Below are 57671 nucleotides of genomic sequence, written 5' to 3' on the forward strand. Positions count from 1 at the left end.
TCTATTTCGCATGACATAATATTTGGTCTTCCTTTTCAGAAAAAAGAACATATTATTGACACCATTGAAAAAACGAATTCACTTGCTCCTGACCGATTGGCTTTTTACAGCTATGCACATGTTCCGTGGATTAAGGGCAACGGACAGCGAGGCTTTAAAGATGAAGATGTTCCTAAAGACCGCGAAAAAAGAGAGCTGTATGAAGTTGGAAAAAGAATGCTTTTACAAAATGAGTATGTTGAAATAGGTATGGATCACTTTGCTTTTAAAACGGATTCTCTATATAAATCATTAAATAACGGAAGCATTCACCGCAATTTTATGGGGTATACTTCATCTAAAACGAAGTTGATGATTGGATTAGGAGTTTCATCAATTAGTGACAGCTGGTATGCGTTTGCTCAAAATGAAAAAAGTATTGAGAATTATTATACCTTATTGAATAATAATGAAATCCCGGTAGTAAAAGGGCATATTCTTACATCAGAAGATTTGATAATACGAAAACATATTCTAAATTTGATGTGTGCCTTATCTACTAACTTAACCGATGATTGGGATAAAGTAGATTTTAAACCTATTTTAGCAGAATTAAGCGAATTTGTAAGTGATAAACTATTAACAATAAATGGCTTTGAAATAAAAGTTACTCAAAAAGGCAGAGCTTTTATCAGAAATATCTGTATGGCTTTTGATTTGCGTTTACAACAAAATCAACCGGAAAGACAACTTTTTTCAATGACCATATAATATTAGGAGAAAATGAATAATAAAATAGAAAAAATAATTACTTTTATTGTATTGTTATGGTTGGTATATGGTATTTTTAATTTAGACAGTTCTGATTTGTGGTCAATAGAAAAAAACTGGTTTCCATTTTTAGGCTTTCTCGTTTTTATTATTTATTTGATTTACTCTATACAAAAAGCAGCTAAAAATAATCCGAGATAAAAAAGAGAATTAGTTACCTAATTCTCTTTTTTAACTTCTTCGTATGTATATTTAATATCTATAGTTCCGCGTGAGATATTTACCTCCGGAGAATTATTTTCATTGTAAGAACTGTGCAATAATAACAATCCTTTAAAATCTCCTTTTATATTTCCTTCCAGAGAATCTGTTATATTGATTTCTGTATTTTCTGAAATTGAAGAAATATACTCTACTTCATCTTTTACTACTTTTAAATAAATATTTCTTGAAACAACACCATGCCCTACCCGATAATTACCTATTAAAAGAAAGTTAGAATTATCCTTATCGCCCATATATGCTTTAATCCCATAATCTTCCGGATAAGGAAAAGAATAAGGATCTCCTACTACTAAATTATTTTCTATACTTATATTGTCATATATATACTCTCTTCCATCAATAACAGCAGTGATTTTAGAAGATTTATCGACAATTATCTTTGTCTCAAAATTATTTTTATCATCAGAAGATGAACAGGAAATTAAAGGTATTATAGCGAAAAAGACAAACAAAAGTAATTTTTTCATCAAACTAAGTATTATTATATCATCATATATGTACTTTTTATTAACAGAAAACAATCAAAATAAACTCGCTTGTCCTTCGTCGTCTATTTTTGTATCAGGTAAATCATCCAGTTCTATCTCTTCCTTTACAACTTCTTTTTCCTCTTCTTCATAAGGCAAGGAATCTAATAAGTTAATTTGTTTAAGCTTTTCTCCAGTTAATTGATTACCTAAAGCTTTAATTCCTTTAACCGATATAAACTGCTCTAAATCAATAACAATACTTTCTTTTTGTATTCCCTTTACTTTGGCAAAAACAATTTCAGCAACAGGTCTGTAATCTGTTGATACGATTTCTAATCTTGAGTTTTCATGTTCAGAAATAAACAATTCTTCTCTGTTCTCATTTTCTACTAAAAATCTTTTGACATAATACCTTGCTTTTTCCCCATCGTAGTAAATGGCTGAAATCGGCTTTTTCGGTTTCCACTTTTCAAGGACAATCATATCTTCATCAAAATGTGTAGTCAATTCAGGAATAATTGTTTTTATTTTTCCTGATTGACTGATTATCAACAATCGGTCTTCCGCTTTAAATTCACCCAGCAATTCGCCTCTTCCGTCCACATTTAAACGATGAACCGTGTCGTCAAACCAAATTTTCCGAGGTCTTAAGGTAGAAATTCCCTTTTCTTTTAATTCAATTTTTTTGATAGCATATTTTGTTACGAGATTTCCCTTTACTCCTCTTCCTTTAATCAGCAAATCGGCAAAATCAATTTCAAATTTAAGCTTTTTGATATTACTTAATTGACGTAACAAAATAGTAACAACCTCTGCTTCTCCGTTTGGATTTGCTGAAAAATATAAAATTTGTGAACCGCTTTTTCCTTGCGTCAACTCGTAAACTTTATCTCTTGTAATTCCGGAAACATTAAACCTTTTGATATAAGACGAACCTGACTTACCATCGCGATAAATTAGATTATAGATTGTCCTTTTATCGTTTCTATCAAATACAGCAATATGAATAATATCTTTTCCTACAAATTTTTTCTCATCAACTTTAGAAACAACCATCGAACCATTTCTCAGGAATACAATAATATCATCTATATCAGAACAATCACAAACATATTCATCTTTTCTTAGACTAGTTCCAAAAAAACCCTCTTCTCGGTTAACGTATAGCTTAGTGTTTCTTAAAACAACTTTAGTTGCCTCAATAGTATCAAAATTTTTGAGTTCTGTTTTGCGTTCTCGTCCTTTTCCGTATCTTTCTTTTAATCTGGTAAAATAGGCAATGGCAAAATCAATTAAATGATCTAAGTCGTGCTTTACCTGTTCTATTTCTCCCTCCAGAGCTTCAATATTTTGATTTGCCTTATCAATGTCAAAACGAGAAATTCGTTTAATCTTTATTTCGGTCAATCGAACAATATCTTCTTCAGAAACTGCTCTTTTTAAGGTTTTAGTAAAAGGTTTTAGTCCTTCATCAATAGCAGCAATAACACCTTCCCATGTTTCTTGTTCTTCAATTGCGCGATAAATCCTGTTTTCTATAAAAATACGCTCTAAAGATAAAAAATGCCACTTTTCTTCTAATTCATCCAGTTGAATTTCTAACTCTCTCTTAAGTAGCTGAACAGTTTGATTAGTTGACATTACCAGCATATCCGACACGCCGACAAACAAGGGCTTATTATCCATAATTACACATCCTAGCGGTGCAATTGATGTTTCGCAACCTGTAAAAGCATACAGAGCATCAATAGTCTTATCTGGCGATACTCCTGCCGGTAAGTGTATTAAAATTTCTACCTCCGCAGCTGTATTATCTTCTATTTTTTTAATTTTTATTTTTCCTTTCTCATTGGCTTTCAAAATACTGTCAATCAAACTTGAAGTATTGGTTGAAAAGGGAATCTGTGTAATAACAAGTGTGTTTTTATCCAGCTGAGATACTCTTGCTCTTACTCTCACGCGTCCGCCACGCATTCCGTCATTATATGCAGAAACGTCAGCAATACCCTGAGTTGGAAAATCGGGATAGATAACAAAAGGTTTCCCCTTTAAGATTTTAATAGAGGCATCTATTAACTCATTAAAATTGTGAGGTAGCACTTTTGTTGATAATCCCACTGCAATTCCCTCTGCTCCTTGTGTGAGTAACAAAGGGAATTTAACAGGTAAATTTACAGGTTCATTTCTTCTTCCATCATAAGAGGCTTGCCAAGCGGTAATTTTAGGAGAATACAAAACTTCCAACGCAAATTTGCTCAAACGCGCTTCAATATAACGAGAAGCCGCTGCACCGTCACCGGTCAAAATATTACCCCAGTTACCTTGTGTGTCTATTAAAAGATCCTTTTGTCCAATCTGAACAATTGCATCACCTATACTTGCATCGCCATGCGGATGGTATTGCATCGTATGTCCAACAATATTGGCAACTTTGTTATAGCGACCATCATCCAGTTCCTTCATGGAATGCATAATACGGCGTTGAACGGGTTTAAAACCGTCTTCTATAGCTGGTACTGCACGTTCTAATATAACATAAGAGGCATAATCCAGAAACCAGTCTTTGTACATTCCTGTAACTTTAGTTATAGTTTCTCTATCCTCAGTTAATTCTCCCAGATTTTCTATATGCTCCCCGTCATTATTATTCAAGGGCTGATTCAAATTATCTTCTTGCATCATAATTTAAACTAATCTTCAACAACATCAAGTTCAACTTTTAGATTATCTATAATAAACTCCTGTCTGTCCGGCGTATTTTTTCCCATATAAAATTCCAACATTTTTTCTATCGACATTGTTTTATCTAACATTACAGGATCTAATCTGATATCTTCGCCAATAAAATATTTAAATTCATCCGGCGAAATTTCTCCCAATCCTTTAAATCGGGTAATTTCAGGTTTGGGTTTTAGCTTTTCAATAGCAGCAATGCGCTCTTCTTCGTTATAACAATAAATAGTTTCTTTTTTATTTCGAACTCTAAATAGTGGAGTTTGAAGAATATACAAATGCCCCTCTTTGATCAGTTCTGGAAAAAACTGTAAAAAGAAAGTAATCAGCAGCAATCGGATATGCATTCCATCTACATCGGCATCTGTTGCAATCACAATATTGTTGTATCTCAGGTTTTCAAAATCTTCTTCAATATTAAGTGCTGCCTGAAGTAAATTAAACTCTTCATTTTCGTAAACAATTTTCTTGGTCATTCCATAAGAGTTCAAAGGCTTTCCTCTTAAACTAAAAACTGCTTGCGTATTTACATCTCTGGATTTAGTAATCGATCCTGAAGCAGAATCTCCCTCTGTTATAAAAAGAGTACTCTCTAAATATCTTGGATTCTTAATGTCAGTCAAGTGAACACGGCAATCTCTAAGCTTTCGGTTGTGCAAGCTTGCTTTTTTAGCTCTTTCTTTTGCAATTTTACGAATACCGGATAGTTCTTTTCTTTCTCTTTCTGCCTGAAGAATTTTTTTTAGCAATGCTTCAGCTACATCCGGATTTTTATGTAAAAAATTGTCCAGATGTGTTTTTACAAAATCATTGATATAAGTTCGAACTGTTGGAAGATCGGGTCCCATATCGGTTGAACCTAGTTTTGTTTTGGTTTGTGATTCAAACACCGGCTCTTCCACTTTAATAGAAATAGCTGCTACAACAGATTTTCTAATATCGGAGGCGTCAAAATTTTTATTGAAAAACTCTTTCATCGTGCGAACTAAAGCTTCTCTAAAAGCAGATAAATGTGTTCCCCCCTGCGTAGTATTTTGTCCGTTTACAAAGGAATAGTATTCTTCGGAATATTGGGTTCTGCTATGTGTTAAAGCTATTTCAATATCATCACCGTTCAGGTGAATAATAGGATACACTTGATCTTCTTCAACTATATTCTCTTCCAAAAGATCTTTTAAGCCATTTTCTGAGTAAAATTTTTCGCCATTAAATAAAATTGTCAACCCTCTGTTGAGATAACAATAATTTTTTAGCATTTTTTCAATATACTCTTTCCGATATTTATAATTTTTAAAAATGGATTCATCTGCTATAAAGGCTACTTTAGTACCTTTTCTTCTGGTAGTTTCACAAATATCTTCTTCTTGAGTTAAGTTTCCTGCAGAAAATTCGGCTGCTTTTAGTTGTCCATCTCTTACAGCTTCAACTTTAAAAAAGGTAGACAAGGCATTTACTGCCTTAGTACCTACTCCGTTTAATCCTACTGATTTTTTAAAAGCTTTAGAATCATATTTCCCTCCGGTATTCATTTTAGAAACAACATCCACAACTTTTCCTAACGGGATTCCTCTTCCATAATCTCTGACTGTAACGAGTTTATCTTTAAGCGTAACCTCAATCGTTTTGCCAGTTCCCATAACAAACTCGTCAATACTATTGTCAATTACTTCTTTGATAAGAATGTAAATACCGTCGTCCGGAGAAGATCCATCCCCTAGTTTTCCAATGTACATTCCAGGGCGCATACGAATATGTTCTCTCCAATCTAACGAACGAATATTGTCTTCCGTATACTGATTTTGATTTTGCATATAAAGAATAGGAATTTCTGCTAAAATACTACTATTTAGATTAAAATAAAAATGACTGACACTATGATTTTTATTGATTTAAGTTATTTTTTCTGTATTAGATTGTTTCCTCTTAATTTCATATTTTACCTTGATATTAGAAACAAGAAAACTTCAAAATAAATTTTGAAGTTTTCTTCGTTATATCTGTTTTTAAATAGAATATTACTCTTTTTCTAATACTAGTTTATAAATCAATCCTCCAGTAATTGCTCCAGTAATTGGAGCTAAACAAAACAACCATAATTGAAAAGGATAATTTCCTCCCGCTAAAATTGCCTGAGAAATAGAACGAGCAGGATTAACTGAGGTATTTGTAATAGGAATAGAAATTAAATGAATAAGTGTGAGCGCCAATCCAATAGCTACTCCTGCAAATTTAGTGTTAGCTCCCTTTGTAGTCGCTCCCATAATTATTATTAAAAAAAATGCTGTCAATATAAATTCTGTTACAAAAGCAGCAATTACTCCGTAACCATGTGGAGATAATTCGCCGTATCCATTTGCTGCAAAAGCTCCTGCTACTGATGGATCAATAATATTTCCTTTAGTACCAGAATAAATAATAAATAAAATAGCTGCTGCTAAAATAGCACCTGTAATCTGTGCCAAAATATAAGGGAAAAGTTCTTTTCTGGAAAATCTACCTCCCATCCATAAACCAATAGAAACTGCGGGATTAAAATGTCCTCCTGAAATGTGTCCAACTGCATAAGCCATCGTTAAAACGCTTAAACCGAAAGCTATTGCTACTCCTGCATAGCCAATACCTAATTCCGAGATACTTGCTGCAAAAAGCGCACTGCCACACCCTCCAAATACTAACCAAAATGTTCCGAAGAACTCTGCTAAATAACTTCTCATAATAATTTTCTTTTTATATTTAGAAAAGAATCATAAGAAAAAGTCACTTTTTTTAACATTTAAAATTAATAACAGATGAATGATTTAAAATTAAAAAAGGCTTTCCCCATTAAGAAGAAAGCCTTTTTATATTATTGTTATTATTAATCTATTAAAATTTATAACCTACAGATATTTGAATAACTCCGTTTTTTGAGCTGTTTTCTCCTTCTTTTTCTACTTTAGTAAATCCTAAATTATAACGAGCATCAAAAAATACCCCCATTGGCAACTCATATCCGGCACCAAAGTTAACACCGAAATCAACTTTTTGAGAAGCATCTTTCATATCCATTTTTTCTCCTCCACCTTTTAATTCAGCCTTGGTTAAGAAACCTATCTGTGGACCAAATTGAACATTTAAACCATCCATTACATAATATTTCCCGATAATAGGAACATTAATATAATCGAAATTCGCTTTAAGTCCATCTTTTTCAGCTCCTTGAGAAGAATATAAAATTTCCGGCTGAACAGAAAATTTTTCATTGATAAAAATTTCTGCCAATACGCCTACATGGAAACCCGTTTTCATATCCATACTCTCTCCTCCATTTAAATTCGCAAAGTTTACCCCTGCTTTTGCCCCTAATTTTAAATCAGGTGTTTGTGCATTTGCTGTAAATGTAAAAGCTGTTAAAGCTAAAGCTGATAAAATAATTTTCTTCATAATTAGTTCTGTTATAGTTTTTAACTTAATTAGTAATTACTGCAAATATATAGTATTAATTTTATTAAAAACAAATATTTATATTTTTAATACATACGTAATTAAATAACATTTTTAAATGTAAATTAATAAAAAATGTTTTTAATAAGTAATCTCTTTTCTTATTCTACTTAGGGAGGTATCTGTTATGCCAAGATAACTTGCAATAAATTTTAGAGGAGCTTGCTGAATTACTTGTGGTTTTTCTTCCATTAAATGTAAATAACGCTTTATAGCCGGCTGAGTAATCATCTCTGTAGCTCTAGTTTTACTCTTAAACAATTCTAAAGCCATCCAATCTCGTCCCCACTCTCTTAGAGCAGGTATTTTATGGAAAAGCTCCTGAAAAGACTTATATTCTATCTTCCAAAGTACGGTATCCGTTAAACATTGAAAAAACTCTTTAGAGGGTACACGCTGAAAAAGGGAAACTACTTCAACAGCTAATTCTCCTATTCCTACAAATCCTGTCGTTATATCGTTGCCATTAAAATCATAAAGAAACATTCTTACCAACCCTTCCTCAATGATATAATATTCATCTGCAATTTCTTCTTTTTGTAGTAAAAAATCCCCTTTTTTCATCTTTATAGAATTATGTGCTCCTAATAAAGCCTCTAAATCTTGTAATGAAAATAACGAGTGTTGATATACTTGATTTAAAATTTCTTTGTTCATAATTAACTATAGGTAAAATGAGTTTTTAGAGTTTTATATTAACTATTATTTGTTAAGTACGCCGCTATTTTTATATATATTGTTGCTACCAAAATAGCAAAGCCAAAACTTAACAATGTTCCTATCAGAATATACTCGGTTAGTTTTAAATCTTTATTTTCTTTTAAATCTCCAAATCTAAAAATTGATTTTGCTGCCAATAAGAAACCAACTCCTTCCCAAAAATTCAGGCATACAAAACCAAAAATAAATAAGCGTTCTAAAATTCCTATTACTTTTCCTGCATTGTCTTTCCCCTTTTTATCCAAATTGTCAAAGTGAATAATATCATCTTGGGTAAACTTATTAAGTATCAGTTTTATAATCACCGAAACTCCATTGGTCACTACAAAAAAGGCTAGTAAAAATAAGTAAATCTGATTATTTAATAGATAATTCCAATCTAATTGATAATCATAAAAATAAGAAATAAAAATTCCTATAGCTAAAAAATGAAATAATTGATCCGCAATAAATATATAAAGTCTATATTTTACGGATTTAAAAACAATTTTGGTAAGAGAATCGATTAAAAAGTGAGATAAAGTCAGTAAAAAAATGGGTAAAATAAATTGTTTTTGAAACCCGGTAACGATCAATAGCAACAATCCGTGAATTGCTATATGTGAATAGAAATATATTGAATGAAATCCTTTTTGGCAGATATCTTTTACTGCTTTATTTGATTGCAATACAAAATCTCCTAAAACATGTGCCAAAATTATTTTAATCGCTAATTCATACATATTTTTTAATTTTTGAGTCGAAAAGAGCTAGTATTTCTTTTATTTCTGAAAACCCTCCTCTTTTTAAAGCTTTATTTATGGTAGCAGGCGCTTTAGACAACATTTGGCTTAATTCTTTTTGAATTGAATTTTCATTAGTTAATGCCAGATACATCGTTTCTGCTGTTGCGGATTTCCAATTCAATGAAATTAAATCAATTAATTGTAAGATCGGATTAAAATATTCATTAATTTCATCAAAAGGTGTTTCTATGACTATTTGAGTTCCTTTTAATTTATCTAAATTTTCTCCTGAATAAATAAAAGCACTACCATTAGATTCCGTTATTCGTTCTCCTTTAAAGCTACGTTCTCCTATTCCAAGAGACATTCTTACATTGATATTCTTATTTTTTTGTATTAATAATTTTATAATTAATGCTTTTTCAAGAATTACTTGAGGCTTAACCTGAAGTTGAAAGCTATCACCTCTATAAATTTCCCAGTCTTCGGGATGCTTTCCCAAAGATTCAAAATACGTTTTCAGCTCGGGAAGCCATATCTCAGAACTTACGCTTCTGGAATTGACAATATCACCTGTGATTACTCCAATCATTATTTTCTTTTATTCAAAGATAAAAAAAATTAGCCTAAAAAGGCTAATTTTGAAATATTCGTCTAAAAAGGCTAATTTTGAAATATGTATATTTTCCTTTTTAAGCCAATACATCGCCTAATTCTGGCATTTTTGCAAAAGTTGCTTTTACAAAAGGGCAAAGAGGAATTATTTTGATATTGTTTTCACGAGCATATTTCACCAATCCTTCTAATAAAATTATTTTACCAACTCCTCTTCCTTTAAAATTTTCGTTTACTTCCGTATGATCTGCAATAATTTTATTTTCCCCCGCGACGGAATAAGTTATCTCTCCTGCTTTTACATCATTTTCTATTGCAATAAAAACTCCTTTATTACCATAATTTTCATGTTTTATTTCCATATCTTTATTTTTATTGATTATTATTTTGCCTTATTTTTAAAAGACTTCATTCCTTCCGGAAAAGGAACAAATGTTTGGTCATCTCCCGGTATTAACGGAAAAGCTTCATAATTTTGAGCAATCCAATCGGTCTTAGCTTGTTCTAAGCGATTTAAATCATGTGAAACAAAATTCCAAAGAATATAGCGCTCTTCGGGCAAAGGGTTTCCACCAAAAATATAAACTGTAGTACCAGCATCCATTTCAAATTCACATAAAGTACTGTCATTTGAGACCAAAATGTGCTTAGGCTGATAAGTATGTTCTCCGTTGTGTACACTTCCTTCAAGGATATACATCGCTGCTTCTCCAAACAATCCTTTTCCGATATTAATTTTTTTGCGTTCTTTTGTTTTTATTTCAATATAATATAACGGACTATAAACCGGAACCGGAGATTTTCTTCCTAAAGCTTCCCCCGCTATTAATTTATATTGCACGCCTCCCTCTTCCCAAGCTGGTAAATCTTTAGCTTCGATGTGAACAAATGAAGGTTCTATTTCCTCTAACTCTTTAGGTAAAGCAATCCAAATTTGCAATCCGTGTAAGACAGTATCAGGTTTTTGAATTCTGATTCCCTCGGGCATACGTTCTGAATGCACCACTCCCTTTCCTGCAGTCATCCAGTTAACAGCTCCTGGAGTAATTTTTTCAACACTTCCCAAGCTGTCTCGATGCATAATTGCCCCTTCAAATAAATAAGTCAAAGTAGAAAGTCCAATATGCGGATGAGGGTCTACATCTAAATTGTCAAAATCTTTCACCGCAATTGGTCCCATGTGGTCAATAAAAGCAAAGGGACCGACTGTTCGCTTTTGTTTAAACGGTAGTAGTCTGCCTACCATAAAGTTTCCTATACTGGCAGCTCGTTCTTCAATTATTAAATCTACATTTGACATATTTCTAATCTTTTTATTCAAGTAAAGTTAATGAAAATAAAAACAAAAATTAATTAATCTAGATTAATATCTTCTTGATATAAAAAAAAGCACTCTTAAATTAAGAGTGCTTTTTTATTTTTCGAAACATATATCTTTAGGATAAAGCCGCCTGTACCTGATCTGCTGCTTCCTGAAAAGCAATTGCTGACAAAATAGGCATTCCTGACTGATCAATAATATCTTTTGCCAATTCAGCATTTGTTCCCTGCAATCGGACAATGATTGGAACTTTAATATCATCCCCCATATTTTTGTAAGCATCTACAACTCCCTGCGCCACTCGGTCACAACGAACGATTCCTCCAAAAATATTAATTAAAATAGCTTTTACATTTGGATCTTTTAAAATGATTCTGAAAGCTGTTTCAACGCGCTTAGCATCTGCTGTCCCTCCTACATCCAAAAAGTTAGCAGGCTCAAAACCAGCGTATTTAATTAAATCCATAGTAGCCATTGCTAAGCCAGCTCCGTTTACCATACACCCTACAGTTCCGTCTAAGTCTACATAATTTAAACCAGCTTCTTTAGCTTCAACTTCAATTGGTCTTTCTTCTGTAAGATCACGGTATTCTGCATATTTTTGCTGTCTGTACAAAGCATTGTCATCCAGGGTAACTTTAGCATCTACCGCAAGAATTTTATCATCAGAAGTTTTTAACACCGGATTAATTTCAAACATAGAAGAGTCGCTTCCGATATAAGCTCTGTACAATGCATCTACAAACTTCACCATTTCTTTGAATGCATTTCCGGACAATCCCAAATTAAATGCAATTCTTCTTGCTTGGAACCCCTGTAATCCAACGGCAGGATCCACTTCCTCTTTAAAAATTAAATGGGGTGTTTTTTCAGCTACTTCTTCAATATCCATACCTCCTTCGGTAGAATACATTATCATATTGCGTCCTTTAGATCTGTCTAACAATACAGACATGTAGAACTCTTTTGTTTCACTGTCTCCCGGATAATAAACATCCTCAGCTACCAAAACGCGGTTTACTCTTTTTCCGGTTGGCGGAGTTTGGGGAGTGATTAAATCCATCCCAATTATTTTACCAGCGATTTCTTTTACTTCATCTAAATTTTTAGCAAGCTTAACTCCTCCTCCTTTTCCTCTTCCTCCTGCGTGAATCTGAGCTTTGATTACATACCATCCAGTTCCCGTTTCATCTGTTAATTGTTTTGCTTTTACAACTGCGTCTTCTGCAGTGTCCGCTACTAATCCACGTTGTACTCTTACCCCGTAGCTTGCTAATATTTCTTTACCTTGAAATTCATGTAAATTCATAGTGATACGTTTGCTTTTAAAATAAACAGTTACAAAAATAACAATTCGGTTTGAATTCCCCTAATTAAATTAGAGTAATATCAATTTTAGCGGCTCATTTGGGCTGTTTACTTTATTTTATTTAATGTTTTTCTTTAAAATGATTTTAAAATATATCTATTGCTCCTTTCCCCTCTCTTATTATTTCCGGCTCATATCCCGATAAATCAATAATAGTTGACGCCTGATTGTCTCCATATCCGCCATCTATTACCATATCTACTACATTATTCCACTTTTCGTAAATCAATTCGGGATCGGTGGTATATTCTAAAATTTCGTCTTCATCATAAATAGAAGTAGAAACAATAGGATTTCCCAGTTTTCTAACAATATCGCGCGCAATGTTATTATCCGGTACACGAATTCCCACGGTTTTCTTTTTTCGGAATTCTTTAGGCAAATCGTTATTACCCGGTAAAATAAAAGTATAGGGTCCCGGCAATGCTTTTTTCAAAATTTTAAAAGTAGCAGTGTCTATCTGTTTAATATAATCAGAGATATTGCTCAAATCATGACAAATAAATGAAAAATTAGCTTTTTCTAATTTTACTCCTTTTATTTTTGCTATCTTTTCTAATGCCTTGGAATTCGTAATATCACATCCCAAACCATAAACCGTATCGGTAGGATAAATAACCAATCCACCTTCTCGCAATACTTTTACTGCTTTATCTATTTCCTTTTCATTCGGATTTTCAGGATATATTTTTATAAACTGTGCCATAATTATCTTGTTTATTGCTATTTAGGATAGCTACAATTTACGATAAAACCTGAAGTTTTGCAAATCTGAGCAATAATTTTTTAATGCCTCCTACATCAAATCTGATTTCAGCTTTTTTATCGGCTCCTGCTCCTTCTAAATTCAAAATAGTTCCTTTTCCGAAGCGCTCGTGCATTACCACCTGACCCATTTCCAAATGTCCGTTATTATCAATAGCACTTTTAATGGATGAAGTGCTGATAGGTTTTAATTTTCGGATATTTCTATCTATTTTTGATTCTTCTTTTTGAGTAAGATAAACAGGAGGAATTCCGTTAATTGGTTTAGACAAGCGTAATTTGCTTTTATCGACATCGCCAAATATATCTGCATTAATTGACGGTTTGTATCTGTAATTGGTTTCTGGCGGAGTGAGATATTCTAAATACTGATCGTCGATTTCTTCAATAAAGCGAGAAGGTTCACTATCTATCAGCTTTCCCCATCGGTATCTTGATTGCGCATAAGTTAAATAGGCTTGGTGTTCTGCCCGCGTAAGTGCCACATAAAACAACCTACGTTCTTCTTCCAGTTCAGAGCGCGTATTCATACTCATTGCACTCGGAAAAAGATCTTCTTCCATTCCAACGCAAAATACGGTAGGAAATTCCAGCCCCTTTGCCAAGTGGATGGTCATTAAAGCTACTCTGTCATCATTTCCGTTATCTTTGTCCAAGTCAGTAGCCAAAGCTACATCTTCTAGAAATTCGCTCAACGAACCTCTTGCTCCATCAATTTCTTTCTGTCCTTCTATAAAATCTTTTATTCCGTTTAGCAGTTCCTCGATATTTTCCATTCGGGTTATTCCCTCAGGTGTAGTATCTTTTCTTAATTCCTGTACTAATCCGCTTTTTTTAGTTACGTGCTCGGTCAGCTGATAAGCATCCATTATTTCATCCTGAACCTGAAAAGCTTTGATCATCGTGACAAAATCCACCAGTTTATTTTTAGTCCCGGTTGTAATTTTTAAATCAATTTTGTCAAGGTGTTCCATAATTTCAAAAATAGAACGCTTGTAATGATTTGCAGCGATAGTCAGTTTATCCAAGGTTGTGTTTCCGATACCTCTTGCCGGATAGTTGATAACTCTTACCAATGCTTCTTCATCCTTTGGATTAATAATAAGGCGAAGGTAACTCAATACATCTTTTATTTCTTTTCGCTGATAAAACGAAAGTCCTCCATAAATTCTATAAGGAATATCTTTTTTGCGAAGTGCATCTTCCATTGCACGCGATTGTGCATTGGTGCGATATAAAATAGCAAAATCACTATTTTTTTTCTGATCTCTCATTTTTTCTTCGAAAATGGTAGATGCTACAAAACGCCCTTCTTCACCGTCTGTAAGTGAACGGTGTACTTTTATTTTAGGCCCCAAATCATTAGCTGTCCAAACTACTTTTTCCAGTTTGACTTTATTTTTTTCAATGATGGTATTTGCTGCTTCAACTATATTGCGCGATGAACGATAATTTTGCTCCAAACGATACGTTTGAACCCCCTCGTAGTCTTTTTGAAAATTGAGAATATTATTGATATTTGCTCCTCTGAATGCATAGATACTTTGTGCATCATCTCCCACTACACAGATATTTTGGAAACGATCTGACAGTGCACGAACAATTAAGTATTGTGAATGGTTTGTATCCTGATACTCGTCTACCAGAATATATCTAAACCTATCCTGATATTTCATTAAAACATCTGGAAAGCGGGTTAAAAGCTCATTGGTTTTCAATAGTAAATCATCAAAATCCATCGCTCCGGACTTAAAGCATCGCTCAACGTAGTTAGCGTAAATTTCTCCCAAGCGAGGTTTTTTACTCATGGCATCTGCTTCCTGCAACTCCGGATTATTAAAATAAGATTTTACCGTTACCAGACTGTTTTTATAAGAAGATATTCTGTTTAAAACCTCTTTGGGTTTGTATATATCTTTGTCCAGTTGCATTTCTTTAATAATTTGTCCAACCAGTCGCTGGCTATCCTGAGAATCATAAATAGTAAAGTTAGAAGGATACCCCAATTTATCAGCTTCGGCACGTAAAATTCTGGCAAAAACAGAATGAAAAGTTCCCATCCACAAGTTTTTTGCTTCTGAATTTCCAACAATCTGAGCAATTCTCATCTTCATCTCCCGCGCGGCTTTATTAGTAAAAGTCAGTGCCAAAATATTAAAAGCATCTACTCCCTGATGCATCAAATAAGCAATGCGTAAAGTAAGTACACGCGTCTTTCCGGATCCCGCACCGGCAATGACAATCATTGGTCCGTCTTTTTGTAATACAGGTGCCTTTTGAGCATCATTTAATTGATCAATATAGTTTTGCATACTCCACAATCGTAAAAAGTCAAAATTACAACTACTATCCTGTTATAACAAGTTTTTTTGATGGTATAAAAATTTATTGCCAGCTGATTATTATTTCTATTTTTGTAAAAAATCAAATTATGAATGCTGATTTAATTGCACAAATAGCCGCTTATGCCATCCCTGCGATAGTTGTTTCTATCCTCTTTTATTTTACTTCGGAAAAAATATTACAACGACAAGCTGCAAGAGATCGTTTTATAATTGATAAATTATCCAATGCAGATACTCAAATAGATGTTAAAGCTCTCAAATTACAAGCTTGCGAAAGATTAATTATCTTTACTGAGCGCATTGACTTAAAAAAATTAATTCTGCGAATTACTCCTTTTTCTGAAGATAAAAATGCCTATCAGCTATTGCTTACACAACACATTGAACAGGAATTTGAATATAATATTGCACAGCAGATTTATGTTTCAGGGCAATTGTGGGATATAATTACACATACTAAAAATACTATTGTAAATACAATTCAGCAAACTGCAGGAAAAGCATCGGTACAAGATGCACATGAATTGAGAAATCTGTTGTTAACAGAATCTGTTTTAATTCAAAAAAGTATTGATGTAGCTTTACTTGCCGTCAAAGAAGAAGCTAAACACACTATGAATTAATAATTTATAAATAAAAAAACGTTAGAATGAAAAAGAGTTTAATTGCTTTATCCTTATTAACTACAACGCTTGCTGTTACTCCAAATATTTTTGCTCAAACTGGTTTAAACGACATTATTTCTAATTTAAGTCAGGACAAAGTTGCCCAAGGCTTGAAAGAGGCATTGGACAAAGGTATTGAAAAGCAAGTATCTAAATTAACCCAAAAAGATGGCTTTTACAAAAATGATTTAGTCAAGATTCTCTTGCCTGAAGAAGTCCAGAAAGTAGATCAGACACTTCGTTCTATCGGCATGGGAAATATAGCTGACCAGGGTATTTTGCTTATAAACCGCGCTGCTGAAGAAGCAGTAAAAGAGGCTACACCCATTTTTATAGATGCAGTAAAAAACATGACTTTTAACGATGCTAAAAATATTTTACTCAACGGAGATTCCGCAGCAACCAATTATTTAAAAAGCAGTACTTCGAAAGCATTGTATTCAAAATTTTCACCTGTGATTCAGCAATCGCTTTCTTCTGTTGGTGCAGATAAAGTTTGGGAAAATATTTTTACGACTTATAACAATCTTCCTTTGGTAACTCCTGTAAGTACAAATTTAACAGATTACGTAACGAACCAAACTATGGACGGAGTCTTTAAAATGATTGCTGTTGAAGAAAACAACATCAGAGAAAACATCGGCGGTTCGCGTTCTTCTAATCTGTTACAAGAAGTTTTTGGCACGCAAGACAATACCGTAACAAGCTCTAAAAATAATAGCACCAAAGAAAAAAACACTCAAAAAAAGAAGAGTATTTTTGATTTGTTTAAAAAGTAAAATTAACTGACTAACAATAGTTTGATAACATTAGTTTAATAGCTTTTGTAATTCTAATTTTCAATTTTGTATAACAATAAGATTTCATAAGGTTAGGGTTAGTTGATTAAAAAAACCGAAAAAGAAAGATAACTTTTTCGGTTTTTTATTTATAGTTTTTCGTGTAGTTTCTTAAAATAGTCAAAAGCTTGAGATAAACGAGTTCCGTACCACGAAAACATTTCACCGTCTACAAAAACGGTTTTTCCATGATGCGTAAAACGCCCTATTTCAAAAGCGTGCTCTTCTTTAAAAGGATAAGGTTCTGAGGATAAAAAAACAAGCTGAGGATCGCCTTCTCTCATAATATCTTCTAAATTAATTTCCGGATATCGTTCTGTTTTGTCTGCATAAATATTTTTGAACTTATTTAGTTTTAAAAGTTCATCAATATATGTTTGAGCTCCTGCTACCATATAAGGTTCTCTCCAAATAAAATACGCCGTCCTATAGGATGGCTTATCTTTTATATAAAGCTTAAAATTGTCAAGTGCAAACTTAATTTTATCATTCCATTTTTGGGCTTCAACACGCTTGTTAAACAAAAGGCCAAAATCTTTAATCATTTGAGTATTGTCTTCCAACGTTTCTACGTTAGTCACCCAAACCGGACATATTTCTTTTAATTCATTTACAATTTCCAGAGTATTTTCTTCTTTATTAGCAATGATAATATCCGGCTGAAGTGATTTTATTTTCTCCGTGTGTACTTTCTTAGTACCTCCAATTTTGGTTTTGGTTGATTTAAAATGATAAGGATGAATACAAAATTTAGTAATGCCTACAATTTCATCTTCCAGTCCTAAATCATATAAGGTTTGTGTTTGAGAAGGCACCAGTGAAATAATCCGCTCCGGCATCTTTTCGAAAACATGATTTTGTCCTAGTTGATCAATTAATTTCATAGCATCCTTTGATTTAAAATCTCTTCCATCTCTTGTTGAAGAATCACAGCTTGTTTTCTTGACTCAGAAGCAAAACACTCTTTATCAGAAGCATATATAACTCCTCTTGAAGAATTAATTAAAAGCCCTACTTGCTTATTTAACCCGTATTTACATACCTCTTTAAGGTCGCCTCCTTGTGCTCCCACACCGGGAACCAGTAAAAAGCTATCCGGAACTATCTTTCTGATTTCTTCAAAATAATCTGCTTTAGTGGCACCCACTACATACATCAGATTGTCTGTATTTTTATATTGTTTAGATTTTTCCAACACAATTTGGTAAAGTGGTTTTCCGTTAATCATCTGTGTTTGAAAATCAAAAGCACCTTCATTGGAAGTCAAGGCAAGCAAGATAGTGTGTTTATTTTGAAAAGCTAAAAAAGGTTCAACTGAATCTTTTCCCATATAAGGTGCTACAGTAACACTATCAAACTGCATATCTTCAAAAAATGCCTGAGCATACATAGAAGCTGTATTTCCTATATCTCCTCTTTTAGCATCGGCAATTGTAAATATTTCAGGATAATTTACATTTAAATATTTTATTGTTTTATCTAGTGATTTCCATCCCTTTATTCCGTAAGCTTCATAAAAAGCAATATTGGGTTTATATGCTACACATAAATCGTGTGTAGCATCAATGATTGCTTTATTAAATTCAAAAATAGGATCTTCGGTCGCGAGCAAATGTTTTGGAATTTTACTTAAATCAACATCTAATCCAATACATAAAAAAGATTTCTTTTGCTGAATTTGCTCGTATAGTTGTTGTGTTGTCATTATTTTATATTTTGGGGTTATTTTTAAGCTATACCAAATTGTAGAATTAAGAGCTAATAACTCCTTATAATTAAAGCGTCATTTTATCTTTGAAGGAAATAGAACTGATAGGATATAGATAATAAATATCCTTTTTTAGTTTAAATTCTTTCATTTTTCTAACTATTAAAAAAAAGCCTCTAAAAAAAGAGGCTTTACAAATATATTAAATTAAAATACTTCTGATTCTTTTAATTTTTCAGTGTTGCTTACCAACTGAAGCTCATCAATAATTTTCTGAATATTTCCGTTCATTACGCCATCCAGATCATAAAGGGTAAGTCCTATTCTGTGATCAGTTACGCGACCTTGCGGGTAATTGTATGTGCGGATTTTTGCCGAACGGTCACCTGAAGAGACTTGCGAATTGCGTTTTTTAGCGTCTTCTTCCTGTTTCTTTGCCAACTCCATTTCGTATAAGCGCGAACGCAAAACCGATAAAGCTTTATCTTTATTTTTGTGCTGTGATTTTTCATCCTGACACTGTGCTACCAAACCTGTCGGAATGTGCGTCATGCGAACGGCTGATTTAGTGGTATTTACCGACTGACCTCCCGGACCGGATGAACAAAATAAGTCAATACGAACATCATTCATATCAATTTGTACATCAAATTCTTCTGCCTCCGGAAGTACCATAACAGTAGCCGCAGATGTATGTACTCTTCCTTGTGTTTCGGTTTGAGGTACGCGCTGTACTCGGTGCACGCCTGCTTCAAATTTTAAAGTTCCGTAAACATCTTCGCCAGTAACCTCAAAAATTACTTCTTTATACCCTCCGGATGTTCCTTCGTTTACATCTACAACTGATGTCCTCCATCCTTTTGATTCACAATACTTAATATACATTCTGTATAAATCTCCTGCAAAAATACTGGCTTCATCTCCACCCGTTCCGGCACGAATTTCCACCATTACGTTTTTTGCATCTTCCGGATCTTTGGGAATCAGCATAAATTTAATCTCTTCTTCTAACTGTGGTAAGCGTTCTTGTGCTTCGTCTAATTGCATTTTTGCCATTTCAACCATTTCAGCATCACTTCCATCTGCAATAATCTCTTTAGCTTCATCAATATTTCCAACGATATTTATATACTCTTCACGCTTTTCAACTAAAGCCTTCAGGTCTTTGTATTCTTTGTTTAACTGTACATAACGTTTTTGATCGGCAATAACATCGGGTTGGATAATTAAATCCGAAACTTCATCAAAACGCTGTTTTACGTACTGTAATCTATCTAACATCATAATGCGAAAATTTTTCGAGTTGCAAATTTACAAAAAATGCTGATGCAAATAACAGTATTACTTTATTTCGGCTATTTTTTTTAACTGTTTGTTCATTTCATCAAAACCATTTTTTATTTCATCAAGATTGAATAATCTTACCAAAAATCCACTAAACTTTTCACTTTGAATAAAAGTCACTGTTCCATTATTATTATCAATAATTTCAAACTTGTGTTCTCCATCAAAAAATCCCTTAATGAGAAGCTTGCCCAACCACTTTAACTCTCTGTTTCCTATTTTTGAAGTTACAGTTGGTTTAAAAATCATTCCCTTTTTGCCAGGTGGCTGTATTTTAACAATTAATCTTTCTCCTTCTTTAATTTGTCCTTCAATACGAGGTATAAAAGAATTCCAATTTGGATAGTTTTTAAAATCTGTAAGAATCATCCATACTTTTTCTGGAGCTGCCTGAATTATAATTTGCGTTTTAATCTCTTCTGTTTTCATACTGCATAATTAATAAATGTTGTTTTTTACTATAATTATACAAAGATCCGTTTCTGCTCCTATTTCTAAATTGATATAAATCAAGAATTTTATTCTGTTATCTGTTTCCTTATTCTACTAAAAGTTTCCGGTGTCATTCCAAGCATAGATGCTATATATTGCAAAGGTACCTGATTAAAAAGTTCTTTATTATTTGCAAAGAAAAAGTGATATCTTTCTTCTGCTGACATTGTCAAATGACTGAAAATTCTATCTTCTAAAGTAGAGAAACAGTTGATTATAAATAGTTTTTCAAGCTCATTCCACTTAGGAATAAAATCTTTCATTTTGATGTATTCACTTTTTTTAATTGTATATATTTCCGTATCTGTCAACGCCTGAATTATCCATCGGGCTGGCTTATTAAAGATAAAACTTGATAAATCCGTAATAAAATATCCTTTTGTGCCAATCCACTGCGTAACTTCCTTTTTTTCGGTCTCAACAAATACTCTTAAAAAACCGGACTGAATAAAACTCAATTTGTCACAACAGCAATCTGCACTGAGAAAATAATCTCCTTTTTTTAATTTTTCTAATTCAAACAAAGCTGTTATTTCTTGCAGCTCTGTTTGTTCTAATGTCCCAAAATACTTTTTTATACTTTGTTCAAGTTCTGTCATCTGAATTTATTTGGCTTATTTAGACACAATATAAATCTATAAATTTAATATAAAAAAAAGAAGCCTTTGAATCAAAGGCTTCTTTTTCAAACTATAAAAATAATTATTTTTTAATTTCCACTGCTATTTCAACATCAGACCACGTTTTACCTTCGTGTAGTGCTTTACAGGCTTCGTGCAGACTATTAAAGGCCTTATCAGCTGTAAAATCTGCTAAAACATCTATAGACCCGTTAATTTTAACGCTACTGTCCGTTGCTGTATATTTAAATTCTTTTTCTTTGGTAATTCCATTCATGGTAAGATTTATTTTTACCACGCCGTCTTTAAAGGTTCCGAAAGAACCATTTATATTTCCTACCATATTGGCAAAAAATTCAGCTTTTAATTTGCCGTCACGCTCCGGATCTTTGGAATTTACTGAACTGGTAACTACAATAAATTTTGCATTTGTTAAACTTTCTGCTAAAGAAGAGGCATCTTTATTAACGTCTAATAGTTTTATATCGTCAAAAGATCCTTTTACACCCACTTTGGCAGGTGTTTTAAACGCAGTCCATTCAAGAGAATAGGAAAGCTCTTTCTGCTGAGGAGCTTCTGTCGTTTGCTCAGTTGTTTCGGCATTTTTGACATCTTTATTCTCTTCTTTTTTTTGTCCGCAGGAAACAGCTAACAAACCGACAAGGGAAAAGGTTAAAAATATTTTTTTCATTGTTTAACTTTTTTGAGTTTCCTCAAATGTAATGATTCAAATTTTAAATTTTTCTTAAAACCCATAAAAAATTAAGAGCATTTGGATGAACCACAGTCCTTACAAGTCAGACAACCTTCCTGATACATTAAGTTTGTGGAACTGCAATTAGTGCACTTTTGTCCTTTAACTTCTGTACCATCGGGTACAAATCTCTTCAAAGCTCTGGCAACACCATTTTTCCAAGTGTTTATAGATTCATTGTCCAATTGGAGCGAGTTGATCAACTCTACCACATTTTCTATCTCCATACCGTGGCGTAATGTACCTGATATTAATTTGGCATAATTCCAAAATTCTGGATTAAAGCGATAAGATAATCCTTCTATTGTCGTTTTATATCCTCTTTTGTTTACAAATTGAAAATCATATCGAGAAATACCGTTTTCATCTCGGTTTTTAATAATATATCCTTCGTTTACCCAGCGAGGCAATAAAATTCCATCTTCATCATCAGCAAGACCTGTAAATATCTCATACGGTTTATCGTCAATTTTGCCAATAAAAGCGATCCATTTTTCTTTATTGTTTTGAAAACGAACAATGTCACAATCTAAAACCTGAGGTCGCTTTGTAGGGAATGTCTTATCTTCTTCTATTAGCTCTTCTTTCTTGTCGGCAGAAATCAATACACCTGAACGAGAACCGTCTCTGTAAACGGTAACTCCTTTACAGCCTGCTTCCCAAGCTTTCATATACAGCTGATCTACTAATTCTTCTGTAGCTTCATTGGGAATATTAATGGTTACGGAAATGGAGTGATCTACCCATTTTTGAATGGCTCCCTGCATTTCCACTTTGCTCAGCCAGTCAACATCATTAGACGTAGCTTTGTAATAAGGTGACAGCCGAATTAAGTCATTTATTTCCTCTTGTGAGTAATTTCGATCTGTATCATAGCCTTTTATTTCCATCCACTGTTTAAATCTATGGTGAAAAACCACGTATTCTTCCCATGAATCTCCTACTTCATCTACAAAATCAACGCGTACATCTTTATCGTTAGGATTAACTTTTCTTCTGCGTTTATACACGGGCATAAATACAGGTTCAATTCCGGAAGTAGTTTGGCTCATTAAAGATGTACTTCCTGTTGGTGCTATCGTCAGCAAAGCAATATTTCTTCTTCCATATTCCAGCATATCATTATACAGTTGAGGATCTGCCTCTTTTATTCTCGCCACAAAAGGATTACCTTTTTCCCTCTCTGAATTATAAATAACAAAGGCTCCTCTCTCTTTTGCCATTTGTACTGATGAACGATAAGCTGATAGCGCAAGAATCTTGTGAACCTCTACAGAAAATGCATTCCCCTCCTGGCTTCCGTATCGGATACCTAAAGCAGCCAGCATATCGCCTTCTGCCGTAATTCCCACTCCGGTTCTTCTGCCTTCTTCTGCTTTTTTTCTAATCTCCAGCCATAATTCTTGTTCTATTCTTTTTACAGTTTCATCTTCAGGATCTTCATTTATTTTAGTTAAAATAGCATCTATTTTCTCCAGTTCTAAATCAATAATATCATCCATCATTTTTTGTGCTATAGCCACGTGTTTTTGAAACAGTTTAAAATCAAAAAAAGCTTCTTCTGTAAATGGATTTTGAACGTAAGAGAACAAATTTATGGCTAACAGTCTACAGGAATCGTAAGGACAAAGCGGGATTTCTCCGCACGGATTTGTAGATATGGTTTTATATCCTAAATCAGCATAGCAATCCGGTAAAGATTCACGGATAATGGTATCCCAAAACAATATTCCGGGTTCAGCAGATTTCCATGCATTGTGAACAATCTTTTTCCATAAATCTACTGCTTCTATCTCCTTGCTAAATTTTGGATTAGTGCTGAAAACAGGATATTTCTGTACATATTTTTGCTGCTGTTTTACTGCTTGCATAAATGTATCATCTATTCGCAATGAAACATTTGCTCCTGTAATCTTTCCGGCTTCCATTTTGGCATCGACAAAGTCTTCTGAATCGGGATGATTAATGGATACAGACAGCATTAATGCCCCTCGTCTTCCATCCTGAGCCACTTCTCTGGTAGAATTTGAATACCGCTCCATAAAGGGGACTAAACCTGTAGAGGTAAGAGCAGAATTTTTTACGGCCGACCCTTTAGGGCGAATATGTGATAAATCATGCCCTACTCCTCCTCTGCGTTTCATCAGCTGAACTTGTTCCTGATCAATTTTCATTATTCCGCCATAGGAGTCACTTTCGCCTTTATTTCCTATCACAAAACAATTTGAAAGTGAGGCAATTTGATATGGATTGCCAATTCCTGTCATTGGACTGCCTTGCGGAATAATATATTTGAAGTTCTTTATCAAATCGAATATTTCTTGCTCTGATAAAGGATTGGGGTATTTAACTTCGACACGCGCAATTTCTTTAGCAATTCTTTTATGCATATCGTCAGGAGTTTTTTCAAAAATTTCTCCTTTTGAGTTTTTTAAAGCATATTTGTTAACAAAAACAGTAGCTGCTAATGTATCACCATTAAAATATTGGGTTGAGGCTTTTATGGCTTCTTCAGAAGTATATACTTTTTCTTCTGTCTGTTGTATTGTAAAAATATCCATAGCTGTATTTATTTTGCAAACTAAATTACAAAAAATGTTTTGGATAATGAAATACAAAAATAAAAAGTTTACAAATAGAAATACATAATTACTTACTAGTCAATATTTTAAATATTTAAAAAAGTTCAAAAGTTTACAAAAAAATAAAATACATTAATAATTAATTGTAAATAAAAAACCTCAGAAAAAATCTGAGGTTTACGCTTTTTTGTTCTTTAACTTAATACAAACATTTACTATTTTTGATATAACAACGCCGTTTATACTGTATTTTACTTAAGCCTTTTCAGGAATATTATTGAGTATTTCGAGTAAAAATTTCCAAAATTTATTTACAGAACGTATACTAGCTCTTTCCACCGGAGAATGAGCCCCTTTAATTGTTGGTCCGAAAGAAATCATATCCATATCAGGATAATGCGTTCCTAAAATACCGCATTCTAAACCAGCATGACAGGCTACCACATTAGGTTTAGTGCCATTTTGTTTTTCATAAATAGCTACTAAAACATCTAGTATTTCAGAATCAGGATTAGGATTCCATCCAGGGTAAGAGCCCGAAAACTCTACTTCGCATCCCATAAGTTCAAAGGCAGAACGCAGACCATTTGCCACGTCAAGTTTAGACGATTCAACGGAAGAACGGGTTAAGCATTTAACAACTAATTGCCCTCCGCCTACCTCTACCTTAGCAATATTGTTAGAAGCTTCGACTAAATCATCAAAATCAGGACTCATTCTGTATACTCCGTTATGTGCTGTGTACATTGAACGCACAAAAAAGTATTGAGCCATCGGAGGCATTACTTTTTTAGGCATATCAGAATCGTTTAATTTTTCGAAAATCACTTCTAAGTCCGGATCAACAGTATGTAATTCTGCTTTAATATCATTGACAATTGCGTTCATATCATAAGCAAAAGCTTCATCATATACTTTTGCAATAATGACTTCAGCAACACTTTCGCGTGGGATAGCATTTCTCAGACTTCCGCCTTCTATTTTTGCTATTTGCAAACCAAAATTATCAAAACCATCAAACAGCAGTCGATTCATAATTTTATTGGCATTTCCCAATCCTTTATGAATATCCATCCCGGAATGCCCTCCATTTAATCCTTTAACAGTTATCCGGTACCCTACAGAGCTTTCTGGCGCGTCTTCTTCGTCATATTCTGCTCTTGCGGTTACATCTATACCTCCGGCACATCCGATATCAATTTCATCATCTTCTTCTGTATCTAAATTCAAGAGAATTTCTCCTTTTAGCATTCCACCTTCCAATCCTTTGGCTCCTGTCATTCCAGTCTCCTCATCAATGGTAAACAATGCTTCTATAGCAGGATGAGGAATATCTGTGCTTTCCAAAATTGCCATGATAGCAGCTACACCAATACCGTTATCTGCTCCTAAGGTAGTACCTTTTGCCCTTACCCAATCTCCGTCCACATACATTTCTATCCCTTGCTTATCAAAATCAAAATCAGTATCATTATTTTTTTGATGAACCATGTCCAGATGCGATTGTAACACAACCGTTTTTTTGTTCTCCATTCCTGTTGTAGCAGGTTTTTTAATGATCACATTTCCAACCGAATCCTGTATAGTTTCCAATCCGATATTTTTTCCGAAATTCACCATAAATTCAATTACCCGTTCTTCTTTCTTAGAAGGTCGCGGAACTTGATTTAAATCGGCAAATTTATTCCACAACCGTTGGGGGGCTAAATTTCTAATTTCCTGACTCATATTTATTGTTCTTATTTTCAGTATTATCTTTCAAAATTAAACATATTCACTCTGTTTTAAAAACAGTTTTCTTTTTATTTTTAATTGATTGGATTAAATAAATATTAAGACTCATAAATATATTTCTATCTTTGTCATTACAATTTATTGCGGATGACTAATAACGATATATTTAAAAAACTAAGAGTAGCATTACAATTGAGAGACGACCAAATAGTTGAAATTCTCAATCTGGTTGACTTCAGAATTTCTAAAGGCGAAATAGGAAACTTTTTCAGAAATGCGGATCATCCCAAATATGTTGAATGCGGTGACCAGATATTGCGAAACTTTTTAAATGGATTGGTTATTTACCTGAGAGGAACTAAAGAAAATCCGAAAAATCCAAATGAAGTCTTAGCAACTCACAAGGTTGTAGTCAATAAAGAAAAAACAGCTAAAAAAGTACTACCTACTTCTCAAAAAGGAAAAACAAACAATAAAAGCATTGCTAAAAAGACCGTCACTATCAATAAGAATATCAAATTTAATAACGGAAAAAATAAAAAGTAATTAATTTACTACTTGCTGTTAGCAAATACACGCTATGATTTTTATATTATTAAAATTATTATTGCTTTACTTTAAACAATATATTCTTCAAATATTTTTTTAGCTTTCTTTTTTCCGACTTCTTTTTTGTAAACATCATAAACAGGCAGATACACTACCGGAGCTTTTTTGCACATTCCCTGACATTTCATTTTTCCGACAGAACAGCAATCCGTTAAACCACTTTCTTCCAATAACATTTTAAAACAATCCTTAGCCTCTTCATTATAACGACAGCATTTTTTTCCGTCACAAACCAGAATTGTATGCTTTGCTTTCTTAACTTTACCCATAAATGATAAATTTGATGCAAATATATCTATTTTTATCTATTCTAAATTAAAATGAATACATAAATTTAATTAACTGAATGAAACTTAGATACCACATAATCATTTTTGTATGCTTTCTGATTTTTTTTAATCTCTTTACCCTCAATCCTGAAAATGTTGAATACTGGTATACACAGCAGTTTTATTTATCCTACAGCCGTTTTATGCTTGCTGTTACTAACTATTTTCCGTTTTCAGTAGGAGATATTTTATATGTAATTGCAGGAGGATATATTATTTACCGGATAATCAGAATATTCAAAAAATACACCCTGTGGAAATTCCGTTTGCTCCATACTGCCAAAATCGGAATTAAATTTTGTCTTATTTTTTACATGCTTTTTAATATTACATGGGGATTAAACAACTACAACTTTCCGATTTCGCATCGACTCGACATTGAAACTACTTATACAGATGAAGATTTGGAAAAACTAATTCAAAAAATAATATTTACAACTAATCTTCTCCACTCAGAATTAATCAATGACAGCATACAGGCTTTACAGATAGAAAAAAGTACTGAAGAAATTATGAAAGACGGCAGTGAAGGAATTAAAAATCTGGCAGACGAAACTAATTGGTTTGCCTACAGAACTTTATCTATTAAAAAATCTATTTTTAGCTTACCGTTAACTTATATGGGATTCTCGGGCTATATCAACCCTTTCACAACAGAAGCTCAGGTTAATTATATGATTCCTAAAACTACTTTGATTGTTACTACTTCACATGAAATGTCGCATCAATTGGGATATGCAAAAGAAAGCGAAGCTAATTTTATAGGCTTTTTGGCTGCCCACAGTCACTCTGATAAAAAATATGTTTATGCTTCTAACATATTTGCCTTGCGCTATTGCCTGAATACACTGGCAAAAAATAACCCAGACAAAACAGAAGAATATCTTTCGCACATTTACCCGGGAGTAATAGATAATCTAACTGAAAACACTATTTTCTGGAGCAACTACAAAGGGATTACTGATTCGTTTTTCAAGTTTTTTTACAGCAATTTCTTAAAGATAAATAACCAGAAAGAAGGTATACATTCTTATAATAAATTTGTAGCCCTTTTAATCAACTACGATAAAGCTTACAAATTATATCCTTCTTTTGAAAATTAGCCTCTTAATTGTGCATTTCAAAACTTTCTTCATTTTTTCGTTTGTAAGGTCTTACAATTAAACGTGCCTGACGGTCGAACATGAGATAATTATACATCCAGTTCCAAAATACAACTAATTTATTTCTGAAACCGATTAGAGAAATAAGATGAACAAACATCCAGACAAACCACGCAAAAAAACCGCTGAACTGAAATTTAGGCAAGTCAACTACTGCTTTATTCCGACCTATCGTTGCCATCGATCCTTTGTCGTTATATACAAATGGTTTTAGGGCTTTCCCATCTCTCAATCGCATTAAATTTAGCGCCAAAAGTTCGCCTTGCTGTATAGCTGGCTGTGCCATCATAGGATGTCCGCCCGGCGTTTTTTCCGTCATCATAGAAGCTACATCGCCTATGGCAAAAATATCGGTAAATCCTTCTACTTGATTAAAATCATTTACTTTTATTCTATTTCCTCTCTGAATTACCGCTTGGTCAAATCCTTCTAGCGTTGCTCCCATTACACCTGCAGTCCAGATTACTGTTTCAGCATAAAATTCTCGTCCTGACTTAGTAGATACTTTTTTTCCGTCAAAATCAGTTACAATTTCATTTAGCCATACGTTAACGCCTAACTTTTTTAAAAACTCTTCTGCTTTTTTGGAAGATTTATCAGACATGGCATCCAATACTTTACTTGCTCCCTGAACAACATTGATTTGCATTTTTCGAATATCCAAATCCGGATAATCTTTCGGCAAAACATGCTTTTTCATCTCTGCAAGAGCTCCTGCAAGTTCTACACCCGTTGGTCCCGCTCCTACAATTACAAAATTCATCAATGCATTTTGCTCATTCATATCATTAGTTAAAAGAGCTGCTTCGAAATTTTCTAAAACCAAACTGCGAATATTTAGCGATTGTGGAATTGTTTTCATTGCCATACTGTTTTGTTTGATCATCTCATTGCCGAAAAAATTGGTTTTTGATCCGGTAGCTATCACTACATAATCATAAAAAATAGTTCCAATATCGGCAATAACCTTTTTATTTTCAGTATCAATCCGCTGTACTTCTGCTAAACGAAAATAAATATCATTAAAATTTTGTACTACTTTTCGAATAGGAAAAGCAATAGAACCAGATTCTAGTCCGCCAGTTGCTACCTGATATAGTAAAGGTTGAAACGTATGATAATTGTGCTTGTCAAGCAAAACTACCTGAAAACTCTTATTTTTAAGCTTTTTAGCCAGCGATAAACCGCCAAATCCTCCACCAATAATCACTACTCTCGGATGGTTTGAAGTAGGAATATTCATCATAACAATTCGTTTTAACTATACAAATTTACGACTTATTATTTAGTGGTAGAGTTTCCTCTAACAAAAGCTTAGCAAATAAAAAAAGCTGTGCATTAAACACAGCTATAAAATCAAATTTTTAAAATAGGGAGCTTCATTTACTCTGAAAATTATTTCTTATGTTTCTCAATAAATTCTCTAATCCATTTAATTTCAACTCATAAACCATCATCAGTTGATTCCCTAATTTACCACTTGGAAAGCCTTTGTTTTTATACCATATGACATAATATTCAGGTAAATCAATAAGATATTTCCCCTGGTATTTTCCAAAAGGCATTTTAGCATGTGCTAACTCAGTTAAAAACTTTTTGTCCATTAAAGGTTCTAAAGCCATTTGAACGTAATTTCTTTTTCTACTTCGGGATGAAGACTTAAAAAAACGGGACAATGCATAGCTGCTCTTTCCAAAACTGTTTTTTGCTTTTGGTCTGAAGCCCCTCTCATTTCAAAATGTATCGTTATTTTTTTAATGCGTCGCGGATCCGACTGCATTTCTTTATAAACTTGTGCTGTTGAGTTTTTTAAATCAATATTCAATTCTGCTGCCTTAATTGCCATTATAGTCATAGCACAGGCTGCCGCAGCATTTGTCACCATGTCAGTCGGTGAAAAGGCTTGTCCTTTTCCATGATTATCAACAGGTGCATCTGTAATGATTTTCTCTCCTGACTGAATATGAACAGACTCTGTTCTTAAATCTCCCTGATAAACTATTTTTGACAACATAATTACAATTCTTTTACAGTTAAATTTTCATCGTATTGCAACAAGTAAACTCCTGTATTTTGAATAACACCTGCTGCATTTTTATGGTATACAAACTTATTCTCTACTTCTTGCGTTTTATAATTCAGTGTACTGACAAAATCTTTTCCCTGAAACAAACGCAAAATCACATCATACGCAACATCATACCCTCGGGTTGCAAAGCGATTGGGGTAAATGTTGTTTTTGTTTTTATATTCTCTGGCAAAGGCTGTTTCGGAAGCTGATCCGCTTTCTCTTGTTACTGAGGGAAAGGTATATTTTAAATCAACCAGTGTCTGAATATTAATTTCCCCATAATCAAAAATATCGCTTTTATCGAATGATGCTATTTGAATATCAAAGTCACTTACTCTGTCTTTTAATTTATTTGTCAATAACAAAGCAGATTCAATGCTATTAGAATCTAAAATAAATACGTTCCTTTTTCCAGCTACTAAAGTTTTATCTATATCGCTAAGCAATCCTGTGCTAATCGTTTTTATATTGGGATAACTACGTTGCATAAATCGTTTAGTAGAAGCTTTTTTATCATCAACTATAACCGTAATTTTGGTATTTTGCTTTATAAAATAGTCCAATAATTCTCGTTTAAGCACATCCCCATAAGGCATGGTTTGAACTAACTGAGATGAAGGATTCGTTCTTTCGTTAGATAGCGGAGACACTACTATTATATCTTTATTCGGCAGATTTTGTACAGCCTTATCAACGTTAGTTTTGAAAAAAGGACCAATAATTACATCTGTATTGGAGAAATTATTTTGTTTTAAAATAGTTTCCACAGACGAATTGTCTTTAGATTCATTGGAATCATAAACATTTACTCTTAAAGGTAGACCTAATTTATTAGCTTGTTCCACCGCAAGCAATACTCCAGAGTAAAAATCTAAAGTCATATTTAAAAAAGCATCGCTTTTTAATCTTTCTTCCGGGGTGTTTCCCAATTTTTCAATGTTAAAAGGCAATAAAAAAGCAATTTCTTTACTTTCATTCTTATTTAATGATTTGGACAATTCTACAAAACTTCCTGTTGTATTGATTTCTACTGCGCTATAATCTTCATCTGCATTTCCAGACTTGCTAGGAACAATAAGTTCCATTCCGCTTTTGAGCCCTGCTTTTAAATCTGGATTTAATTTTAATAAATCTCCTATACTTATTTCATATTCTTTTGAAATACTGTATACAGTTTGTTGTGGCTCTACTGTAATTTTACTATATTTACCTGTGTTTTCTTGACTTGAATCAACACTTGGGGTAACCACTTTTATATCATTACCCGTGTTACCTCCATAAGCAGGTACTTTTATCTGCTGACCTATTTTTAGTCCGTGTCTTAATTCCGGATTTAGCTCTACCAATCGCTGAATAGTAGTATTATACATCACTGCCAAACCGTAAATAGTTTGCTTAGGCTCTATAGAAACTGTTTCATAGTATATGTTATGAATATTTTTTATAGTATCAGGAGCAGATGCAGGCAAATTGCGTAAATACGTTTTTTCTACAATTTGTTCTGGTTCATTCACATTTACATCTTTCCCTACAATTATAGTACTTCCTGCTTTTAATCCGTCAAATCTTATTTCAGGATTCCAAACTAAAATATCTTCTACAGAGATATTGTAGGTTTTGCTAATTCCATAAAGAGTTTCTTTAGGTTGAACTACATGAGTTTGTCCTTTTGCACCCGAAACAGAATTATCCTTTATCTCTTTTTGCGATAGATCAATTGATTTATCGTTTTCTTGAGATAGAAATTCTTTTGTGGGTATTAAAACAAAACTGCCTTCTTTTATTCCGCTTTTTGCTTCAGGATTATATTTTAATAATTCCGACACCGGAATATTGTATTCTCTAGCTATTTTACTGATGGTATCGCCTTTATTCACCCGATATTGAATAAAAGAACTGTCCTGTGCCTGTAAATTGAAAATGGTCAGCAAAAAAGCTGAACATATTGTTATTATCTTTTTTCTCATCTACAAAAATATTTACAAAAGCGAATAAGTCGCTATAACAAAGTTACAGCGACTTATTCAAATATTTATATTATTCCCATTCAATTGTTGCAGGTGGTTTAGAACTAATATCGTAAACTACTCTATTTACGCCTTTTACCTTATTTATTATTTTATTGGAAATCTCCATTAAAAACTCGTAAGGAAGATGAACCCAATCTGCCGTCATTCCATCTGTAGAAGCAACAGCTCGCAAAGCGACAACTTTTTCATACGTTCGTTCGTCTCCCATTACTCCTACGCTGTTTACAGGTAACAAGATGGCTCCTGCCTGCCAAACTTTATTGTATAAACCGTGTTCTTTTAATCCTTCGATAAAAATAGCATCAACTTCCTGAAGCAAACGAACTTTTTCCTGTGTTATATCTCCTAAAATACGAATTGCTAATCCCGGCCCTGGAAAAGGATGTCTTCCTAATAATTCAGGGTCAATGCCTAAAGATGCACCTACTCTTCTTACCTCATCTTTAAAAAGCATACGCAAAGGTTCCACAATTTTCAGTTTCATAAAGTCGGGCAATCCTCCTACATTGTGATGAGACTTTATAGTTGCCGACGGTCCTTTTACCGAAATAGATTCAATAACATCGGGATATATAGTACCTTGTCCTAAAAATGTTGCATCATCAATAAGCTTAGCTTCATCGTCAAAGACTTCTATAAATACTCGCCCGATAGCTTTTCTCTTTTTTTCAGGATCCTCTAATCCTGCTAATGCATTCATAAAGCGTTCGGTTGCATCTACTCCCTTTACATTAAGCCCCATTCCGTTATACTGGTTTAACACGTTTTGGAACTCATTTTTACGCAGTAATCCGTTATTTACAAATATACAATATAAGTTTTTGCCTATGGCTTTATTTAATAAAACAGCTGCCACAGTGGAATCTACTCCACCTGATAATGCCAAAACTACTTTTTCTTTTCCTATCTTTTGACGTAATCCCTCTACCGTTTCTTCAACAAAAGCATTAGGTGTAAAATCTTGCTGAACACCGGCAATATTAACTAAAAAGTTTTTTAATAATTGTGTGCCATCTGTAGAGTGATATACCTCCGGGTGAAACTGAATAGCATATGTTTTTTCCCCTTCTATTTTGTATGCTGCATTTTTGACATCTTTAGTACTTGCTAACAATACGGCATTTTTTGGAAGTGTTTTAATTGTATCACTGTGACTCATCCAAACCTGACTATTTTGAGGAACGTCTTTAAACAATATATCGTCAGCAATAAAGTCCAAGTTAGCTCTACCGTATTCTCTTGTATCAGACGGAGCTACTTCTCCTCCAAAAAAGTGTGCCAAATACTGAGCTCCATAGCATACTGCCAACATAGGTATTTTTCCTTTTATCTCGGACAAATCAGGGTGGAGAGCTTCATTTGAACGCACAGAATAAGGGCTTCCGGATAGAATAACCGCTTTAAAATCTGTCAAATCAACAGGCAAATTATTATAAGGTAAAATTTCGCAGAATATGTTTAATTCCCGAACTCTTCGCGCAATTAACTGTGTGTATTGCGATCCAAAATCTAATATAAGTACATTGTGTTGCATGCACAAAAATAATTAATTCAACTATATCTCAAAAGAAAGATTATGCTTTTTTATTTTTTAGGTTATTTGCCATACGAATTGCCTGAATAATCGCTGTAAAAACCTAACGATAACAACTTAATAATCATATCCAGCGGTATTCTTTGGTTTTAGAAAGGATTATTTATATTTGTTGCGATAGTTATTTTAATACAAGCACAATATATGGATTTTGGAATATATGAAACACTGATGCTAGCCTGTTTAGTTTTAGTCTTAGGTAGATTTGTAGTTAATAAAGTTTCTTTTTTTAAGAAATATAATATCCCTGAACCTGTTGCTGGTGGTTTTATTGTTGCACTTTTATCTTGGGGGGTTTATGCTTTTTTTAATAAAGAGTTCACTTTTAACGAAGGAATTCAGCAAGGAATGATGTTTATTTTTTTCTCTTCTATAGGCTTAAATGCCGATTTTTCAAAATTGCTTAAAGGAGGCTTATCTCTTATTATTTTTCTTGGAATAGCTACCTTATTTATTTGCTGTCAGAACTTTTTAGGCGTGGCTTTAGCGAAATTAATGAATTTGGATCTGAGATTTGGATTAATTGCAGGTTCTATCACACTTACAGGGGGTCATGGGACTGCCGGAGCTTGGGCAGACGATTTTGCTATGAGTGGGAATCCGCTTGCCGGAGCTAAAGAAATAGGTATGGCCTGTGCTACATTCGGATTAATATTTGGCGGATTAATTGGTGGACCTCTTGCCTATCGACTTTTAAAAAAGAGCAATTATAAAGAAATCGCAGACAAAGCACATAATTTAGAAAAAAAATCACCCCATACTAAAGAGGAAAAATATACTTTACAAAAGGTATCTTACCAATCTATTATGACTACTGTAACAATGCTTTCGATATGTTTAGTTTTTGGGAACCTTTTATCCGAATGGAATCAGCAATTTTCCTTTAAACTCCCAACTTTTGTATGGTGCTTGTTTGTAGGAGTTATTATTAGAAATTTTTCAACACATGTTTTAAAATCAAAATTTCACAACGAATCGATTGATATATTGGGCAATGTAGGTTTATCTATATTTTTAGCTTGTGCCTTAATGTCGTTAAAATTATGGCTGATTGTTGATTTAGCTTTACCCATTTTAGTCATTTTATTAATTCAAGTGATTATGATGTTATTATTTGCAGCTAATATTACTTATCGGGCAATGGGAAAAGATTATGACGCAATAGTGCTAAGTGCAGGACATTGCGGTTTTGGTTTAGGAGCAACTTCTACAGCTGTTGCCAATATCCAAGCCGTTACAAACAAATTTTGTCCTTCTTATAAAGCTTTTTTAATTATACCTATGGTAGGAGCATTCTTTATAGATATTGTAAATGCTCTTATTCTGAACTTTTTTATTACATTTATATAATAAAAAACAATGTAAGATTTTAAAAGGCTATTACTTTTAAGTAATAGCCTTTTTAATTAGTGTTGTAATAATGGGGTTTTTATTCCTACAATATAATACCTCTTAACAATTCTGCCTAATAAAAGAGAGCGTTTTGTACGATAACTTTTCCGAACAATATAATCTTCATCTCTCAATCTTTGCTGAACATTTTCCGAGATTATTTTTCTCGTTTTGAAATAAAACTTCCCACTTTTTTTAAGCTCTTGAAGTTGTGTTATAATTAGATCGTATTCTTCTTCAGGTGTTAATGTACTAGCTTTAGAAAAAATGCTAATCATAACGTGTGAATTTAGGATGTACGATTGTTTTATGATGTAATATTATAAAAAATATATAATCTAAAAAAATATTGCAGCACTTTTCTTTATTTTTTTAAATTCTACTTATAAAAACATTTTTTTTTCCTATGCCTCTATTATATAAACTCAGTATTTGTTTATTCACAAATAAATCAGATCCGCAAATGTAATATTCTGAATCTAAATCTGGTTTCCAGTCTTTGATCTTGTTTATATCGATTTCTCCGATAAAGCAATAATCCTCATTATTTACAGCTGATTTGTTTTCTCTATAAAAACTAAATATCTTCAGATTTTTACAATCATTAGACATACCTTTTAACTTACTTTTAAAGGCATGAAAATCTATTGACTTACACTCATATATCCAAACTATTTCTTCTATCAAATTATCCTCCAAATCTAATGTTTCTATCATTGTCAATAAAGACACCTGTCCAAAACCTTCACTAATAAAAACCTTATTTTTAGCTGTATCCTGTAATACAAACTTTCCGTAAGGAGTCAGGAAGTTCCTCCTCATTTTGTGGTTCAAGATAAAAGGATGTAATTTCTTCAGTTTCTTCCACCTTACATTTCACTACAAAGTTTCTCCATTCGGTTGATAGTTTATTTTCTTCTGTAAAAACTACCTCTTCTTGACTTTCAAAAATCATAAGAAACAACTATAATCTGTATACCTTTCATGTGAATTTACAAACCAAAGTATTCTTATAAAAACAAAAAAACTGTAAATTTCTTAATTTACAGCTTTCTTTATCCCTCAATAAGTCGGGGTGGGAGGATTCGAACCTGCGACCTCCTGGTCCCAAACCAGGCGCGATGACCGGGCTACGCTAAACCCCGAAAAAATGCGGAGAGACAGGGATTCGAACCCTGGCATCGGTTACCCGATGACAGATTAGCAATCTGCTCCGTTACCACTCCGGCACCTCTCCAAAAATTTATACTTATTACATATAAAAAGCTTAGCAAACATACTATTCCATTTTAATTTTTACAAATATTTTCTAATTTTTAGTTCTCTTTCATATAAAAAACTAATGAGGTATTATCTCAAAATTAAACCTGATAATACCTAATTTTTTATACATTTAAATAAAATAAAAGCACATTTATCCTGAATCTTCCACTAAAGAAATTAGTTGCAAAAGCATTTAGTAAATCAGATGGATAGAGTAATTTTCTTCTAAATAACTCCTCCTGGACTTTGAATTCTAATTACATCTCTAAGCACTTTGGACAATTCTAAAAACACGATAATTTTTTCTATATATTCTTATTAATTTACTGATATTCTGCTTTATTAGTTTCTGCTGAAGCGTATTATGGAGCTTTTCCCAGCTCTAATGCCAATACTCAACCAATAATAAATACTATGCCTACAATCTGTAAAAGACTAAAACTTTCTCTGAAGAAAAAAGCCCCAATAATAGCAAGGATAGAAATTCCTAATGCTGCCCAGATTCCATATGCCGCACCTACTGACATTCCGCCTTTTAAAGAGAGAGACAATAAATAATATGCGCCTACAACACACTTGATTATGGTGTTTTTGTAACCATAAAAGTCATTGGTAGAAAATAGAAACCTTGCATTATTGACTCCATAGCCAATGACATCAACAGACCAGCTCATATACATTGAGCTATTAAGCAGGCGAGCCTAAGAGTAATAAATCAACAGCTCTCTGAGTTAATAGATTTTGATGTTATTTCGAAAGAAATCTTCGATGGATACCCTTTGCATGTGGAATATAAATTGACTGATTTTGGGAAGTTATTATTGATGGTCATTGAGACGATGGAATTATGGGGGAATCAAAATGCGGAAAAGGTAGCTCAGTTAGCTAAGGATAGAAATGAAAATATTTTTTTATAAGAATTAATTTCTTTTAGAGGGCAAAAGCCTATAAAATGTTTTTCTTTGATTAACTTTATAATGATATTCCAAAAAAGAATTTAAAGTTGTATACTTCAAATATTTTATTATTTAATAATATTATTTTATCGCATCAAAATTTATAAATTAATAGCTGCATATCTTTTAGCATGATTCCATTTTCTATAATCGGAATCTTATAATTATCAATATAAAAATTTTTACGTATCTGATACTTTTTAAAACCATTTTTCTCATAAAAATTAATTTGAGAAAAGCTACAATCGGGAGTTCCCACTATTAAGCTTTTAAAACCTTTATTCTTAACGATATTCTGTATTTGTTTTATTAAAAAACTTCCTATTCCTTTACTTTGAAAAATTTCAGATACGGCTATGTTTTTTATTTCTACGAATTCGTCATCTATATAGTATAAGCAAACAACAGCAATTTCTTCTTTATCTTTTTTTAATACATAAACTTCACTTTTATGAATGTATTTATCGATAGCTTCGATCGTTTCATCTGCCAAAAGTAATAATGAGTATGGAAAATTTTGACTTCTTTGTTCAAGCTGCAATTTTTCATTTTTAAGTAAATTACTAACATCCATCACTTTAACATATTAACTTAATAATTTTTACTTTGCATATTCCGGTTTCAAATCTTTGTAAAAGCTATTAATAAAGTTTTTAAGTCTTTTCTGTGTGTTTGACCTTCTAACCCAAATCGGATATTGTCTTAAATCCATTTCCTGAATTTTACTTATAACCTGTTCAAAAGAATAGTCTTTCATAAAACATTCTTTTAAAAAATCACTAATTATTAAATTCCATTGCTCTTTATTTCCCCAGTAATGCCCCACTACATCTTTTGCAGGTAATAATTTTGAATATTCATTTAGAGACACAGAAAAAGAAAACTGTTCTATTAATCTTCTGGTTACGTTATCAGCGCACAACGCATCATTAATACTTAAAGTCAATTTTAAGCACTCTAAGTGTTTATTGGATACCCCTATCAAACCAGCATTCCACATACAAGTATTTTTGTCTATCTCAATTCCGGCATAACTTTTATTTTTAATCTGATTCCACATTAGTTTTTCAGTTTTTGTAGGTAAAACTGATAATTTTCCCTCATTGACGTGCATATAATTCTGCCCTTGAAACAAGCTCCTTCTTAAAGCGTCTATATTTTGGAAAAAGAAAGTATCGCCATCTAAATATAAAATAGGATCTGAAGGGTATTTTTGAGCTATTAATTCTAGCGCCTTAATCTTTACCCGCCAAAAAAACTTGTGGGTTCCCTCCCATTCTTCAATTATCTTTCTATCTATTGAAATTACTTCTATTTTATCCTCAAAATATTGAAATAATGATGTGTTTTCTGTAATAACAATAATTTTATCCTCATCTCCTTTATGTATAAATGCTGTATAAATAGAGAAATATACCTGTTGGTAATTTTCTAAATTATCTCCAAAAACTAAATATACTATATTCATATCTTATCTATTGCTGTAATTTTGACAAATATGTTTAAATAAATCAAACTATCAACAAAAATGAAAATAATTTATTGACAATTTTTAAATTATTACGATACTCTTGTATTATTTTACTTTATATATTCCTTTTTCCAAACGCATTACATTTTTCGCAGTTTACATTTTATTGTTACTTTTAAATTGTTTATAAACCTCTACAATTAATATCTTCAAGTATTTTTTGATTTATTCAATTGATTTAATTACCGTTTTATAATTAACCGATTTTTATTACAAAACTATTTATAGCCTGTTTTTCCAATTCATATCTGTTTAACAAGCAATTATAAATTGCTATAGATTATTATTTCTTTTCTGTCAAAAATACTCTAATCTAATTCTAATCTAACTTTAATTATCATCTAATGTAACTCAAAGTTACTTATAATACGCAATAAATACTTTTGTCAAAAGTAAAACAGTATGTTATGTACAGAAAAATTGCAATAACAATAATTTCTCTTTTTTCTTTATCTGCAAGTAAAGCTCAAAATTCAGAAACTGTACTCTCCTTAAACAGAGAACAAATAGAAGCTTTATTTTTAGATCAAAATCTTGATCTATTAGCTAAAAAAATGGAGATTTCTCAAGCCGAAGCTCAATTAATTCAAGCAAGGCTATGGTCAAATCCTACTTTTGAAATCTCAGAAGTAAACCTCTGGAAAACCACAGATATTGAAGAACAACCTCCTGTTTTCGGCAATTGGGGACAAGCACAACAAATTTCGGTACACTTAGAACAATTGATTGAAACGGCGGGAAAAAGACGTAAAAATATTGCTCTACAAAAATTAAGTATTGAAGAAAAGCAAAAAGACTTTGAATCTGTTCTTAGAGAATCTAAATTAGAACTGCGCAATACATTGAGCAATATTCAGATGCTTCAGGAGCAACAAAAAATTTATCAGGAACAGATAGACAACACACAATCTTTAATCAAAGCTTTTAAAAACCAACTAGACACCGGCAATATCAGTCAAGCGGAATACGTACGCTTAAAAGCCGCAGAACTTCAGTTTAGAAAAGAATTAAACGATGTCAATAAAGAATTAGAAGAAAATCTGAAAAATCTGAAAAACTTTATTAATCTCAAAAATAACATACAAATTACTATTACGGAAAAACTAAAAGATCCGGATAAAGAAGTTTCTGAACTTGAATTAGAAGATTGGATTTTACACGCACAGGAAAACAGACCTGATATTTTGCTGAGCAAAAACCTTGAACTACAATCTCAAAAAAAATTAGAAATAGAAAAAGCGCAGCGTATTCCTGATTTAACTTTTGGTATTGACTACGATAGAGGAGGAAATATTATGAGAGATTTTATCGGATTCGGCGTTTCTTTTGACTTACCTGTTTTTGACAGAAACAAAGGCAATATCAAAGATGCACAAATAGAAATAGAAATTGCAAAGCTTGAAACACAAAATAAACTCAACCAAACAGCCAATGATATTGTTGAGGCCTATAGGAATTACTATCAGGTAAAGGAATTGTACAATCAGATAGAACCGGATTATGAGCAGCAACTAGATAAATTATTAGAAGCTTACATTAAGAACTTTAAGTTAAAAAACATTAATATGATTGAATATTTAGATTTTGTAGAAGCTTATTTAGACAATAAAAATATAATGCTAGAAACATTAAAAGAATTAAACGAATACTTTGAGAACTTACAGTTTGCTGTCGGAAAAGATTTATAATCAATTAAATTAAAATGATATGTCAAAATATACCACTATTTATTTAGCTTTAATGCTTGTCATTCTTACCGGTTGTAAACAAACCGAAAATAGAGATAGTCAAAATCAAGGACCTTATTGCATCCCGGAAAAGTTAAAACAGGGACTTGATTTTGAAACGATTAAAATCCAACCTGTCAAACAGACTATAACTTTAAATGGAACAATTGATTATAACAGAGACAAAACGATTCCTTTTCACAGTTTAGTCAATGGAATAGTAATATCAACCCATTTTTATCTGGGAGATTATGTTAAGAAAGGACAATTATTAGCTGAAATTAAAAGTACTGAATTCAACGAATTAAAAGATGAACTAAAATCTTTAGAAGCAGAGTTAAAAATAGCTAACAGAGCATTAGAGTCTGCCAACCTGATGTTTCAGGACGGTATTTCATCACAAAAAGAATTACTGGAAGCACAAGAACAAGTTTCCGTTTTACAAGAAAAAGTGAATTCCGCAGAAAGCAACCTTTCTATGTTTAGTTATTCTGGTCAAAGTGGCCTCTTTCAAATAAAAGCTCCGCAAAGCGGATATATTGTTGCTAAAAATATGGCTACGGGCATGACCATTGTCAACGATGAGGAACCTTTATTTACCATCGCTGATTTAGAAAACGTATGGGTTATGGCTAATGTTTACGCTACATCTATGCGGTATATCCGTCAAGACTTGGACGTAAAAGTTTCTACCCTTGCCTATCCCGATGAATTTTTTAGCGGGAAAATCTCCAAAATATCACAGGTTTTTGACACAGAAGAACGTGTACTAAAAGCTAAAATTGAAATGAGAAACGATGAAATGAAACTCCGTCCTGGTATGGCTGTAGATATTGTTTTAAATATTGAAAGCAATCAGGGCAATGCTCTTGCTATTCCAAACAAAGCAATCATTTTTGACAATAATCAAAATTATGTAGTTGTTTTTAAAGACGATTGTCATCAAGAAGTTAGAAAAATAACCCCAATTTCTAAAAACGATTTATATACATATGCATCTGATGGAGTAATAGAAAATGATGTGGTGATAACAACCAACGAACTGTTAATATATGAACAATTAAACAACAGCTTGTAACCCTCTAAAAAAGTATACAATGCAAAAATTTGTAAAAAATATAGTCGCTTTTTCCCTAAAAAACACATTTATAGTTCTTTTTGGAGTACTTCTATTGTTATTTGGCGGAATATACAGCTACATTCATACTCCTATCGAAGCTTTTCCAGATGTAACTAACACCAGAGCCAGAATCATTACGCAATGGCCCGGAAGGAGTGCCGAAGAAATTGAAAAATTAATTACCCTTCCCATTTCTAAAGAGATGAATACAATTCCGAACAAAGCTGAAGTACGCTCTATTTCATTGTTTGGATTATCAGTAGTAACCGTATTGTTTAATGATGATATAGACGACTTTTATGCTCAGCAATATGCTTCTAACCGAATGGGAAATATTAATCTGCCGGATGGTGCAGATTTTGAAATAGAGCCACCCTCAGGAGCTACAGGTGAAATTTTCCGCTATATTATAGAAAGCGATTTACCTATCAAAGAAGTTACTTCTGTACAAAATTGGGTAATTGAACGAGAATTATTAGCTGTACCGGGAGTTGCTGATGTGGTTAGCTTCGGAGGAGAAGAAAAGATTTACGAAATTCAGATCAATCCCACAGAACTGGTTAATTATGATTTATCTCCTCTTGATGTTTATGAAGCCGTTGAAAAAAGCAATATAAACGTAGGAGGCGATGTTATTCAGCGAGGAGATCAGGCTTATGTAGTTCGAGGAGTGGGATTACTGGACAATTTAGAGGATATAGAAAACATCTTGATTACAGTAAGAGGCAATACTCCCATCCTTGTAAAACACGTTGCAAAAGTAATAACATCAGCTAAACCGCGCTTAGGACAAGCCGGTTATCAAGATGAAGATGATGTCGTTCAGGGAATCGTAGTAATGTTAAGAGGACAAAACCCCAGCGAAGTAATTGAAAATTTAAAAATTAAAATAGAAGACTTAAATGAAAGAGTACTTCCTAAAAACGTAAAAATAAAACCAATTATAGACCGAACAGATTTAGTAAATACAACTGTGCATACGGTGACTAAAAATCTTATAGAAGGGGTACTTTTGGTTTCTGTAATTGTTTTTATTTTCTTGTATAATTGGCGAACTACCTTTATTGTTGCTTCAGTCATTCCGCTTGCCTTTCTGTTTGCCATTGTCATGCTAAAAATACAGGGACTGCCCGCCAATTTGATTTCAATGGGAGCCTTAGACTTTGGTCTTTTACTGGAAGGAACACTTGTTATTGTTGAACACGTTTTTGTAGGGCTTGAGAAACGGGCAGGAATAGTAGGAATGAAACGTTTTAACAAAATGTCTAAACTTGGTATCATTAGGAAAAGTGCCGGAAGCGTTGCCGGATACATCTTCTTTGCTTTACTGATATTAATTGTAGCACTAATGCCTATTTTCTCTTTTCAGAAAGTAGAAGGTAAAATGTTTTCTCCTTTAGCATTTACTCTTGGTTATGCCCTGCTTGGTTCCCTGATTTTGAGTCTCACTTATGTTCCGGCAATGTGTAAGCTATTGTTTACCAAAAATATTCAAGAAAAAGAAAATTTTATTTCTCGTTTCTTTAAAAATAATATTTACAAAATGTTTAGCTGGAGCTATACACACAAAAAGATTACACTAAGCATTTTTGGTGCCCTATTAGCAATCTGTGCAGTTAAATTCCATTATTATGGTTCTGAATTTTTGCCTAAATTAAACGAAGGAGCTATTTATGTCCGAGCTACGCTCCCAAGCAGTATCAGTTTAGACGAATCAGTTCGTCTGACAAAAGAAATGAAACAAGTACTCCGGGATTTTGATGAAGTGAAGTTTGTACTTACCCAAACCGGACGCCCAAATGACGGAACAGATCCAACTGGATTTTTTAACATAGAATTTCACACAGAACTAAAGCCCGAAAAGGAGTGGAATCGATCAATATCTAAAGATGAACTTCTTGAAGAAATGCGCATAGCATTAGAAAATTACCCCGGAATAAACTTTGGTTTTAGCCAGCCCATACAAGACAATGTGGAAGAATATGTTGCTGGAGTAAAAAGCTCTTTAGTTATCAAAATATTTGGCGACAACTTATTTGAATTAGAAAAAATGGCAGACGAAGTAGCTTCCAGCATAAAAGATGTCAAAGGAATTACCGATCTCAATATCTTTAAGAATATTGGTTTGCCGGAACTTCGTATTTCACTTCACGATCACAAAATGGCTAAATATGCTGTAACAACTGCAGATGCTCAGGCTGTAATTGCCATGACCATTGGCGGACAGGCAGCCACAACATTTTATGAAAATGAAAGAATGTTTGATGTTGTCCTTCGCTTTGAGAAAAATTACAGAAATTCTGCTGAAAAGATAGGAGAAATCCTAATTCCAACCTTAGATGGCAAGCAAGTTCCTTTAAAAGAAATTGCAACTATTGATTATTATACCGGACCGGCTTTTATTTATCGCGAAGGAAACAGTCGTTACATCGGTATTGGTTTTAGTATTGAAGGACGTGACTTGGGCAGTACAATAGCCGAAGCTAAAGCCAAAGTAGCTAAAGAAGTTCAATTACCCACAGCCAACAAAATGGAATGGGCAGGTGAATTTGAAAGCAAAGAAAGAGCGGCGAAACAATTGACATTAGTAGTCCCGGTGTCACTGATTTTGATTTTAGTACTGTTATATTTTAATTTTGGAAATTTAAAAGATACTGCTATTTCTGCCATTACAATCCCATTTGCATTTATCGGTGGATTTATATCGCTATGGATAACAGGTACAACCTTTGGAATTTCTGCCGGGATAGGATTCATTATTCTCTTTGGGGTAGCAACGATTGACGGAATCGTTTTAATCGGTGTTATGAAAGAAAATATTCTAAGGAGATTCCCTTTAAAAGCAGCAATTGAAGAAGGCGTTCGCAGCAGAATTCGTCCTGTTATTATGATTGCTTTAATGGGATCAATGGGGTTACTACCTGCTGCATTATCAAATGGAATGGGGTCTGAAATCCAAAAACCATTAGCTATAATGATTGTTGGCGGTTTAATAATTTGTATGATTTTATCCTTTACCGTTTTGCCCCTAATCTTTTATTTAGCATACAGGAAACAGCTTAAAAATTAAAAAATCTAAAAACTGTTATTGACAAAACCTTTAGACTTTTTATGGAAAAAGTCTAAAGGTTTTGTTTTTAAATCAATTCAAATGCCATTGCAAACTTTAGCAATTCTGCAAAAGAGGTAAACTCCGTTTTTTTCAGTATATTTTTTCGATGTGTTTGAACAGTATGTGTCGACAAAAAAAGCACTTCAGCAATCTCTTTACTAGTTTTACCATATGCCATTAAACCTATGATCTCCTTTTCTCTTTTGCTTAACAGAACAAATTTTTTATAATTGTCTTTAATATAAAGTGATTCACCTAATGTTTTATTGACTTTATTTACCATGTTCCCCATCCCTTGAACAGGACAAGAAACCATTATCAACTGGATATTGTCGTCGATTTGTTTATTTCTATTTCGAAGTAACTTACAACTTGAATAAAACCACAAATAGTCCTTTTCTCCATATACTTTTACCCGTTGAAAAAAACTGCAGTGCTTTGTAAAGTCTCGTTCAGCGCAGTACTTCGCAACTTGCAGAACTATGGTTTCCGTTTCTTCAGCTAAAAAATATTTGGTTAAATATTCTTCACCTAAATTATTGAGTTCTTCAAGTGTTGTTCCCAAATTCATCCTCCCCCATTCATTCATGTAACTAATCCCTCTAGGCTCTTCTCTCTTAAAGTTATGAATCATAACCGAGGCAGGCATTACCTCTCCAATATCATTAATATCATATAAAAAACTAGACAGATCACTTTCAATAGAATGCAATTGCCTTTGAATAGAAATTTTATCTAATTTTAAATAATGAGAACTCATTTATTCAATTTATTTTTATTTTTTTACACAAAAACATGTAATAATACAAATATAAAACAAAAGAACATACTAATGTTATCTTAATATTTTTTTATTAATGCCAAATGTTCCTGATTATATGCCCATAATAACCCATCAGGAGTTTCTAAAACACACCACAAATCAAACCCAAAAAATGGATCTACGGGGAGATTTAACAATAGTGTCCTTTTCTTTTTTAGACGGATTAATGTATTAAATTTTGGTGTTTTAGCATATTCTATTTTGTATTGGCACGCTGAACACTTAAACCTTACCTCTTTTTCATACTCTTCAACTCGAACATTTGATTTTCCACCTGATACAATAGCTTTTGCATTACACTTTGGACAAACAACCTCGATATAGCTAATAAAATCTTGAAATTGAAATCTGGAATTATATTCTGTCATTGGTACAGTTTTTAAATTGTTATCTACACAAATTTAATTTCAATACAACACAAAAAAAATACCCTTATGAGGGTATTTTTTATTGAAAAACGATGAATTTAGAATTTATATTCAAACGCTGCAAATACTCCGTTTAGTTTAAACTTTTCGTCATCCCAGTCTAAATTGTAGTTTAAGCTTGGTCCGGCTAATAAGTTGAATTTTTCAGCTACATTGTATTTAGCCAAAATAGGTACGCTAAGCATACTTGCATCTTTGATAGATAGATAGATAGATAGATAGATAGATAGATAGATAGATAGATAGATAGATACATACATACAAAACTTCTGGTTGAATATACCACTTTTCAGAAAACTGTATTTCGGCAAAACCACCCACAAAAAAACCAGTTTCAGATTCAGAAGCTTCGACTATTTCTCCAAAAAAAAAAGCCCTCGTCCATTTTTACCTTTACAGTTGCAAAACCAACTCCGGCTTTTGCTCCCCATTTAATTTCTTGTGCTTTTGCTCCCAAAACAGAAGCCAATACAAAAGTACTCAATAAAACTACTTTTTTTATAATTTAAAATTTATAGATTCTTATTTAATTCGATTAAAAGTTCTTGTTCCTTGATAAAACTGATTTCCGTCCGTGCTTAATTCCAGTGTTACATTTCCTTCATTTACCCATCTTCCATTTTCGTAATCATCATCGGTAAATCTCCACTGGTAAAAATCTGCACTCCATGTTTTTTCTCCTGTTTTTGTAATTCTATCATAAAAAGTATCACCTACTAATTTTTTAGGAAAATAAGCAGGCGCATGATCCAAATTATATATAATCGCCTTGCTTCCTTCTATCTTTAATTGATATTTTGAATTGCTGTGTTCCCAAATTCCTTCAATGGATTTTTTAGGTTCAGGCTCAGGGTTAGGATTTGGATTACCTGATTTTGACGTTCTTTCTAAAGTGATTTTACTTTTAAACGTTTTCATCTGACCGTTATCGTCTATATCATCATACTCTTCAACAGTTACAAACTGACTAGCTTCTGGATTAGGAGCATCAAAGGTAATAGATGGAACCGTATATCCTTCATAATCTTTTAGAGTCATTGTCACTTGCTTGTTTTTATAGCTCAATTTAGTGTATCCTATATCGCCATACGAATCGTGAGATATTCCATCTGCATCTGTACTAAAGGTATATACCTCTGTTGAATTATTGTAACTGTCTTCTACCGTCACTTTCCAATTGCCTTTGGGGTCAAAAAAGCCACTGTTATCAGATCCGGCTTCCTTGTTGTCATCACTGCTACTACAAGCCGTGAATGTTAGTCCTAAAAAAAGAACTAATCCTATGTTTTTTAAAAGTTTAAATGTTTTCATAATAAGATAAATTAAATTTTGCCTATTCTTTGCGTTTTTCGGCTTCGTCGCTTGTATTAGTTTTGTTTAAATTTTAGTTACCCAACTTGTATTGTTCCCATAAAACAGTAGTATAGCCCATTTCGGAAATTATGTGAGCATAGGTCACTCCAAAACTGTTTAACTCCGTAATTTCATATACTAATTCTTCAGTAAATGAAGTTTTAACTCCAATTTTTGATTTTGAACTATCTATCCATCTCCAACTGGCATATTCTATAGGTGTGTCTTCAAGAGTATATCGCGCATAAAGTTTTCCATTCGGATAAAACGCATAATACGTAAAGTCTCCGTCTTCTACATCTGTTTCATACTTTCCTTCATACCAATATATTACTCCAGATTTTTCCATTCTCCACCATTTTTGTGAATCTGCATTTAATACAGTGGCAGAATTGGATTTTACAGCGACATTTTCGTCATAACCAGTTAGGGTTATAAATCGTTGAGCTTCTGGTACAATTTCACCTTTAGGTACGTTTTCTAAAAGGTTAGAACCTTTTCCTCCTTTGTTGTCATCGCTACTGCTACAAGCAGTAGTTACAAGACCTAAAAAAAGAATCAATCCAATGTTTTTTAAAAGTTTAAATGTTTTCATAATAAATAGATTTAATAGTGCCTACTCTATACGGTTTTCGGCTTCGCCGTTAATTTTCAGTTTTCTTGATTTAAATAGGTTTAATCTACCAACCAAAACCCCTATATAATAAAGTGCACACTCACTATAAGGAGAACTGGCAGGGAACACTGTAAACGTATCACTTCTTCCATTCGAAGTAAAATAAGTATATGTGCCTACTTCTAATGATGTGGTAACCAAACCAGGTAAAAAGCATTCGTTTACAGGATTATATATAGCATTTGGATCTTTTTCTCCATTGATTACTGTTACATAGGTCACATATTTTGTAAACGTTCCTATAAATGAGCCTTTAATATAAACACTAACTCCAACCATCTTAGGGTCGCTTGTCCTAAAGGTAACATCTCGCTTCTCTTTATTGCCACCACCGTTGTTGTTTCCACTACCGGGATTCCATTCATTATCAAAAACATTACAGTCCATATCATACCATTGCTCTATCAATGATTTTGCAGCATCGTTTGCATCGGGGCAATTTTTTAATTTATTTAAATAGGCGAATGCGGCTTCTTTGACAGCATCACAATTGGCTCTTGTTGGATTAGCTGTAAAAGAGTCAATTTTGTTTTGATAACGATTTACGTCTTCCTGTGTGATGCAATCTCCTTTACTGTCATCGCTGCTACTGCAAGCTGTAACTATTAGTCCTAAAAAAAGAACTAATCCTATGTTTTTTAAAAGTTGAAATGTTTTCATAATTCTACATTTTAAACACTTGTTCCTATAAAGTTAAGTTCATCCGCAAACAGCCGTTTGCTTTTATCTCAAAAGTACCACTCCAGTTATACGACTGGCAGGTTGCCGTAAAAGAATAGGTTCCGGGAGAAAGCGTGTAATTGGCGTTACCTGAAGAGTTGCAATCATTGATTCCATTGCTGTAATAGCCAGTAATGCTTCGGGTTTGTCCGTTTACAGTTACCGTTATTGGTCCGCATTGATAATCATAACCAATCCAAAAGGAGATTTGCCCGTCAGAAGAACCACCACCGCCGTTGTTTCCGCCACCACCTGTACTTCCTGTATATTTTTTGAAATACATAGTTGTTTCAGCTCTTATACCTGCTGTTTCATAATATCCCCAAAGCGTCAGATTGCTGTCTGTTAATGTTTTTACCTGATTACCGTGTTCATCTCCCGGAAAAAAGATAATCATTTTGGATTTGTCAAATGTAAAAGGTGCCGCAATAGAGTTACCCGGTTCTTGCGCATAATACGTCCCGTCTCTGTCAAATCGATAGGTGATTTCTCCGTCGGCATAAGGAGTAGATTGGTCGTAAATTACCTGTCCTGCTTCATAAGCAATTTGATGCTTTTGATACATCGTCCAAGTAGTGTATAATTTGTCGGCAGTTCCGCTACCTGCGCCTCCTCCTCCTCCATAGTTGTCATCACTGCTTCCTGAACTGTCAGAATCACAACTGACCACTGTTAGTACAATCAATAATGTACACAAAACATTAAATAGATTTTTCATAACAATAAAAAGATTAATGGTTTTTACAAAATTAGGGGAGGAATAAATACCAAAAGATACCCATTAATGGGTATTTTTTGGTATACTTTATCAATATTTAAATTTTTGAAATAAAAAAAACAGTCCAAGAATGAACTGTTTTTTACACTAACTAACTCAATTTTTAAAATAAATCTTTTAGGTTATATTTATCTCCTTAAAGTTTTTTCAAAAAAGTTGCCGCAAATATAGGAGAATGAAAGGTATGAAAGAATACCCCTTTTGGGGTATTCTGTTAAATATACGTAACTATTTTGTTTTCTCTCTTCTCAGCTTATTTTAATCCGTAATATTTATTGACGGCTTCGGTGCGGTTATTTACATGAAGTTTATTATAAATATTCTTAATATGTTTTTTTATAGTTTCAATACTTACATTCAGTTTTCCTCCTATTTCTTTATATTGCTCTCCGTTAGATAAATGTTCTAATATTTCTTTTTCTCTTATCGTTAAACTAAAATTTTCTTGAATAGCGTTATAGCTTTGAAATGACATAATAACTTTTTTAGCAATGGTTGAACTCATGGGAGCACCTCCATTATAAAGATCTTGTAAAGCTTCTAATATTTTTTTGTTACTTTCGCCTTTCAATAAATAACCATCCGCACCATTTTGCAATGCTTTAAAAACCATTTCTTCACTGTCAAAAAAACTACAAACCATACACAAAGCATCCGGACGGTATTTTTTTATATGTCGGATAACATCTATACCTGAGCCATCGGGTAGATTTAAATCTATCCAAAAGATATCCGGATCAATGTCGTCAAATCCGCGATAAAATTTTTTTATTGTTTCATAAGTCTGCAGGCAACAAAATATATTAGAAAAATTGAGAAGCAATTTAATGGTATCTCTGTAATTTTTTTCATCTTCTAAAACTACTATTGAAATCTTCTCACTCATAATTAATTATATACATTTATTTAGCTGCAATTTGAAGAAAAAAAATAAAGTTTTCAATCCCTATTTTGGGGTATATTCTTAGAAAAAATCACACTTGTTCCTCCTGAGTCAGAATTTATTTCAAAATTACCCTCTATAACATCCATTCTAATCTTCATATTGTCAATTCCATTTTTAAAATCTTTGACATTATTTTTGTCAAATCCTTTACCATTATCCCTTATTTCCACTTTAAAAATATCATTATTGTAAGTAAATATCATCTGTACTTGAGATGCTTTCGCGTGTTTTAATATATTATTTATAGCTTCTTTTACACATAGAAAGAAGTTTTTACGTACATCGTCATCAATTTCCAATAAAGGAATATCAGAATCAATCTTTATCGTAGTTTTTATTTCAAAGCTCTCCATGATTTTTTCAGCATAGCTTTTGCAATACCATGTTAACTTTTCTAATGTATTATTTTCCTGATTGAGTGTCCAAATGATATCTCTGACTTTCTGAGTTACTTCAGTCTGCATTTCGAGTAATTTACGATGTCCTTCTTTTAAAAATGGATCATTTGTTTTATCAAAAATCATTTCACTTAATATTTTTATCCCCGAAAGACTAGAACCTAAATCATCGTGTACATCTCTTGAAATACGTTTTCTTTCTTCATAAACACCAAGCAATGTTTGTTTTTCTGCTTCTGTTTCTTGTTGCTTAATTCTATATTCATATTTTCTCTTATTACGTGCTCTTAATCTTAGGAAATAGACCGTAATTAGAATTGCTACAACTGCTAAGGCAGAACAAATGAACAACAACATATTTTTTTGTTTTGCATGTTGCAGTTTCAGAGCGTTTGTTCGTTTCTCAATCTGAATCTCAGTATGAAATTCTTCTATTTTCTGATTTTTTTCAATTGAAAATAAACTATCACCTATTTGCTTAAATTCTTTATAGAATTGTAATGCTTCCTTAAATTTGTGCTGTTCTGCATAAACCTCTGATAATATTTCAGTAGCAAAATACTGTCCTTTTAAAAATTCAGTTTGCTGAGATAATTCCAGTGCTTCCAAAGCAAACGTAGCCGCTCTGTCATACTGTTGAGTTTTTTTATATAATTTTGCTAAATCTATTATAGAAAGAGCAGCTTCTAAAGGATAATTCATTTCTTTTCTCCGTGCTAAACTCTGCAATAAATAACTTTCAGCTTCCTTGTATTTTTTTTGCTCAAAATATATACTACCTAACCTGTGTAAACAATAAGACACAACCAATTCATCTTTATGTGTTTGACCTATTACCTTTGATAATTCAAAATAATATAGTGCAGAATCTTTTTCTTTCATCAAATATTTAATCTCACCTATATCATAATAATTCCTTCCTATCCCCATACTATCATTAATTATCTGATAATTATCTGTAGACTCTCGGATATATTTTAATGCTTCATTATATTTTTTTTGATCGGAAAGGACAATCGCAATTCCACTTAAACCAAGTGCTTTTGTCGATTTATTGTCAATTTTAGTAGCTACTTCCAAAACTTCATTATAAGATTCTATTGCTTTGACATAATCTCCCAAATCATAATATACTTTTCCAAGATTAGAAAGTGTATAGTTCAACAATAAATTTTCTCCAATTTTCCTCCTTATTTCTGCACTTTTAATATAATTGCTTTCTGCTTGCTTATTTTTACGTTGTCGGGCAAAATTGTATCCTTGTAAATGATAAATCATAGCTACTCTTTTTAAATCTTCTTTAAAAATATCTAACAAAAAAAAGTTCAGATTTTCACAATCTTCAAATCGCATATTATCGCTATATTCATATGAAATATCCACCAGTTTTTTATATTCTTCTTCTGAAATTTCCCCAGTATTTTTAGAATACTTATTAATAATAGAGTCAACAGGTGTTTTTATTTCTAATTTATTAAAATTAGCTGCTATTGAAGTACTGCAAAAAAATATTATAAAAAAACAGTTTTTAAATAAAAAAGCATATAATTTCATCGTATAGTAAGGTTTATTTTAGCATAAAGGTATTAAAAAACAATTATATTGATTTATTTTGAATTTAACAAAAACATAACTTAATCATTTTTAAAACTTTTAATCATCTGCAAGTTTATAAAACATAATTATGTATTTTTGATTTGAACGCTTTATTAAATGAAAAAGAAACAAGAAAACAACAAAGTTTTACGACACCTAAAAGCTCGCCATCTTACTATGATTGCCATTGGAGGATGTATCGGCACAGGATTATTTATGGCAAGTGGTGAAGCTATACAACAAGCCGGACCGGGAGGTGCATTACTTTCCTATGCTGCCATAGGAATTATGGTTTATTTTTTAATGACTTCATTAGGAGAAATGGCTACTTATCTTCCTGTTTCAGGTTCTTTTAGTACATACGCATCTCGTTTTGTAGACCCTTCATTTGGTTTTGCATTGGGATGGAACTATTGGTTTAACTGGGTAATTACTGTCGCTGTCGACATTTCGATTGCTGCTTTGGTTATTTCTTATTGGGAGCCAATGAATTTTTTACCTACTTGGGGATGGAGTCTCCTTTTTTTCTTTATTATTTTCCTGTTAAATATGCTTTCTGTAAAAGCATACGGAGAATCTGAGTATTGGTTTGCTATTATAAAAGTGGTTACTGTAATAGTTTTTTTAGCGGTAGGTGTTCTGACTATATTCGGAATCTTAGGAGGAGAATATATTGGATTTAAAAACTTTAATATCGGTGATGCACCAATATTAGGAGAAACTTTTTCCGGTAAATTTTTATCTGTTTTAGGAGTATTTTTAATTGCTGGATTTTCTTTTCAAGGAACAGAACTTATCGGTATTACTGCAGGAGAATCAGAAAATCCTCAAAAGAATATCCCAAAAGCCATCAAACAGGTTTTTTGGAGAATTCTAATCTTTTACATTTTAGCTATTTTAGTAATCGGCTTAATTATTCCATATACAAGTCCGCAACTTTTAGGAGCTGACGTTACCCAAATCTCCAAATCACCTTTTACGCTTGTCTTTGAAAAAGCGCATTGGGCATTTGCTGCAGGTTTTATGAATGCTGTGATTTTAACCTCTATACTTTCTGCCGGAAACTCAGGAATGTATGCTTCAACTCGTATGCTTTATTCCATGGGAAAAGAAGGTATGGCGTATAAGTTTTTAGGAACAACAAACAAATACGGAGTACCGTTCTTCTCGTTACTGATAACAGCTTTGATTGTATTATTTTTTTTTACAATTCAATATTTTAACGAGAAGGCTGTTGACTTTATCCTTGCTGCTTCCGGATTAACTGGTTTTATAGCTTGGTTGGGAATTGCTGTTAGTCATTATCGCTTTCGATTAGCTTACAAGGCTCAAAAAAAAGATATGACAAAATTGATTTACAAAGCTAAATGGTTTCCTTTTGGTCCTATATTCGCTTTTATTCTTTGCTTATTAGTTATAATCGGGCAAGATACACAATTAATTTTCAAAGGTATCTGGGATTGGCAAGCTCTGCTAATAACTTACATGGGAATTCCATTCTTTTTCTTTTTTTACATTTATCACAAGATAAAATTTAAAACAAAAGTCATTCCTCTTAAAAAAGTAGATTTATCAAATGATCAGGTAATTTAAGAGCTATTTTATTTTTAACTGCGAAATCTATTCCAGATTTCATTCATTTGTTCAATACTTAAATCTGCAATGTTTTTTCCTGTTTTTTGAGCTTCTTGTTCAATAGACTGAAAACGCATTATAAATTTAGCATTAGTTTTACTCAACGCCTTATCCGGGTCAATTCCTGAAAATCGGGCATAATTAATCAGGGAAAATAACACATCCCCAAATTCTTCTTCCATTTTTTCAAGATCCTGCCTGGCTTCTTCTGTTTTAAATTCAGATAATTCTTCTTCTACTTTTGCCCAAACCTCTCTTTTTTCTGTCCAATCAAAGCCAACTCCTGCCGCTTTCTCCTGTATACGGTATGCTTTTATAATTGATGGAAGGCTATTTGGGACTCCTCCCAAAACAGATGTATTACCTTCTTTTATCTTTAATTTTTCCCAATTTTCTTTGACTTCTTTTTCGTTCTTTACACTCACATTTCCGTAAATATGGGGATGCCTGAAAATTAATTTTTCACAGATACCGTCTGCGACGGTTTTAATATCAAATAGATTTTGTTCGCTTCCGATTTTAGCGTAAAAAAGTATGTGCAACAATACATCGCCTAATTCTTTTTTGAGTTCCTCCGTATTTCGAGTATCAATACTATCTGCCAATTCAAAAACTTCTTCTATGGTAAGATTTCTTAAGGATTCAAAGGTTTGTTTTTTATCCCACGGACATTTTTCTCTCAAATCATCTAAAATATCTAAAAGCCTTTCTATAGCTTCTAATTGTTGTTTTCGGTTGTGCATATGATTTCGTTTTATACAAAAATAGCTCGTTTATCACGAGCCATTCTAAAAATATATAAATTTATTTTTAATTTTCTTCTGTTTTAACCTCTTCTGTTTCCAAAAAGGTATTTTCTATCATTCCCCTTTTTTGAAGAATATTGTACCAATTGATTACTTTTTTAATATCTGAAACATATACTCTTTCTTCATCATAATCAGGTAAAACTTCTTTAAAGTAAGCTACCAACTCCGGATTATTTACTTTATGAGATATAGCCTCTCCATGGTTTTCTTTAGTTGCTATATTTTTAAATACGTCAAATAATTTTACTTCTCCTTCATGAGTGTATATGGAAATCTCAGATAATAAACTTACGTTATTTTTTAATCCGACAGTACTTTTTTTACCATCTGCCAATGATTCCGCAATGAATCCTGTACGAGTTTGTACCAATAATTCGTATAACCCTGGTTTTCCGGAAATAGCTAAAACTTTATCTAAACTCATCTTTTCAATATTTTATTTTTAAGAGTCGCAAATATCTTAAATAGTTAATAATATACAATTTTTTATCTGCCTTTTTTAGTGGAAAATTTCATCTTATAATCAGTAAAAACTTTTCCTTCCATAATGTTGTTTAGTTTTTTAGAGATTAATTTCTTTTTTAGACTAGACAACTTATCTGTAAATAGTATTCCTTCAATATGATCATACTCATGTTGAATAACTCTGGCGGCTAATCCATCAATTACATCTACGCATTTATTAAAATTTTCATCGTAATACTCAATAGTTATTCTTTCTTTTCTGTACACTGTTTCGTGAATATCCGGGATACTCAAGCACCCCTCATTAAAGCCCCATTCTTCACCTTCTTCGTCCAAAATTTTAGCATTGATGAAAACTTTCTTAAATTGAGAAAGAACTTTCGATTCTTCTTCTGTATTTCCTTCTATATCTGAAAAAGGTGCACAGTCAACTACAAAAAGACGAATCGGCAGTCCTATTTGAGGAGCGGCTAACCCTACGCCATTTGCTGAATACATTGTTTCAAACATATTGTCTATCAGTCCTTTCAAATCTGGATAATCTTTGGATATTTCCTCTCCTACTTTTCTAAGTACCGGATCACCATACCCTACTACAGACAAAATCATATTTTTTATTTTATTCAAATTAATTAGAATGCAAAATTAGATAAATTATAGCAATAATAGGTATTTACTAATGTTTTTCAGCTTATTTTATGCTCATAAAACCATTTTTAATTCTTAAAGTTAAGAAAACTGTGGTTCTATTCTACAATATGTAACTAAAACTAAATTATAAACACCTGTATATCAACACAAATAGATATGGCACAAAAATTGGTTTTATATAACTACATTAATAAATTTCTCAAATCTCTTTTAAGATAATAAATCTTGTATTTATTATTTTTTTGAATTATCTAAAGATATAAAAACATTTCTGAGAATCAAATTAATGTATCCACATTTAAAGAAATACAACTATGAAGCTCCATCAATCAGAATATAGAGAAAAGACAAATAAAATCAGATTATTAAAAAATAAATTTGTTAGAAATATAACAGATGCTGCTTTAACAACCACCGATTATGCCATATTATTTAGTACACTATTACTGTTGTTCGGAGGTATATTTTTAGTTTACCAGCTTCAGCCCTATTTTGAAAAAATACATTTGGATAGAATGAAAACATTCTCAGGACAAATGTTGGCGTTTATTACTATATCACTGTTAATTGTACAAGTTGCTTTTTTAATTTATATTCTATATTTATATACAAAATATAAACCCATTAAATCTGTTTCAGATTATCTGTTACCTACCTGTACTATTATTGTACCCGCTTATAATGAAGGAGAACTGGTGTGGCAAACTTTGTTTAGTTTGACAGAAAGTAACTATCCTGCTGAAAAGTTACAGATAATTGCTATTGACGACGGAAGTAAGGACGACACATGGCAATGGATGAAAAGAGCAAAAGATCGATTGGGCAATCGATTACAGATTTTTCAACAACCTGAAAACATGGGAAAAAGGCACGCTTTATACAGAGGATTTAACTTGGGTATAGGAGAAATTTTTATTACTGTTGACAGCGATTCTGTTGTTAAGAAAGACACTCTTCGAAATTTAGTTAGTCCGTTTATTGTCAATAAAAAATGTGGAGCTGTGGGTGGAAACGTACAGGTTTTAAACAACAAAAAAGCCATAATCCCAAGAATGCTTAATGTAAGTTTTGTATTTAGTTTTGAGTTTATCCGATCTGCACAAAGTGTTATAGGCACCGTACTTTGTACACCTGGCGCCTTAGCTGCTTATCGAAGAGAAGCCGTGTTAAATTGCTT

The 57671-nt window shown here is 32.7% G+C and carries 58 protein-coding genes and 2 tRNA genes (2 of these 60 cut by a window edge); 13 read left to right on the plus strand and 47 right to left on the minus strand.

Translation table 11 applies throughout. From position 1 onward, the window contains the following. Positions 1-750: the 3' portion of an oxygen-independent coproporphyrinogen III oxidase gene (hemN, locus tag C8P70_RS01785; protein WP_133711645.1), read on the plus strand. It extends 612 nt beyond the left edge of the window; only the last 750 of its 1362 coding nucleotides appear in the window; its start codon lies beyond the left edge, outside the window; it ends in the stop codon at positions 748-750. Positions 751-762: 12 nt separating this feature from the next. After that, a complete protein-coding gene (locus tag C8P70_RS01790; protein ID WP_133711646.1) occupies positions 763-951 on the plus strand; it encodes a hypothetical protein in 189 nt (62 codons plus the stop codon). Positions 952-968: 17 nt separating this feature from the next. Here the strand turns inward: C8P70_RS01790 and C8P70_RS01795 are convergent, their stop codons facing one another. The 13 genes from C8P70_RS01795 to C8P70_RS01855 form a co-directional block, all read right to left on the minus strand. Then, the gene (locus tag C8P70_RS01795; protein WP_133711647.1) at positions 969-1502 is read right to left on the minus strand and encodes a hypothetical protein; all 534 of its coding nucleotides are present in this window, start codon (positions 1500-1502) and stop codon (positions 969-971) included. Positions 1503-1556: 54 nt separating this feature from the next. Further along, a complete protein-coding gene (locus tag C8P70_RS01800; protein ID WP_133711648.1) occupies positions 1557-4187 on the minus strand; it encodes a DNA gyrase/topoisomerase IV subunit A in 2631 nt (876 codons plus the stop codon). A gap of 8 nt (positions 4188-4195) precedes the next feature. Continuing rightward, complete coding sequence (locus tag C8P70_RS01805) at positions 4196-6049, minus strand: DNA topoisomerase IV subunit B (RefSeq protein ID WP_133711649.1); 1854 nt, start codon at positions 6047-6049, stop codon at positions 4196-4198. Between the two features lie 204 nt (positions 6050-6253). Then, the gene (gene aqpZ / locus C8P70_RS01810; RefSeq protein WP_133711650.1) at positions 6254-6952 is read right to left on the minus strand and encodes an aquaporin Z; all 699 of its coding nucleotides are present in this window, start codon (positions 6950-6952) and stop codon (positions 6254-6256) included. A gap of 151 nt (positions 6953-7103) precedes the next feature. After that, positions 7104-7661 carry a porin family protein gene (locus C8P70_RS01815; protein ID WP_133711651.1) on the minus strand — a complete coding sequence of 186 codons (558 nt, stop codon included), beginning with the start codon at positions 7659-7661 and terminating at the stop codon, positions 7104-7106. A 141-nt stretch (positions 7662-7802) separates the two neighbouring features. After that, a complete protein-coding gene (locus tag C8P70_RS01820; RefSeq protein ID WP_133711652.1) occupies positions 7803-8378 on the minus strand; it encodes a Crp/Fnr family transcriptional regulator in 576 nt (191 codons plus the stop codon). Between the two features lie 38 nt (positions 8379-8416). Then, positions 8417-9163: a DUF3307 domain-containing protein gene (locus C8P70_RS01825; RefSeq protein WP_133711653.1), complete on the minus strand. Its 747-nt coding sequence runs from the start codon at positions 9161-9163 to the stop codon at positions 8417-8419. Next, positions 9156-9758 carry a transcriptional regulator gene (locus C8P70_RS01830; RefSeq protein WP_133711654.1) on the minus strand — a complete coding sequence of 201 codons (603 nt, stop codon included), beginning with the start codon at positions 9756-9758 and terminating at the stop codon, positions 9156-9158. Before C8P70_RS01830 ends, C8P70_RS01825 begins: the two co-directional genes overlap by 8 nt. Before the next feature lie 100 nt (positions 9759-9858). Then, positions 9859-10143 carry a GNAT family N-acetyltransferase gene (locus C8P70_RS01835; protein ID WP_133711655.1) on the minus strand — a complete coding sequence of 95 codons (285 nt, stop codon included), beginning with the start codon at positions 10141-10143 and terminating at the stop codon, positions 9859-9861. 20 nt (positions 10144-10163) lie between these two features. Further along, positions 10164-11081, minus strand: coding sequence for a pirin family protein (locus C8P70_RS01840; protein ID WP_133711656.1), 918 nt, complete (start codon positions 11079-11081; stop codon positions 10164-10166). Between the two features lie 136 nt (positions 11082-11217). Next, the gene (gene sucC / locus C8P70_RS01845; RefSeq protein ID WP_133711657.1) at positions 11218-12411 is read right to left on the minus strand and encodes an ADP-forming succinate--CoA ligase subunit beta; all 1194 of its coding nucleotides are present in this window, start codon (positions 12409-12411) and stop codon (positions 11218-11220) included. 145 nt (positions 12412-12556) lie between these two features. Further along, positions 12557-13177 carry an L-threonylcarbamoyladenylate synthase gene (locus tag C8P70_RS01850; protein WP_133711658.1) on the minus strand — a complete coding sequence of 207 codons (621 nt, stop codon included), beginning with the start codon at positions 13175-13177 and terminating at the stop codon, positions 12557-12559. Between the two features lie 37 nt (positions 13178-13214). Beyond that, positions 13215-15548, minus strand: a complete 2334-nt coding sequence (locus tag C8P70_RS01855; RefSeq protein ID WP_133711659.1) for an ATP-dependent helicase — start codon at positions 15546-15548, stop codon at positions 13215-13217. Positions 15549-15667: 119 nt separating this feature from the next. Here C8P70_RS01855 and C8P70_RS01860 point away from each other — a divergent pair, with 119 nt between their 5' ends. Then, positions 15668-16204: a DUF7935 family protein gene (locus C8P70_RS01860; RefSeq protein ID WP_133711660.1), complete on the plus strand. Its 537-nt coding sequence runs from the start codon at positions 15668-15670 to the stop codon at positions 16202-16204. A gap of 26 nt (positions 16205-16230) precedes the next feature. After that, positions 16231-17025: a DUF4197 domain-containing protein gene (locus C8P70_RS01865; RefSeq protein WP_133711661.1), complete on the plus strand. Its 795-nt coding sequence runs from the start codon at positions 16231-16233 to the stop codon at positions 17023-17025. 149 nt (positions 17026-17174) lie between these two features. Here C8P70_RS01865 and C8P70_RS01870 read toward each other — a convergent pair whose 3' ends face one another. From C8P70_RS01870 to C8P70_RS01905, 8 genes are all read right to left on the minus strand, one after another. Then, positions 17175-17969 carry an ABC transporter substrate-binding protein gene (locus C8P70_RS01870; RefSeq protein ID WP_133711662.1) on the minus strand — a complete coding sequence of 265 codons (795 nt, stop codon included), beginning with the start codon at positions 17967-17969 and terminating at the stop codon, positions 17175-17177. Next, entirely contained in the window at positions 17966-18790 is an 825-nt protein-coding gene (gene pyrF / locus C8P70_RS01875) for an orotidine-5'-phosphate decarboxylase (RefSeq protein ID WP_133711663.1), read from the minus strand. Before pyrF ends, C8P70_RS01870 begins: the two co-directional genes overlap by 4 nt. 210 nt (positions 18791-19000) lie before the next feature. Further along, positions 19001-20074, minus strand: coding sequence for a peptide chain release factor 1 (gene prfA / locus C8P70_RS01880; RefSeq protein WP_133711736.1), 1074 nt, complete (start codon positions 20072-20074; stop codon positions 19001-19003). Positions 20075-20134: 60 nt separating this feature from the next. Further along, positions 20135-20566: an SRPBCC domain-containing protein gene (locus tag C8P70_RS01885; protein WP_133711664.1), complete on the minus strand. Its 432-nt coding sequence runs from the start codon at positions 20564-20566 to the stop codon at positions 20135-20137. An 89-nt stretch (positions 20567-20655) separates the two neighbouring features. After that, positions 20656-21228 carry a Crp/Fnr family transcriptional regulator gene (locus C8P70_RS01890; RefSeq protein WP_133711665.1) on the minus strand — a complete coding sequence of 191 codons (573 nt, stop codon included), beginning with the start codon at positions 21226-21228 and terminating at the stop codon, positions 20656-20658. Between the two features lie 103 nt (positions 21229-21331). Next, positions 21332-21940, minus strand: coding sequence for a YceI family protein (locus tag C8P70_RS01895; RefSeq protein WP_133711666.1), 609 nt, complete (start codon positions 21938-21940; stop codon positions 21332-21334). 71 nt (positions 21941-22011) lie between these two features. Then, positions 22012-24564, minus strand: coding sequence for an adenosylcobalamin-dependent ribonucleoside-diphosphate reductase (locus C8P70_RS01900; protein ID WP_133711667.1), 2553 nt, complete (start codon positions 24562-24564; stop codon positions 22012-22014). Positions 24565-24840: 276 nt separating this feature from the next. Beyond that, positions 24841-26313, minus strand: coding sequence for an aminoacyl-histidine dipeptidase (locus tag C8P70_RS01905; protein ID WP_133711668.1), 1473 nt, complete (start codon positions 26311-26313; stop codon positions 24841-24843). Positions 26314-26466: 153 nt separating this feature from the next. Here C8P70_RS01905 and C8P70_RS01910 point away from each other — a divergent pair, with 153 nt between their 5' ends. Next, the gene (locus tag C8P70_RS01910; RefSeq protein ID WP_133711669.1) at positions 26467-26865 is read left to right on the plus strand and encodes a DUF1456 family protein; all 399 of its coding nucleotides are present in this window, start codon (positions 26467-26469) and stop codon (positions 26863-26865) included. Positions 26866-26936: 71 nt separating this feature from the next. Here C8P70_RS01910 and C8P70_RS01915 read toward each other — a convergent pair whose 3' ends face one another. Further along, on the minus strand, positions 26937-27197 hold the full coding sequence (locus tag C8P70_RS01915) for a (2Fe-2S) ferredoxin domain-containing protein (protein WP_133711670.1): 261 nt from the start codon (positions 27195-27197) through the stop codon (positions 26937-26939). 77 nt (positions 27198-27274) lie between these two features. Here C8P70_RS01915 and C8P70_RS01920 point away from each other — a divergent pair, with 77 nt between their 5' ends. After that, on the plus strand, positions 27275-28360 hold the full coding sequence (locus C8P70_RS01920; RefSeq protein WP_133711671.1) for a DUF3810 domain-containing protein: 1086 nt from the start codon (positions 27275-27277) through the stop codon (positions 28358-28360). A gap of 4 nt (positions 28361-28364) precedes the next feature. Here the strand turns inward: C8P70_RS01920 and C8P70_RS01925 are convergent, their stop codons facing one another. The 5 genes from C8P70_RS01925 to guaA form a co-directional block, all read right to left on the minus strand. Continuing rightward, on the minus strand, positions 28365-29666 hold the full coding sequence (locus C8P70_RS01925; protein WP_133711672.1) for an NAD(P)/FAD-dependent oxidoreductase: 1302 nt from the start codon (positions 29664-29666) through the stop codon (positions 28365-28367). Positions 29667-29799: 133 nt separating this feature from the next. Further along, a complete protein-coding gene (locus tag C8P70_RS01930) occupies positions 29800-30042 on the minus strand; it encodes a DUF3820 family protein (protein ID WP_243832640.1) in 243 nt (80 codons plus the stop codon). After that, complete coding sequence (locus C8P70_RS01935; RefSeq protein ID WP_133711673.1) at positions 30033-30434, minus strand: OsmC family protein; 402 nt, start codon at positions 30432-30434, stop codon at positions 30033-30035. Before C8P70_RS01935 ends, C8P70_RS01930 begins: the two co-directional genes overlap by 10 nt. Before the next feature lie 2 nt (positions 30435-30436). Continuing rightward, on the minus strand, positions 30437-32458 hold the full coding sequence (locus C8P70_RS01940) for a LysM peptidoglycan-binding domain-containing protein (RefSeq protein WP_133711674.1): 2022 nt from the start codon (positions 32456-32458) through the stop codon (positions 30437-30439). A gap of 70 nt (positions 32459-32528) precedes the next feature. Continuing rightward, positions 32529-34055: a glutamine-hydrolyzing GMP synthase gene (guaA, locus tag C8P70_RS01945; RefSeq protein WP_133711675.1), complete on the minus strand. Its 1527-nt coding sequence runs from the start codon at positions 34053-34055 to the stop codon at positions 32529-32531. Between the two features lie 204 nt (positions 34056-34259). Between guaA and gltS the strand changes: the two genes are divergently transcribed. Next, complete coding sequence (gltS, locus tag C8P70_RS01950) at positions 34260-35465, plus strand: sodium/glutamate symporter (RefSeq protein ID WP_133711676.1); 1206 nt, start codon at positions 34260-34262, stop codon at positions 35463-35465. A gap of 56 nt (positions 35466-35521) precedes the next feature. Here the strand turns inward: gltS and C8P70_RS01955 are convergent, their stop codons facing one another. The 5 genes from C8P70_RS01955 to C8P70_RS01975 all read right to left on the minus strand — a co-directional run bounded on the left by C8P70_RS01955 (position 35522) and on the right by C8P70_RS01975 (position 37444). After that, the gene (locus tag C8P70_RS01955) at positions 35522-35785 is read right to left on the minus strand and encodes a hypothetical protein (protein WP_133711677.1); all 264 of its coding nucleotides are present in this window, start codon (positions 35783-35785) and stop codon (positions 35522-35524) included. 94 nt (positions 35786-35879) lie between these two features. Beyond that, positions 35880-36329, minus strand: a complete 450-nt coding sequence (locus C8P70_RS01960) for a ferredoxin reductase domain-containing protein (RefSeq protein WP_133711678.1) — start codon at positions 36327-36329, stop codon at positions 35880-35882. Positions 36330-36577: 248 nt separating this feature from the next. Then, positions 36578-36652 (minus strand) — tRNA-Pro (locus tag C8P70_RS01965). 8 nt (positions 36653-36660) lie between these two features. Then, a tRNA-Ser gene (locus C8P70_RS01970) sits at positions 36661-36744 on the minus strand. 421 nt (positions 36745-37165) lie between these two features. Next, positions 37166-37444 (minus strand): DMT family transporter, encoded by a 279-nt coding sequence (locus tag C8P70_RS01975; protein WP_243832641.1) that lies wholly within the window; start codon positions 37442-37444, stop codon positions 37166-37168. 12 nt (positions 37445-37456) lie between these two features. Here C8P70_RS01975 and C8P70_RS01980 point away from each other — a divergent pair, with 12 nt between their 5' ends. Continuing rightward, the gene (locus C8P70_RS01980) at positions 37457-37687 is read left to right on the plus strand and encodes a winged helix-turn-helix transcriptional regulator (protein WP_133711738.1); all 231 of its coding nucleotides are present in this window, start codon (positions 37457-37459) and stop codon (positions 37685-37687) included. A gap of 133 nt (positions 37688-37820) precedes the next feature. Here C8P70_RS01980 and C8P70_RS01985 read toward each other — a convergent pair whose 3' ends face one another. After that, a complete protein-coding gene (locus C8P70_RS01985) occupies positions 37821-38300 on the minus strand; it encodes a GNAT family N-acetyltransferase (protein ID WP_133711680.1) in 480 nt (159 codons plus the stop codon). Positions 38301-38327: 27 nt separating this feature from the next. Then, entirely contained in the window at positions 38328-39194 is an 867-nt protein-coding gene (locus C8P70_RS01990; RefSeq protein WP_133711681.1) for a hypothetical protein, read from the minus strand. A gap of 470 nt (positions 39195-39664) precedes the next feature. On the opposite strand from C8P70_RS01990, the gene C8P70_RS01995 reads away from it, so the two are divergent. Genes C8P70_RS01995 through C8P70_RS02005 form a run of 3 tightly spaced genes read left to right on the plus strand, consistent with a single transcriptional unit; the run spans position 39665 to position 45174 of the window. Then, complete coding sequence (locus C8P70_RS01995) at positions 39665-40945, plus strand: TolC family protein (protein ID WP_133711682.1); 1281 nt, start codon at positions 39665-39667, stop codon at positions 40943-40945. 19 nt (positions 40946-40964) lie between these two features. Further along, the gene (locus C8P70_RS02000; protein ID WP_133711683.1) at positions 40965-42062 is read left to right on the plus strand and encodes an efflux RND transporter periplasmic adaptor subunit; all 1098 of its coding nucleotides are present in this window, start codon (positions 40965-40967) and stop codon (positions 42060-42062) included. 19 nt (positions 42063-42081) lie between these two features. Next, a complete protein-coding gene (locus C8P70_RS02005; RefSeq protein WP_133711684.1) occupies positions 42082-45174 on the plus strand; it encodes an efflux RND transporter permease subunit in 3093 nt (1030 codons plus the stop codon). Positions 45175-45241: 67 nt separating this feature from the next. Here the strand turns inward: C8P70_RS02005 and C8P70_RS02010 are convergent, their stop codons facing one another. From C8P70_RS02010 to C8P70_RS02050, 10 genes are all read right to left on the minus strand, one after another. Continuing rightward, entirely contained in the window at positions 45242-45976 is a 735-nt protein-coding gene (locus C8P70_RS02010) for a response regulator transcription factor (protein ID WP_133711685.1), read from the minus strand. 80 nt (positions 45977-46056) lie between these two features. Further along, on the minus strand, positions 46057-46407 hold the full coding sequence (locus C8P70_RS02015; RefSeq protein WP_133711686.1) for a hypothetical protein: 351 nt from the start codon (positions 46405-46407) through the stop codon (positions 46057-46059). A gap of 98 nt (positions 46408-46505) precedes the next feature. Continuing rightward, a complete protein-coding gene (locus C8P70_RS02020; RefSeq protein WP_133711687.1) occupies positions 46506-46727 on the minus strand; it encodes a hypothetical protein in 222 nt (73 codons plus the stop codon). A gap of 80 nt (positions 46728-46807) precedes the next feature. Then, entirely contained in the window at positions 46808-46951 is a 144-nt protein-coding gene (locus tag C8P70_RS13755) for a hypothetical protein (protein WP_166666160.1), read from the minus strand. A gap of 38 nt (positions 46952-46989) precedes the next feature. Beyond that, a complete protein-coding gene (locus tag C8P70_RS02025) occupies positions 46990-47778 on the minus strand; it encodes a hypothetical protein (RefSeq protein WP_133711688.1) in 789 nt (262 codons plus the stop codon). Positions 47779-47851: 73 nt separating this feature from the next. Next, positions 47852-48415: a hypothetical protein gene (locus C8P70_RS02030; RefSeq protein ID WP_133711689.1), complete on the minus strand. Its 564-nt coding sequence runs from the start codon at positions 48413-48415 to the stop codon at positions 47852-47854. A 21-nt stretch (positions 48416-48436) separates the two neighbouring features. Beyond that, entirely contained in the window at positions 48437-49156 is a 720-nt protein-coding gene (locus C8P70_RS02035; RefSeq protein WP_133711690.1) for a hypothetical protein, read from the minus strand. Positions 49157-49181: 25 nt separating this feature from the next. Next, positions 49182-49934, minus strand: coding sequence for a hypothetical protein (locus tag C8P70_RS02040; protein WP_133711691.1), 753 nt, complete (start codon positions 49932-49934; stop codon positions 49182-49184). A gap of 313 nt (positions 49935-50247) precedes the next feature. Beyond that, positions 50248-50880, minus strand: a complete 633-nt coding sequence (locus C8P70_RS02045) for a LuxR C-terminal-related transcriptional regulator (protein WP_133711692.1) — start codon at positions 50878-50880, stop codon at positions 50248-50250. A 53-nt stretch (positions 50881-50933) separates the two neighbouring features. After that, the gene (locus C8P70_RS02050; RefSeq protein WP_133711693.1) at positions 50934-52892 is read right to left on the minus strand and encodes a tetratricopeptide repeat-containing sensor histidine kinase; all 1959 of its coding nucleotides are present in this window, start codon (positions 52890-52892) and stop codon (positions 50934-50936) included. Positions 52893-53051: 159 nt separating this feature from the next. Here C8P70_RS02050 and C8P70_RS02055 point away from each other — a divergent pair, with 159 nt between their 5' ends. Continuing rightward, positions 53052-54527: an amino acid permease gene (locus tag C8P70_RS02055; protein WP_208293372.1), complete on the plus strand. Its 1476-nt coding sequence runs from the start codon at positions 53052-53054 to the stop codon at positions 54525-54527. A gap of 14 nt (positions 54528-54541) precedes the next feature. Here C8P70_RS02055 and mazG read toward each other — a convergent pair whose 3' ends face one another. From mazG to def, 3 genes are all read right to left on the minus strand, one after another. Continuing rightward, positions 54542-55312 (minus strand): nucleoside triphosphate pyrophosphohydrolase, encoded by a 771-nt coding sequence (gene mazG, locus C8P70_RS02060; RefSeq protein WP_133711694.1) that lies wholly within the window; start codon positions 55310-55312, stop codon positions 54542-54544. 67 nt (positions 55313-55379) lie between these two features. Next, positions 55380-55802, minus strand: a complete 423-nt coding sequence (locus tag C8P70_RS02065; RefSeq protein WP_133711695.1) for a DUF5606 family protein — start codon at positions 55800-55802, stop codon at positions 55380-55382. A gap of 62 nt (positions 55803-55864) precedes the next feature. Further along, positions 55865-56452 (minus strand): peptide deformylase, encoded by a 588-nt coding sequence (gene def / locus C8P70_RS02070; protein WP_133711696.1) that lies wholly within the window; start codon positions 56450-56452, stop codon positions 55865-55867. A 356-nt stretch (positions 56453-56808) separates the two neighbouring features. Here def and C8P70_RS02075 point away from each other — a divergent pair, with 356 nt between their 5' ends. Continuing rightward, positions 56809-57671 carry the 5' portion of a glycosyltransferase gene (locus C8P70_RS02075; RefSeq protein WP_133711697.1) on the plus strand. 553 nt of this gene lie beyond the right edge of the window, so only the first 863 of its 1416 coding nucleotides appear in the window; its start codon is at positions 56809-56811; its stop codon lies beyond the right edge, outside the window.

The sequence above is a fragment of the Myroides indicus genome (genome assembly GCF_004364575.1).
Classification (GTDB): Bacteria; Bacteroidota; Bacteroidia; order Flavobacteriales; family Flavobacteriaceae; genus Flavobacterium; species Flavobacterium indicum_A.

Bases quoted from the DNA above. Each gene is read 5' to 3' on its own strand.
- C8P70_RS01890 (WP_133711665.1), bottom strand. From the start codon at position 21,228: ATGACAGAACTTGAACAAAGTATAAAAAAGTATTTTGGGACATTAGAA.
- C8P70_RS01935 (WP_133711673.1), bottom strand. From the start codon at position 30,434: ATGTTGTCAAAAATAGTTTATCAGGGAGATTTAAGAACAGAGTCTGTT.
- C8P70_RS01815 (WP_133711651.1), bottom strand. From the start codon at position 7,661: ATGAAGAAAATTATTTTATCAGCTTTAGCTTTAACAGCTTTTACATTT.
- C8P70_RS01885 (WP_133711664.1), bottom strand. From the start codon at position 20,566: ATGAAAACAGAAGAGATTAAAACGCAAATTATAATTCAGGCAGCTCCA.
- C8P70_RS01850 (WP_133711658.1), bottom strand. From the start codon at position 13,177: ATGGCACAGTTTATAAAAATATATCCTGAAAATCCGAATGAAAAGGAA.
- C8P70_RS02035 (WP_133711690.1), bottom strand. From the start codon at position 49,156: ATGAAAACATTTCAACTTTTAAAAAACATAGGATTAGTTCTTTTTTTA.
- C8P70_RS01995 (WP_133711682.1), top strand. From the start codon at position 39,665: ATGTACAGAAAAATTGCAATAACAATAATTTCTCTTTTTTCTTTATCT.
- C8P70_RS01865 (WP_133711661.1), top strand. From the start codon at position 16,231: ATGAAAAAGAGTTTAATTGCTTTATCCTTATTAACTACAACGCTTGCT.
- C8P70_RS01825 (WP_133711653.1), bottom strand. From the start codon at position 9,163: ATGTATGAATTAGCGATTAAAATAATTTTGGCACATGTTTTAGGAGAT.
- C8P70_RS01955 (WP_133711677.1), bottom strand. From the start codon at position 35,785: ATGATTAGCATTTTTTCTAAAGCTAGTACATTAACACCTGAAGAAGAA.
- C8P70_RS01920 (WP_133711671.1), top strand. From the start codon at position 27,275: ATGAAACTTAGATACCACATAATCATTTTTGTATGCTTTCTGATTTTT.
- C8P70_RS02055 (WP_208293372.1), top strand. From the start codon at position 53,052: ATGAAAAAGAAACAAGAAAACAACAAAGTTTTACGACACCTAAAAGCT.
- def (WP_133711696.1), bottom strand. From the start codon at position 56,452: ATGATTTTGTCTGTAGTAGGGTATGGTGATCCGGTACTTAGAAAAGTA.
- C8P70_RS02040 (WP_133711691.1), bottom strand. From the start codon at position 49,934: ATGAAAAATCTATTTAATGTTTTGTGTACATTATTGATTGTACTAACA.
- C8P70_RS02050 (WP_133711693.1), bottom strand. From the start codon at position 52,892: ATGAAATTATATGCTTTTTTATTTAAAAACTGTTTTTTTATAATATTT.
- C8P70_RS01985 (WP_133711680.1), bottom strand. From the start codon at position 38,300: ATGGATGTTAGTAATTTACTTAAAAATGAAAAATTGCAGCTTGAACAA.
- C8P70_RS01870 (WP_133711662.1), bottom strand. From the start codon at position 17,969: ATGAAATTAATTGATCAACTAGGACAAAATCATGTTTTCGAAAAGATG.
- C8P70_RS01800 (WP_133711648.1), bottom strand. From the start codon at position 4,187: ATGATGCAAGAAGATAATTTGAATCAGCCCTTGAATAATAATGACGGG.
- C8P70_RS02015 (WP_133711686.1), bottom strand. From the start codon at position 46,407: ATGACAGAATATAATTCCAGATTTCAATTTCAAGATTTTATTAGCTAT.
- C8P70_RS01830 (WP_133711654.1), bottom strand. From the start codon at position 9,758: ATGATTGGAGTAATCACAGGTGATATTGTCAATTCCAGAAGCGTAAGT.
- C8P70_RS01895 (WP_133711666.1), bottom strand. From the start codon at position 21,940: ATGAAAAAAATATTTTTAACCTTTTCCCTTGTCGGTTTGTTAGCTGTT.
- C8P70_RS02030 (WP_133711689.1), bottom strand. From the start codon at position 48,415: ATGAAAACATTTAAACTTTTAAAAAACATTGGATTGATTCTTTTTTTA.
- C8P70_RS02000 (WP_133711683.1), top strand. From the start codon at position 40,965: ATGTCAAAATATACCACTATTTATTTAGCTTTAATGCTTGTCATTCTT.
- C8P70_RS02010 (WP_133711685.1), bottom strand. From the start codon at position 45,976: ATGAGTTCTCATTATTTAAAATTAGATAAAATTTCTATTCAAAGGCAA.
- guaA (WP_133711675.1), bottom strand. From the start codon at position 34,055: ATGCAACACAATGTACTTATATTAGATTTTGGATCGCAATACACACAG.
- sucC (WP_133711657.1), bottom strand. From the start codon at position 12,411: ATGAATTTACATGAATTTCAAGGTAAAGAAATATTAGCAAGCTACGGG.
- C8P70_RS01860 (WP_133711660.1), top strand. From the start codon at position 15,668: ATGAATGCTGATTTAATTGCACAAATAGCCGCTTATGCCATCCCTGCG.
- C8P70_RS01835 (WP_133711655.1), bottom strand. From the start codon at position 10,143: ATGGAAATAAAACATGAAAATTATGGTAATAAAGGAGTTTTTATTGCA.
- aqpZ (WP_133711650.1), bottom strand. From the start codon at position 6,952: ATGAGAAGTTATTTAGCAGAGTTCTTCGGAACATTTTGGTTAGTATTT.
- C8P70_RS01900 (WP_133711667.1), bottom strand. From the start codon at position 24,564: ATGGATATTTTTACAATACAACAGACAGAAGAAAAAGTATATACTTCT.
- C8P70_RS01925 (WP_133711672.1), bottom strand. From the start codon at position 29,666: ATGATGAATATTCCTACTTCAAACCATCCGAGAGTAGTGATTATTGGT.
- C8P70_RS02005 (WP_133711684.1), top strand. From the start codon at position 42,082: ATGCAAAAATTTGTAAAAAATATAGTCGCTTTTTCCCTAAAAAACACA.
- pyrF (WP_133711663.1), bottom strand. From the start codon at position 18,790: ATGACAACACAACAACTATACGAGCAAATTCAGCAAAAGAAATCTTTT.
- C8P70_RS01820 (WP_133711652.1), bottom strand. From the start codon at position 8,378: ATGAACAAAGAAATTTTAAATCAAGTATATCAACACTCGTTATTTTCA.
- C8P70_RS01975 (WP_243832641.1), bottom strand. From the start codon at position 37,444: ATGAGCTGGTCTGTTGATGTCATTGGCTATGGAGTCAATAATGCAAGG.
- C8P70_RS01805 (WP_133711649.1), bottom strand. From the start codon at position 6,049: ATGCAAAATCAAAATCAGTATACGGAAGACAATATTCGTTCGTTAGAT.
- C8P70_RS01960 (WP_133711678.1), bottom strand. From the start codon at position 36,329: ATGAGGAGGAACTTCCTGACTCCTTACGGAAAGTTTGTATTACAGGAT.
- C8P70_RS01795 (WP_133711647.1), bottom strand. From the start codon at position 1,502: ATGAAAAAATTACTTTTGTTTGTCTTTTTCGCTATAATACCTTTAATT.
- C8P70_RS02020 (WP_133711687.1), bottom strand. From the start codon at position 46,727: ATGTATGTATCTATCTATCTATCTATCTATCTATCTATCTATCTATCT.
- C8P70_RS02025 (WP_133711688.1), bottom strand. From the start codon at position 47,778: ATGAAAACATTTAAACTTTTAAAAAACATAGGATTAGTTCTTTTTTTA.
- C8P70_RS01790 (WP_133711646.1), top strand. From the start codon at position 763: ATGAATAATAAAATAGAAAAAATAATTACTTTTATTGTATTGTTATGG.
- C8P70_RS01910 (WP_133711669.1), top strand. From the start codon at position 26,467: ATGACTAATAACGATATATTTAAAAAACTAAGAGTAGCATTACAATTG.
- C8P70_RS01905 (WP_133711668.1), bottom strand. From the start codon at position 26,313: ATGAGTCAGGAAATTAGAAATTTAGCCCCCCAACGGTTGTGGAATAAA.
- C8P70_RS01940 (WP_133711674.1), bottom strand. From the start codon at position 32,458: ATGAGAAAAAAGATAATAACAATATGTTCAGCTTTTTTGCTGACCATT.
- C8P70_RS02065 (WP_133711695.1), bottom strand. From the start codon at position 55,802: ATGAGTTTAGATAAAGTTTTAGCTATTTCCGGAAAACCAGGGTTATAC.
- mazG (WP_133711694.1), bottom strand. From the start codon at position 55,312: ATGCACAACCGAAAACAACAATTAGAAGCTATAGAAAGGCTTTTAGAT.
- C8P70_RS01915 (WP_133711670.1), bottom strand. From the start codon at position 27,197: ATGGGTAAAGTTAAGAAAGCAAAGCATACAATTCTGGTTTGTGACGGA.
- C8P70_RS01840 (WP_133711656.1), bottom strand. From the start codon at position 11,081: ATGTCAAATGTAGATTTAATAATTGAAGAACGAGCTGCCAGTATAGGA.
- prfA (WP_133711736.1), bottom strand. From the start codon at position 20,074: ATGTTAGATAGATTACAGTACGTAAAACAGCGTTTTGATGAAGTTTCG.
- C8P70_RS02045 (WP_133711692.1), bottom strand. From the start codon at position 50,880: ATGAGTGAGAAGATTTCAATAGTAGTTTTAGAAGATGAAAAAAATTAC.
- C8P70_RS01855 (WP_133711659.1), bottom strand. From the start codon at position 15,548: ATGCAAAACTATATTGATCAATTAAATGATGCTCAAAAGGCACCTGTA.
- C8P70_RS01990 (WP_133711681.1), bottom strand. From the start codon at position 39,194: ATGAATATAGTATATTTAGTTTTTGGAGATAATTTAGAAAATTACCAA.
- C8P70_RS01930 (WP_243832640.1), bottom strand. From the start codon at position 30,042: ATGGCTTTAGAACCTTTAATGGACAAAAAGTTTTTAACTGAGTTAGCA.
- gltS (WP_133711676.1), top strand. From the start codon at position 34,260: ATGGATTTTGGAATATATGAAACACTGATGCTAGCCTGTTTAGTTTTA.